Source organism: Bifidobacterium sp. ESL1118, assembly GCF_058505595.1.
Window position 1 is genome coordinate 1,209,589 of record NZ_CP196371.1, and the last position, 57,671, is coordinate 1,267,259.

At 56.0% G+C, this 57,671-nt stretch carries 45 protein-coding genes, 6 tRNA genes and 3 pseudogenes (2 of these 54 only partly in view); 14 read left to right on the forward strand and 40 right to left on the reverse strand.

Features of this window, described 5'->3' with window-relative positions:
- The 14 genes and pseudogenes from ACSYSS_RS04795 to ACSYSS_RS04860 all read right to left on the reverse strand — a co-directional run.
- Positions 1 to 429, reverse strand: partial view of a cell division protein PerM gene (locus ACSYSS_RS04795; RefSeq protein WP_491702940.1) — the start only. 1,044 nt of this gene lie to the left of the window's left edge; 429 of the gene's 1,473 nt are visible here — the first part of the coding sequence; the start codon lies at positions 427 to 429; its stop codon lies beyond the left edge, outside the window.
- On the reverse strand, positions 426 to 1,367 hold the full coding sequence (gene sucD, locus ACSYSS_RS04800; RefSeq protein WP_491702941.1) for a succinate--CoA ligase subunit alpha: 942 nt from the start codon (positions 1,365 to 1,367) through the stop codon (positions 426 to 428). Before sucD ends, ACSYSS_RS04795 begins: the two co-directional genes overlap by 4 nt.
- A gap of 98 nt (positions 1,368 to 1,465) precedes the next feature.
- A pseudogene (sucC, locus tag ACSYSS_RS04805) lies at positions 1,466 to 2,644 on the reverse strand (ADP-forming succinate--CoA ligase subunit beta); the annotation flags it as partial.
- A gap of 60 nt (positions 2,645 to 2,704) precedes the next feature.
- Positions 2,705 to 3,286 carry an adenine phosphoribosyltransferase gene (locus tag ACSYSS_RS04810; RefSeq protein ID WP_491702942.1) on the reverse strand — a complete coding sequence of 194 codons (582 nt, stop codon included), beginning with the start codon at positions 3,284 to 3,286 and terminating at the stop codon, positions 2,705 to 2,707.
- Between the two features lie 357 nt (positions 3,287 to 3,643).
- Positions 3,644 to 3,943 (reverse strand): annotated as a pseudogene (gene yajC, locus ACSYSS_RS04815) (preprotein translocase subunit YajC); the annotation flags it as partial.
- A gap of 74 nt (positions 3,944 to 4,017) precedes the next feature.
- Positions 4,018 to 5,091: a Holliday junction branch migration DNA helicase RuvB gene (gene ruvB / locus ACSYSS_RS04820; RefSeq protein ID WP_491704226.1), complete on the reverse strand. Its 1,074-nt coding sequence runs from the start codon at positions 5,089 to 5,091 to the stop codon at positions 4,018 to 4,020.
- A 2-nt stretch (positions 5,092 to 5,093) separates the two neighbouring features.
- On the reverse strand, positions 5,094 to 5,711 hold the full coding sequence (ruvA, locus tag ACSYSS_RS04825; RefSeq protein ID WP_491702943.1) for a Holliday junction branch migration protein RuvA: 618 nt from the start codon (positions 5,709 to 5,711) through the stop codon (positions 5,094 to 5,096).
- A 65-nt stretch (positions 5,712 to 5,776) separates the two neighbouring features.
- Positions 5,777 to 6,367: a crossover junction endodeoxyribonuclease RuvC gene (gene ruvC, locus ACSYSS_RS04830; RefSeq protein WP_491702944.1), complete on the reverse strand. Its 591-nt coding sequence runs from the start codon at positions 6,365 to 6,367 to the stop codon at positions 5,777 to 5,779.
- Positions 6,367 to 7,125 carry a YebC/PmpR family DNA-binding transcriptional regulator gene (locus ACSYSS_RS04835; RefSeq protein WP_491702945.1) on the reverse strand — a complete coding sequence of 253 codons (759 nt, stop codon included), beginning with the start codon at positions 7,123 to 7,125 and terminating at the stop codon, positions 6,367 to 6,369. The genes ruvC and ACSYSS_RS04835 overlap by 1 nt, the downstream gene beginning before the upstream one ends.
- 53 nt (positions 7,126 to 7,178) lie before the next feature.
- Positions 7,179 to 8,360 carry a glycosyltransferase family 4 protein gene (locus ACSYSS_RS04840; RefSeq protein ID WP_491704227.1) on the reverse strand — a complete coding sequence of 394 codons (1,182 nt, stop codon included), beginning with the start codon at positions 8,358 to 8,360 and terminating at the stop codon, positions 7,179 to 7,181.
- 402 nt (positions 8,361 to 8,762) lie between these two features.
- A complete protein-coding gene (locus ACSYSS_RS04845) occupies positions 8,763 to 9,776 on the reverse strand; it encodes a phosphatidylinositol mannoside acyltransferase (RefSeq protein WP_491702946.1) in 1,014 nt (337 codons plus the stop codon).
- Positions 9,777 to 9,914: 138 nt separating this feature from the next.
- Complete coding sequence (locus ACSYSS_RS04850) at positions 9,915 to 10,568, reverse strand: CDP-alcohol phosphatidyltransferase family protein (RefSeq protein WP_491702947.1); 654 nt, start codon at positions 10,566 to 10,568, stop codon at positions 9,915 to 9,917.
- Between the two features lie 29 nt (positions 10,569 to 10,597).
- Entirely contained in the window at positions 10,598 to 12,655 is a 2,058-nt protein-coding gene (thrS, locus tag ACSYSS_RS04855) for a threonine--tRNA ligase (protein ID WP_491702948.1), read from the reverse strand.
- Positions 12,656 to 13,095: 440 nt separating this feature from the next.
- The gene (locus ACSYSS_RS04860) at positions 13,096 to 13,473 is read right to left on the reverse strand and encodes a winged helix-turn-helix transcriptional regulator (RefSeq protein ID WP_491702949.1); all 378 of its coding nucleotides are present in this window, start codon (positions 13,471 to 13,473) and stop codon (positions 13,096 to 13,098) included.
- Positions 13,474 to 13,619: 146 nt separating this feature from the next.
- Here ACSYSS_RS04860 and ACSYSS_RS04865 point away from each other — a divergent pair, with 146 nt between their 5' ends.
- On the forward strand, positions 13,620 to 14,675 hold the full coding sequence (locus tag ACSYSS_RS04865; protein WP_491702950.1) for a zinc-binding alcohol dehydrogenase family protein: 1,056 nt from the start codon (positions 13,620 to 13,622) through the stop codon (positions 14,673 to 14,675).
- Between the two features lie 30 nt (positions 14,676 to 14,705).
- Here the strand turns inward: ACSYSS_RS04865 and ACSYSS_RS04870 are convergent.
- Both ACSYSS_RS04870 and ACSYSS_RS04875 read right to left on the reverse strand, forming a co-directional pair.
- Positions 14,706 to 14,781 (reverse strand) — tRNA-Gly (locus tag ACSYSS_RS04870).
- A gap of 151 nt (positions 14,782 to 14,932) precedes the next feature.
- Positions 14,933 to 15,874 carry a cation diffusion facilitator family transporter gene (locus ACSYSS_RS04875; RefSeq protein WP_491702951.1) on the reverse strand — a complete coding sequence of 314 codons (942 nt, stop codon included), beginning with the start codon at positions 15,872 to 15,874 and terminating at the stop codon, positions 14,933 to 14,935.
- Between the two features lie 308 nt (positions 15,875 to 16,182).
- On the opposite strand from ACSYSS_RS04875, the gene ACSYSS_RS04880 reads away from it, so the two are divergent.
- A complete protein-coding gene (locus ACSYSS_RS04880) occupies positions 16,183 to 17,175 on the forward strand; it encodes a D-2-hydroxyacid dehydrogenase family protein (protein WP_491702952.1) in 993 nt (330 codons plus the stop codon).
- A gap of 221 nt (positions 17,176 to 17,396) precedes the next feature.
- Here ACSYSS_RS04880 and ACSYSS_RS04885 read toward each other — a convergent pair whose 3' ends face one another.
- From ACSYSS_RS04885 to ACSYSS_RS04915, 7 genes are all read right to left on the reverse strand, one after another.
- Positions 17,397 to 20,264, reverse strand: a complete 2,868-nt coding sequence (locus ACSYSS_RS04885) for a cation-translocating P-type ATPase (RefSeq protein WP_491702953.1) — start codon at positions 20,262 to 20,264, stop codon at positions 17,397 to 17,399.
- A gap of 458 nt (positions 20,265 to 20,722) precedes the next feature.
- Entirely contained in the window at positions 20,723 to 22,528 is a 1,806-nt protein-coding gene (locus ACSYSS_RS04890) for an ABC transporter ATP-binding protein (RefSeq protein WP_491702954.1), read from the reverse strand.
- 16 nt (positions 22,529 to 22,544) lie between these two features.
- Positions 22,545 to 24,431 (reverse strand): ABC transporter ATP-binding protein, encoded by a 1,887-nt coding sequence (locus ACSYSS_RS04895; RefSeq protein ID WP_491702955.1) that lies wholly within the window; start codon positions 24,429 to 24,431, stop codon positions 22,545 to 22,547.
- 216 nt (positions 24,432 to 24,647) lie between these two features.
- Positions 24,648 to 24,720, reverse strand: a tRNA-Val gene (locus ACSYSS_RS04900).
- Between the two features lie 38 nt (positions 24,721 to 24,758).
- Positions 24,759 to 24,831: transfer RNA gene (locus tag ACSYSS_RS04905), tRNA-Val, on the reverse strand.
- A gap of 38 nt (positions 24,832 to 24,869) precedes the next feature.
- Positions 24,870 to 24,940 (reverse strand) — tRNA-Cys (locus ACSYSS_RS04910).
- A 30-nt stretch (positions 24,941 to 24,970) separates the two neighbouring features.
- Positions 24,971 to 25,043: transfer RNA gene (locus ACSYSS_RS04915), tRNA-Gly, on the reverse strand.
- A 230-nt stretch (positions 25,044 to 25,273) separates the two neighbouring features.
- On the opposite strand from ACSYSS_RS04915, the gene ACSYSS_RS04920 reads away from it, so the two are divergent.
- Entirely contained in the window at positions 25,274 to 26,149 is an 876-nt protein-coding gene (locus tag ACSYSS_RS04920; protein ID WP_491702956.1) for a PAC2 family protein, read from the forward strand.
- Positions 26,150 to 26,336: 187 nt separating this feature from the next.
- Here ACSYSS_RS04920 and uppP read toward each other — a convergent pair whose 3' ends face one another.
- Entirely contained in the window at positions 26,337 to 27,236 is a 900-nt protein-coding gene (uppP, locus tag ACSYSS_RS04925) for an undecaprenyl-diphosphatase UppP (RefSeq protein ID WP_491702957.1), read from the reverse strand.
- A gap of 274 nt (positions 27,237 to 27,510) precedes the next feature.
- Between uppP and ACSYSS_RS04930 the strand changes: the two genes are divergently transcribed.
- Positions 27,511 to 28,308, forward strand: coding sequence for a fructosamine kinase family protein (locus ACSYSS_RS04930; RefSeq protein ID WP_491702958.1), 798 nt, complete (start codon positions 27,511 to 27,513; stop codon positions 28,306 to 28,308).
- Positions 28,309 to 28,516: 208 nt separating this feature from the next.
- Here the strand turns inward: ACSYSS_RS04930 and dnaJ are convergent, their stop codons facing one another.
- Both dnaJ and hrcA read right to left on the reverse strand, forming a co-directional pair.
- On the reverse strand, positions 28,517 to 29,653 hold the full coding sequence (gene dnaJ / locus ACSYSS_RS04935) for a molecular chaperone DnaJ (protein ID WP_491702959.1): 1,137 nt from the start codon (positions 29,651 to 29,653) through the stop codon (positions 28,517 to 28,519).
- A gap of 149 nt (positions 29,654 to 29,802) precedes the next feature.
- Entirely contained in the window at positions 29,803 to 30,933 is a 1,131-nt protein-coding gene (gene hrcA / locus ACSYSS_RS04940) for a heat-inducible transcriptional repressor HrcA (protein WP_491704228.1), read from the reverse strand.
- Positions 30,934 to 31,345: 412 nt separating this feature from the next.
- On the opposite strand from hrcA, the gene tkt reads away from it, so the two are divergent.
- The 3 genes from tkt (at position 31,346) to ACSYSS_RS04955 (ending at position 35,228) form a co-directional block, all read left to right on the forward strand.
- Complete coding sequence (gene tkt, locus ACSYSS_RS04945; RefSeq protein WP_491702960.1) at positions 31,346 to 33,445, forward strand: transketolase; 2,100 nt, start codon at positions 31,346 to 31,348, stop codon at positions 33,443 to 33,445.
- Between the two features lie 132 nt (positions 33,446 to 33,577).
- Positions 33,578 to 34,681, forward strand: a complete 1,104-nt coding sequence (gene tal / locus ACSYSS_RS04950; RefSeq protein ID WP_491702961.1) for a transaldolase — start codon at positions 33,578 to 33,580, stop codon at positions 34,679 to 34,681.
- 274 nt (positions 34,682 to 34,955) lie between these two features.
- A complete protein-coding gene (locus ACSYSS_RS04955) occupies positions 34,956 to 35,228 on the forward strand; it encodes a type II toxin-antitoxin system RelE/ParE family toxin (protein WP_491702962.1) in 273 nt (90 codons plus the stop codon).
- Positions 35,229 to 35,261: 33 nt separating this feature from the next.
- Here ACSYSS_RS04955 and lepA read toward each other — a convergent pair whose 3' ends face one another.
- Complete coding sequence (lepA, locus tag ACSYSS_RS04960; RefSeq protein WP_491704229.1) at positions 35,262 to 37,136, reverse strand: translation elongation factor 4; 1,875 nt, start codon at positions 37,134 to 37,136, stop codon at positions 35,262 to 35,264.
- Positions 37,137 to 37,388: 252 nt separating this feature from the next.
- Positions 37,389 to 38,168, reverse strand: a complete 780-nt coding sequence (locus ACSYSS_RS04965; protein ID WP_491702963.1) for a PIN domain-containing protein — start codon at positions 38,166 to 38,168, stop codon at positions 37,389 to 37,391.
- Positions 38,169 to 38,760: 592 nt separating this feature from the next.
- Between ACSYSS_RS04965 and ACSYSS_RS04970 the strand changes: the two genes are divergently transcribed.
- The 7 genes from ACSYSS_RS04970 (at position 38,761) to trhA (ending at position 44,073) form a co-directional block, all read left to right on the forward strand.
- Positions 38,761 to 40,086 (forward strand): ABC transporter ATP-binding protein, encoded by a 1,326-nt coding sequence (locus ACSYSS_RS04970; RefSeq protein ID WP_491702964.1) that lies wholly within the window; start codon positions 38,761 to 38,763, stop codon positions 40,084 to 40,086.
- Between the two features lie 233 nt (positions 40,087 to 40,319).
- Positions 40,320 to 41,258, forward strand: coding sequence for an ABC transporter permease (locus ACSYSS_RS04975; RefSeq protein ID WP_491702965.1), 939 nt, complete (start codon positions 40,320 to 40,322; stop codon positions 41,256 to 41,258).
- Between the two features lie 79 nt (positions 41,259 to 41,337).
- A complete protein-coding gene (locus tag ACSYSS_RS04980; protein WP_491702966.1) occupies positions 41,338 to 41,793 on the forward strand; it encodes a LytTR family DNA-binding domain-containing protein in 456 nt (151 codons plus the stop codon).
- Between the two features lie 3 nt (positions 41,794 to 41,796).
- Positions 41,797 to 42,471 (forward strand): DUF3021 domain-containing protein, encoded by a 675-nt coding sequence (locus ACSYSS_RS04985; protein WP_491702967.1) that lies wholly within the window; start codon positions 41,797 to 41,799, stop codon positions 42,469 to 42,471.
- 33 nt (positions 42,472 to 42,504) lie between these two features.
- On the forward strand, positions 42,505 to 42,717 hold the full coding sequence (locus ACSYSS_RS04990) for a hypothetical protein (RefSeq protein ID WP_491702968.1): 213 nt from the start codon (positions 42,505 to 42,507) through the stop codon (positions 42,715 to 42,717).
- Between the two features lie 81 nt (positions 42,718 to 42,798).
- Entirely contained in the window at positions 42,799 to 43,059 is a 261-nt protein-coding gene (gene rpsT / locus ACSYSS_RS04995) for a 30S ribosomal protein S20 (protein WP_491702969.1), read from the forward strand.
- Positions 43,060 to 43,188: 129 nt separating this feature from the next.
- Positions 43,189 to 44,073: a PAQR family membrane homeostasis protein TrhA gene (gene trhA, locus ACSYSS_RS05000; protein ID WP_491702970.1), complete on the forward strand. Its 885-nt coding sequence runs from the start codon at positions 43,189 to 43,191 to the stop codon at positions 44,071 to 44,073.
- Positions 44,074 to 44,168: 95 nt separating this feature from the next.
- On the opposite strand, the gene ACSYSS_RS05005 is transcribed toward trhA, so the two are convergent.
- The 12 genes and pseudogenes from ACSYSS_RS05005 to ACSYSS_RS05060 all read right to left on the reverse strand — a co-directional run.
- On the reverse strand, positions 44,169 to 44,651 hold the full coding sequence (locus tag ACSYSS_RS05005) for a GreA/GreB family elongation factor (RefSeq protein WP_491702971.1): 483 nt from the start codon (positions 44,649 to 44,651) through the stop codon (positions 44,169 to 44,171).
- Between the two features lie 129 nt (positions 44,652 to 44,780).
- On the reverse strand, positions 44,781 to 45,182 hold the full coding sequence (locus tag ACSYSS_RS05010) for an FKBP-type peptidyl-prolyl cis-trans isomerase (protein WP_491702972.1): 402 nt from the start codon (positions 45,180 to 45,182) through the stop codon (positions 44,781 to 44,783).
- A gap of 233 nt (positions 45,183 to 45,415) precedes the next feature.
- Entirely contained in the window at positions 45,416 to 46,894 is a 1,479-nt protein-coding gene (locus ACSYSS_RS05015) for an L-serine ammonia-lyase (RefSeq protein ID WP_491702973.1), read from the reverse strand.
- 62 nt (positions 46,895 to 46,956) lie between these two features.
- Positions 46,957 to 47,036, reverse strand: a tRNA-Leu gene (locus ACSYSS_RS05020).
- A gap of 279 nt (positions 47,037 to 47,315) precedes the next feature.
- A complete protein-coding gene (locus tag ACSYSS_RS05025; protein WP_491702974.1) occupies positions 47,316 to 48,425 on the reverse strand; it encodes a Ppx/GppA phosphatase family protein in 1,110 nt (369 codons plus the stop codon).
- Positions 48,426 to 48,562: 137 nt separating this feature from the next.
- Positions 48,563 to 49,192 carry a DUF501 domain-containing protein gene (locus tag ACSYSS_RS05030; RefSeq protein ID WP_491704230.1) on the reverse strand — a complete coding sequence of 210 codons (630 nt, stop codon included), beginning with the start codon at positions 49,190 to 49,192 and terminating at the stop codon, positions 48,563 to 48,565.
- Positions 49,193 to 49,257: 65 nt separating this feature from the next.
- Positions 49,258 to 49,653: pseudogene (locus ACSYSS_RS05035) on the reverse strand (FtsB family cell division protein); the annotation flags it as partial.
- 344 nt (positions 49,654 to 49,997) lie between these two features.
- Complete coding sequence (eno, locus tag ACSYSS_RS05040) at positions 49,998 to 51,293, reverse strand: phosphopyruvate hydratase (RefSeq protein ID WP_491702975.1); 1,296 nt, start codon at positions 51,291 to 51,293, stop codon at positions 49,998 to 50,000.
- A 405-nt stretch (positions 51,294 to 51,698) separates the two neighbouring features.
- On the reverse strand, positions 51,699 to 55,217 hold the full coding sequence (mfd, locus tag ACSYSS_RS05045) for a transcription-repair coupling factor (protein WP_491702976.1): 3,519 nt from the start codon (positions 55,215 to 55,217) through the stop codon (positions 51,699 to 51,701).
- Positions 55,207 to 55,806 carry an aminoacyl-tRNA hydrolase gene (gene pth, locus ACSYSS_RS05050; protein WP_491702977.1) on the reverse strand — a complete coding sequence of 200 codons (600 nt, stop codon included), beginning with the start codon at positions 55,804 to 55,806 and terminating at the stop codon, positions 55,207 to 55,209. Before pth ends, mfd begins: the two co-directional genes overlap by 11 nt.
- Positions 55,807 to 56,000: 194 nt before the next feature.
- Positions 56,001 to 56,528 carry a GNAT family N-acetyltransferase gene (locus ACSYSS_RS05055; RefSeq protein ID WP_491702978.1) on the reverse strand — a complete coding sequence of 176 codons (528 nt, stop codon included), beginning with the start codon at positions 56,526 to 56,528 and terminating at the stop codon, positions 56,001 to 56,003.
- Between the two features lie 5 nt (positions 56,529 to 56,533).
- On the reverse strand, positions 56,534 to 57,671 hold the 3' portion of the coding sequence (locus tag ACSYSS_RS05060) for a UPF0182 family membrane protein (protein ID WP_491702979.1). The gene runs 2,138 nt beyond the window's last position; 1,138 of the gene's 3,276 nt are visible here — the last part of the coding sequence; its start codon lies beyond the right edge, outside the window; its stop codon occupies positions 56,534 to 56,536.

Below are 57,671 nucleotides of genomic sequence, written 5' to 3' on the forward strand. Positions count from 1 at the left end.
CACCAACCCCGCCTTAAGCAGGATAAGCCATTCAGAATCGACCAACGCAAGAGTGACGTTCTGCGAAATCATCCAAGTTCCAACGACCCATACCATCAGACCAGCGAGATACGCCTCCCATCGCCCTGATGTGCGCTCCACCATCTCACGCACAAGCCACACAAGAACGATGGTGAGCAGCAGCGGAACAATGGTCAACACAAACGACGATGTTTCAAACCCGCTGCCCTCTGTCAACAGGACGGTTGAAAACGTCAAGGAAAGGGTGCCGTCGGTAAGGCCCGAACCTCCAGCCTCCATTGAAATGACCAATAGCATCAATGCAAGGAAAACCCATACGGTCACAACGTAGATAAGCATGGCCATGAACGAGCCCAATGCACCCCACAACCAAGGGTTTCTCTTTGCCTGTTTCGCCTTTCCGCTCATAGCCGTGCTGAATCGGTGGACAAGGTTTCCTCCAGTTTTTCACGCGCAAAGTCCGCGGCCTGCTTTGGGGTACGGCCTACGGGTATGCCGACGGCCTCAAGTGCCTCTTTCTTGTCTTGAGCGGTGCCCTTGCCTCCCGAAACGATGGCACCTGCATGCCCCATTTGTTTGCCCTCAGGGGCGGTGAAACCAGCAATATAAGCCACAACAGGTTTGGTCATGTGCTGTGCCGCCCAGGCTGCGGCATCCTGTTCGGCATTGCCACCTATCTCACCGATCATAACCACGCCCTTGGTATTGCTGTCTGTTTCAAACCGTTGAAGCGCCTCGGTAAGCGTTGTGCCGACGATGGGATCACCGCCCACACCGATGCAGGCCGTGAAGCCGACATCGGCAAGCTCACCCATCATCTGATATGTGAGTGTGCCCGACTTGGAAATCAGGCCGAGAGGGCCTGCCGAAACAATGCCGTCAGGAATGATGCCGAGATTGGTACCCTTTTTACCATTTGGCGTGGGCAGCGTCATAAGACCGGGGCAATTGGGGCCGACAATGGTGATGCCTTTGGAAAACGCCAGTTCCACACAATAGGCAGTGTCGGCCACAGGAATGCCCTCAGTGATCACCACAATGAGGCCGATGCCGGCATTGATTGCCTCAAGCATGGCGCTTTTTGCGAACCGCGGGGGCACAAAGATAACGCTGGCCTGGGCACCTGTTGCGGCTTTGGCCTCACCGCAGTTGGCATACACCGGAACGTCCACATCGCTTCCAATGGCATCGATATGGAACGAAATCTGTGTGCCGGCCTTGCGTGGGTTAACTCCGGCGACAATCCGTGTGCCGGCGTTCATCATACGGCCCGTATGCATCATGCCTTGATGGCCCGTCATACCTTGGACGATAACCGGTGTGTCGGCGTCTGCAAACAATGTCATCTTGCTCCTCCCACCGTGTGTGGTTCAGACTGTACTTTTCCGTCAGCCCCGGCACCACCATCGACAAAGTTGGTGCCGACCGCGGCAGTCTCACCGGCAGCTTGGGCGGCGAGTTTTGCTGACCTTTGTGCCGCCTCCTCCATCGTGGAGCAAACATACAGGTTGGGGATATTGGCATCGCTAAGCATGTACAGACCCTCGGCCGCGGCATTGCCATCAAATCTCACGACAATAGGAATCTGAGAGCCGAGCTGCGCAACTGCCTGCAGTATGCCTCGTGCCACCTGCTCGCACGAAGTAATGCCACCATACACGTTGACAAAAACGGATCGTACCTGCGGATTCGAGAGTACGATTGAAAGGCTTTCACTCATCACTCCCGCTGAAGCCCCACCGCCGATATCGAGAAAATTGGCCGGTGAGACATCTGTCCCCTGAGACTTTCCAGCTCCCGAGACAGCATCGAGCGAGCTCATCACAAGACCGGCGCCATTGCCGATCACGCCGACCTGACCGTTGAGATGGACATAATGGAGCCCGACTTTACTAGCTCTGACCTCAAATGGGTCGCCCTCGCTCTCATCGACATACTTGGCCCATTCCTCGTGGCGGAAGCTGGCGTTGCCATCGAGGGAAATCTTGGCATCAAGCGCACACAGCGATTTCGAGGACTCATCGTCGGGATCGCCTACCTTGGCCAGCGGGTTGATCTCCACAAGTGTGGCGTCGTTATCCTTGAAGCATGTCCACATTTTAAGCAGTACTTGAGCTGCCTGATCCATATCCGCATGGTAAAACCCAATCGACTCGGCCATCTGGCGTGCCGCCTGCACGTCGAAGGTCTCCAGAGCACTGATATGGAGTCTCTTGACCGATTCAGGGTGCGCCTTGGCGATTTCCTCGACCTCCGTGCCGCCGTTAGCCGTGGCAAGCACATCAAAATCCCTGGAACTCCGGTCTAGTGAAATGGAGACGTAATATTCATGCAGCACATTTTTCGCGGCGGCAACCAGTACACCGTTAACCCTGCGGCCTCCGATAGTCATGGGAAGAATCTGCCTGCAGGCCTCAGCCACTTCTTGCGGGTTGTGTGCCAGCTTGACCCCACCAGCTTGGCCCCTATGCCCTATCTTCACCTGCGCCTTGACCACACACGGATACCCTATTTTCGCCGCTGCAGACACAGCCTCTTCGCTGTTGTGGGCATACAACGCATCCGGGGTTGCTATACCTTGGTCGGCCAGCAGTTCACGTGCCTGATATTCATATAAATCCATAAATCATCTCCATAAGTGTGCACAAAGGAGGCCGCCGCCTTCGAACTCAAGCAGCTCGGCTCAGACTGGCATGGTCAACAATGAGGTGGTCGGGTAATCCCCTAGTCTCTTCATGCCATTGATGCCGACAAGCTCCATCACAAAGCTGAAGCCCACCACGTTGCCACCTGCGCGTTCTATCAGGTTGGTGGCTGCCTTTGCCGTGCCGCCGGTAGCCACAAGATCGTCAACAACGAGCACCCTGCCGCCTGGCTTGATGATGTTCTTCTCGATTTCGATTGCAGCATCTCCATACTCTAAGGAGTAGCTTTCCGTCAACGTCTGCGGAGGAAGCTTCCCGGCCTTGCGCACCGCAAGAAAACCCTTGCCCAGACGTGCCGCCAATGGAGGCCCAACGAGGAATCCCCTTGCCTCCAAGCCAGCAACATAATCAATGGAGTCCGCCAGCACTGGAAGAGTCTTCTCAAGAGCATCGATCATGATGGTGAATGCGCGAGCATCCGCCATCATCGGTAGGAAATCGCGGAATAGGATACCCTTTTTCGGAAAATCTGGAATAGTACGTATTTTTGAAACCAGGTACTGTGCATCCTGCTCGCCGACTGCCGCAAGCTTGTTGATGGTGATATCGGACTGTGCCATAATGACCTCTGCTGTTGGACGAATCGTACATTATCCAAACGAACTACATAACGTTATCAACATGACAGCGTTATGGTCCGCGAACAATCATTTGCTAAAAATTTTGGCCCCATCGTTGTCGCCGGAATCAGCGTCGTCAGAACCCGCAACATCGACGGTTGCGGTATCATCAGAACCTGCCTCGTTCACGACGCCGTCATCATCCTTGGCACCTGTGGATGCCGCCTCGTCGGACCTACCAGTATCAGATCTATCAGTAGAGGAGCCGCTCTCTTGAGCGTCTTCGCCACCTACATTCTGCAAGTCACCGGAAGAGATTGCGGACACAGCACTCTCTGAACCATCATCTCCTGTATTGACCGGATTACCGTCTTCATCGACATCATCGTCATCAATATAGGCAGGACGCACATATTCCTTACTGATGGAAGAGGCTTTGAACCGCATCTTTGACCCCTCGGAATCGATGACGATCTCCTCGAACTTGGTGTCTACGGACACAACTTTGCCAATCACCCCGCCAATGGTCACCACGAGTGTGCCCGGTTGGAGCGACTCCCTGAAGTCCTTGACCTTGGCCTGCTGCTGTTTGCTTTTTCGGCTTGACCACCACATCATCAGCACCATCACAACGATGATGACCACCATAAAAGTCATGCTACCCGCGTCCACTTTACACTCCTTAAACGTTTTCTTTCCGGTGGACTCACTCAGCGCCCAACTGTTGAATTCTAGAATAGCTTATTGACATCTTCTTTGGGAGTAAGTCCTAAATGCTCCCAGGCTTTTGGGGTGGCAACACGCCCCTTCGGTGTACGCATGAGGAATCCCTCACGCACAAGATAGGGCTCACATACCGTCTCCACCGTCTCGGCCTCCTCGCCTACCATGGCGGAAAGATTGTTGAGTCCGACTGGGCCGCCATCAAAATTGCGGACTATGGCGTTCAACACTGCCAAGTCCAAACGATCAAGACCCTCGGAATCAATCTGGTATAGAGCCAGCGCCTGCCTTACATCATCCGGACCGATGACATCCAAATCATTGACAATGGCCCAATCGCGCACACGGCGCAACAGTCTGTTGGCAATACGAGGTGTGCCACGCGATCGCAATGAAAGCTGGTGAGCGGCATCGGGGCCAAGACTGACGCCGAGTACACCGGCGGAGCGCTCGATCAGTCGTTCCAATTCTTCGGTGGGGTAAAAATCTAGATGTGCCGTAAAGCCAAACCTCGCACGCAACGGGGATGGCAACATGCCTTCTCGCGTCGTTGCCCCGATTACGGTGAACCGCGGCAACGTCAAAGGAATGGATGATGCACCCGGGCCTTTGCCCACCATGACGTCGACACGAAAATCCTCCATGGCGATATACAGCAGCTCTTCCGCAGCGCGAGGCAAGCGGTGTATCTCATCGATAAACAACACCTCACCGGCATCCAACGAGCTCAAAATCGAAGCCAAATCACCGGCATGCTGCACTGCAGGACCGCTGGTAATTCGAATCGGAACGTTCAACTCATTGGCCACAATCATTGCCAATGTAGTCTTGCCAAGGCCAGGCGGACCTGCAAGAAGAATATGGTCAGGAGCCACATCACGCTTGCGTGCCGCATCGAGAAACAGCTGAAGCTGAGCCTTCAGACGCGGTTGGCCTATGAACCCGTCAAGGGCCTGGGGGCGAAGCTCCTCTTCGCTCACGGGTTCGTTGCCCACCGGGGTCGCAGAAATGCTCTGCAATGAAATCTCATTGGCATCAGAATTCTCTTGTGGCACATTGCTGGACAATGAAGACTTACCCACTGTCAAAGCCCCCTATCCAATGAGGAAAGTGCAGCCTTAAGCACCTTCGGTATGTCGGTATCGTTCAAAGGCGCAACGAATCCCTGCTGACTGCATACTGCCTCTACGGCATGTGCTGCATCCTGCTCACGCCAACCCAACGATTGCAACCCCTCGATGACTTTCATCATTCCTTCATCATATTTCGATTCATCCACACCGGAGTTCGAATTCAGTTGATCCACGTTGAGTTTCCCGCTGAGTTCAAGGATGATTTTTTGCGCCCCCTTCTTGCCCAATCCGGGTGCCTTTGCTAAGGCAGCGGCATCCCCCTGCATCACAGCCTGCGCGAGCTTGTCCACCGACAGTGTGGAAAGCAGCGACAACGCCACCCTCGGACCTATGCCGCTGACTTTCTGGAGACTCAAAAACATACGTTTAGCGGCCTGGCTGAGAAAACCATACAATGTAACGGCATCCTGTGAGACGTTGAGATACGTGAACACCTTGATCTGCTGGCCTATGCGCAACGACATAATCTCCGATGAAGGCATCCGTAGCTCATAGCCCACGTCATGCACGTCGAGCAACACGACATCGGCAGATACCGATTCGACCTGCCCCGCAAGCGTTCCTATCATTTTCATCGCCCTTTTCGTCGTACCTGGTGTACGAATCCCCTCATCAATCGAACATATGTTCGATTTTACATACCGCGGTCGACACCCTTTCGATGCTGCGATTTCTTGGCCTGTTGAGCAGCGTCCGCCCATTGACGTTGGGCCAAGGTGAGATGCTGTTCCCGCTCACCACCCTGCAACGCGCCGGCCGGACGAAGCGCATGGCAAATCGCCTGGGCCAACGCATCGGCGGCATCGGCTGGTTGGGGAATCTCACTCAAACCAAGCACCTGGGCCACCATGCGTTCAACTTGAATCTTCTGTGCGCGCCCATTTCCCGTGATGGCCATCTTCGCCTCTGTCGGTGTGTGCAAAGCCACGGGAATGCCACGCTGCGCCGCAGCCAACATCGCCATACCAGCGGCCTGTGCCGTACCGAGTACGGTATTGCGGTTCTCTTGGGCAAAGACACGTTCAATGGAGACAGTATCGGGGCTGAAACGGTCGATTTTCTCAGCCAGGCCATTGTAGATGGACAGCAGCCGCAAGTCCTGCGATATATGCGGATCGCTGCGCACCACATCCACGTGAATAAAAGAAAGCCGGCGTGAGGCGCCGGCTTCGATCACGCCAACCCCACAGCGTGTAAGCCCGGGGTCAACGCCAAGGATAATCATTACTCGTCCTCGTCCAATTGGGCCATCACCTCATCAGAAGCGGTCCAATTGCTATAGATGTTCTGCACATCGTCAAGATCGTCGAGGGCATCAATGAGCTTGGTGACCTTGCGGGCATCGTCAAGGCTCAAATCGACCTCAGTATTCGGCACCATGACCAAATCGGCGGAATCGTAGTCAATGTTCGCCTTCTGCAGCGCCTCTCGGACTGCAACCATGTCGGACGGACCGGTAACGACGCAATACTCGTCGCCGTTGTCTTCAACGTCTTCCGCACCGGCTTCAGCTGCAATCTCGAACAGCTTGTCATAGTCGACACCTTGGGCAGGAACCACAATCTCGCCCTTACGCTCAAAGTTGAAGCTCACGGAGCCGTTGGTGGCCAACGATCCATTGCCTTTGGTCAGCGTGGCACGCACATCGGCGGCCGCTCGGTTGCGATTGTCGGTGAGACACTCGATGATGAGCCCGACACCGGCAGGCGCGTAGCCCTCGTAAGTGATGGCTTCATAATTGGCTGCACCGGCTTCGGCACCGGATCCACGCTTGACAGCACGTTTGATGTTGTCGGCGGGCATGGATGATTTCTTCGCCTTGACAATCGCATCATACAATGTCGGATTGCCATCTGGATCGCCTCCACCTTGGCGGGCTGCAATCTCGATGTTCTTGATGAGCTTTGCGAATAATTTGCCGCGCTTGGCGTCAATGGCGGCCTTCTTGTTCTTGGTGGTCGCCCACTTGGAATGCCCTGACATAATGCTCCTAGCAGGTATACGAATACGTTAAACGTACTGATTCTAAAGCGCTTTCACGACAAAACCCGTGCATAGACATCAAGTACGCGGTCGGTGACATTAACCCAATCATAGTCTAGAGAACGCCTATAACCAGCATCTTGCAAGGCTTTCCGACCCGCTGGGTCACCGAGCAAACGGCATATAGCGGCACCACAATCCTCACCTTTGCCGTTGGCGAACAGACGGGCGGCACGACCCTCGTCGGCTACGGCCTTGAAGGCATCTAGGTTGGAAGCGACCACGGCGCATGAGGCGGCCATCGCTTCGATGAGCACAATGCCGAAGCTCTCTCCACCCCTCTGCGGCGCCACATACACGCTTACCGAGCGGTAGAAGCTTGCTTTCTCGTTGTCATCGATGCGTCCCAGAAACTCAAAGTGACGGGCCAATTTACCGGTCGGGTCAGCAGCCTTGAGCATGTGGCGCCCATCCTCCTCACCATCACCTACGCAAAGAAAACGCGCATACGGATAGTTGCGTAGCACTGTCTTTGCGGCCTCGATGAATACATCGAACCCTTTCCGTGACTCCCCCATGCGCCCGAGGAACCCGATTGTTGGACTCTCCTGACTGCCTTTCCACTGAGGATTCACCGCAGCTCCGGCAAATTGCTCCACGTAAATGCCATTGGGGATGATGCTTACTTCGAGATTGCCGGGGGCGTACCGTTCCATGGTCCTCAGCGCCGCCGGACTGACACAAATACCGGCAGAAAGCGGCTTCAGATACTGCCTGAGGTAATCCCCGAAGACGCGCAACGCCAACGGGTAACGATCAAAGGCGGAATGGAATGTGCCCACAAATGGCGGGTGGTGCCGCATGGTGAGCGGCTTGTGGCTGAGTGAAGGCGTTTCCGGCTCGTGCAAATGCACAATGTCGAAATGGCCCTGCCGCACCCATTTGCGCGCCCGCGGCCCCACAACGCCGAAATAGCTGAGCTTGGCCACCGATCCATTGTAGGGAATGGAGAACGAAGAATCATTCGTGGTGACCCATAACGGCATCTCGGCAGTGCGCCGACCCGGGGAAAGAACCTCCACACTATGTCCACGTTTCATGAGTTCCATGGCAAAATCACGGATGTGAAATTGCACGCCGCCCGGCGTTTCAAAAGAATACGGCGAAATGATGCCAATACGGAGCTTACGACCGTGCAACGGGTCGTGGCCATGCCTAGCCTTGTGAGAATTCATCTCTTGATCCTGAGTCATTGTCACCATTCTAGCGGCACAGCGACACATCTCTAACATAACCGAACACGGAAAGACTCCACAATGCTACGGAAATGACCGGGATGCACATGCATAACTCTATACGCGCGCAAGCGCGTACATTTCAGTCACGCACGGCTCATATCACGACCAAACTGTACACACTTGAACCGGTGTAGGGAGAAATGGGTGCATTCCGGACACAGACCATCTCAGTTATGGATACCGGACTTTCGTTGTCCGAGCGGTACCCATATTCTTATGCTGAATATAAAAACGGGTACATTACAGTCGCATAATAGCTGATTAACGACCAAAATGTACCCACTTATCGATGTTCAACCAGCTAATGGGTACGAAACGGATAGATACGTACAATGGCGCCTATCGCTTCAACTCACTTCGCCGGGCATCACTGAGCTGTGAAACGATGCGATCAGGCACGTTCTTCAATCGGCTGAAATCCAAGTCCTCCAAGAAAATAGGCTGAAGCATATGCCAATCCTGCGGATGTGCCTTGATGGTCTTGGCCCACTCGCTCACCCACGCCTGGCTGATGGCATGAATGGCCTCCTCACGAGGCAGGGACCTCAAGGAATCGATGTCCAGAGGCTCACTGATATCGACCACATAACCTTGTGAGACGCCGGCAGCCTTCCGCCGCGCCCCATGCAGTCTCTCGCGGTACATGGTCACTACGATGAGCGGCAACCCAGTGTCGAGCGCCAATGTGGCAGGTCCCCTTGCCACGCGGATGGTGGAGCCGAATGCCTCCACGAATTCCCCATTCGGCCCTAGATCACGGTCGGCAAGCAGAGGAACAGTGACATGCGAACCATGCAAAATCTCTTCGAGCGTTTCCGTAAGGTTGCTCTGACCGGTGAGCAGCACGGTGATGTTCATGCGCTTGCGGATATCGATGAACGTCTGCAGCAGTTCGGGGTCATTCAATCGCTCGGCCACCGTGGTAACAGGGGCGAGCCTGTCCCCGGCGAGCAGTCCCTCGTAGTCCCAGTTGCCCAAGTGCCCTATGGCGATCGGCATGGAATGTCCCTCGTCATAGATGTAGTGCCGTGCCCACTGGTAACCGGGGCCTGTAGGGCGAGTACGGGCAAGCAAACGCTCGGTGCTTTGGCCTCCCACGGTCATGGCTTCCGCAAAATACGTGAAATATGAACGCATGCCCTGGTGCGAAACATGGCGCAATTGCCGCCTCGTCGGTTGATTGCCGCCGTTCGCCGAAGCAAGCACATGGTTCAGGTTGCGTTCCAGCTGCCTGACTCCCCCAAGCCCAAGCAGCCATACCACATCCGCGGCAAACAGGAACAGGCCGCGCAACACATGCTCGGGAACAATCCGAGGGTGCTTGGCCAAATACACGAGCAATCTGTTGAACATACCCTCACCTTGTTTCACCACTGACAGGCGCAATCATTGATTTACCCACCACCGATTCATTCTTTAAACGAATCAGCAGCGCACCATGGTGGGCTTATCGCATTGCTTCACACCAACTCGTAGACCTGTCGAAGGGACTCAGTCCCCGTCCGCCTTCATCTGCCGAAGGACCTCGAAGATGCGTTGGAAGACGGTGATGGTGCCGAGCACCGCAAGGATGACCTCGAAGACCGTCATGCACAGTGGGTTTGAGAAGATGCCGGCAAGCAGCATGCCCACCAGAATGATGACGAGCCGGTCGCTGCGGGTGGCCACGCCGTTCTTGGCCTCGTAGCCCACGGATTCGGCGCGGGCGCGGGCATACGAGGTGACGAACGAGGTCATGATGGCATAGAGCGTGGCCCCGATGCCGACCCAGCCCACAACGTCGGCCTGGGTCATGCTTCCCGCCTCAAGCGACATGCCGCCATGAAGCAGGAAATATAACACCACGGCGATGAGCACGGCCCAGTCGGCGATGCGGTCGAGCGTGGAGTCGAGAAATGCCCCGAATTTGGTGCCACCTGTGGTCAGCGCCGCCACCGAACCGTCAAGCGAGTCGAAGACCACGAAAACGGCAAGAATGAGCGAGCCAGGCACCAACCAACCGGTGATGCCGGTGGCGATGGAGACCACTATGGTGCCCAACGCTCCGATGATGGTGACCATGTCGGCAGTGCAGCCGACGGCCACCAATCCCTTGGCAATGGGTTGGATAAGATGCTTGAACCAGGGGCGTAATTTCTCTAGCATATTGGCTCCGTACTATTCCCGTTTACCCGTCACTCGGCGTTGGTCGAGGTGGCAACCTCTGCCGTTTGTGCGAAGTCGTCGGCGGAATTGACCTGAATGCGGGTCTTGATGGCCTTGAGAATCCTGGCCTTGGCCTCATCCTTCGGCACACCGTTGAGCTGGCTACCGTCGCGGAAGCGGAAACTGACGGCGCCCTTGGATTTGTCGTCCTCACCCACGATGAGGGTGAACGGCACTTTCGACTTCGAGGCATTGCGAATCTTCTTGCCGAAGCGGTCGTCGGAATAGTCGATCTCGCAGCGTACGACCTCTTCCTGCAAGGAGCCGATGAAGTCCTTGAGATAATCAGTATACTCGTCGGCAACCGGGATGCCGGTGACCTGCACAGGCGCAAGCCAAGCGGGGAACGCGCCCGCGTAATGCTCAAGCAGAATGGCAAAGAAACGCTCGATGGAGCCGAACAGGGCGCGGTGAATCATCACCGGGCGCTGATGGGAGCCGTCGGCAGCCACATACTCCAACTTGAACCGTTCAGGCAAATTAAAGTCGAGCTGAATCGTGGAGACCTGCCAGGTGCGACCGATGGCATCCCTAGCCTGTACGGAGATCTTCGGGCCGTAGAATGCGGCGCCACCCGGATCGGCCACGAGCTCCAAGCCGGAGTCCTTGGCGACCTCCTCAAGGGTGGATGTGGCCTCCTCCCAGATCTCATCCGAGCCAACGAACTTGTTCGGGTCCTTGGTGGAAAGCTCCAAATAGAAGTCGTTGAGGCCGAAGTCCTTCAGGACCTTCAAGACGAAGTTCAAAATGGACTTGAGCTCATCCTTCATCTGACCGCGGGTGCAGTAGATGTGCGAATCGTCCTGAGTCAAGCCGCGTACACGGGTCAGACCGTGCACCTCGCCGCTCTTTTCGTAGCGGTAGACGGTGCCGAACTCGAAGAGACGCAGCGGCAGCTCCTTGTAGGAGCGCTGACGGGACTTGAAGATGAGGTTATGCATCGGGCAGTTCATGGGTTTCAGATAGTAATCCGAGCCCTGGCGGGTGATGTTGCCGTTCTCATCGCGCTCCTCGTCCAGGTGCATCGGCGGGAACATGCCGTCCTTGTACCACTGCAGGTGGCCGCTGGTCTCGTACAGGCCGCCCTTGGTGATGTGCGGGGTCTGCACGAAGCTGTAGCCGGCCTTGCGGTGCATCTCGCGCGAGTAGTCCTCCATGGCGTTGATGACCGCGGCGCCCTTGGGATGGAAGACGGGCAGGCCAGGTCCGATCTCCTCGGGGAAGGAGAAGAGGTCCATCTCGGCACCGAGCTTGCGATGGTCGCGCTTGGCGGCCTCTTCCATGCGAGTCTGATAGGCCTTGAGATCATCTTTACTGGCCCAGGCAGTGCCATAGATACGCTGCATGGACGGGTTATGCTCGTCGCCGAGCCAATAGGCAGCAGCGGCACGCTCGAGCTTGAACGCCTTGATGAAGTGGGTGTTGGGCAGGTGCGGGCCCTGGCAGAGGTCCGTCCAGACGCGGTTGCCCTCACGATCGAGGTTGTCGTACATGGTTAGCTCGCCGAAGTTCGGCACCTCGGTGCCCACCGTCTCGTCGATCTCGTCTTCCTTCTTGTCGATGAGCTCAAGCTTATAGGGCTGCTTCGCTTCCTCGGCCTTGGCCTCATCCTTGGAGATGACGCGGCGGCGGAAGGACTGAGAGGACTTGATGATCCTCTTCATGTGCTTTTCGATCTCTTTGAGATCGTCGGGCGTGAACGGCTTTTCGACGTCGAAGTCGTAGTAGAAACCGTTCTCGATCGCCGGGCCGATGCCGAGCTTGGCATCCGGCCAAATCTCCTGCACCGCCTGAGCCATGACGTGCGTGGCGGAGTGACGCATGATGGCCAGACCGTCGTCGCTTTCTAGGGTGATGGACTCTACGGTGTCGCCGTCGCTCAGCGGCGTGTAGAGGTCACGGTTCTTGCCATTGATGCGCACCGCGATGATGTCTTTATCGTCAGAGAAAAGCTCGGTGCCGGTATCCGTGGCCGGTATCTCCTTCTTCTCGCCGTTCAATGTGATGGAGATGGTCTCTTCAGCCATGGTTGTCCTTTGCTTTCAGGGCCCGCGTTACGGGTGCAGGCCTGGACTTAACAATACAGTTCACCACGATATGGGCAATCGGAGACAATGCCGACGTTCATTGGCGTGCGTCGGTATGCATCAGGTGCATCGGCATTCATCCGCGTGCGTCGGCGCGCATCAGCATCCATCCGACGTTCGATCGGTCCAGATTCGAATCCCCCACAGCAAATGCCGTTTTCTGGCACTATCTGCCGGACTTCCATCTTCTTTCGGCAGATAGTGCCATTTTGTGTCACTTTGTGTCGGCTTTGATTATCTTGCCGACAAATAATGCCCGAATATGGCATTTTGTGTAGGCATCAATTCCCCAACCTACAGAATGTGCCGTTATTCGGCACTGTCTGCCGGAGTTTTAGCATATTTAGCCAAACTCCGACATATAGTGCCGGAAATTGGCACTATTTGCCGGAGATTGCGGCTTGGGCGTGCGAGGATTCCGGCGCATGGGCATCGTTGTACCGCCTGCCCCACTGCTCCAACGCCATAATGACCGGGCGCAGAGTCTCACCGAACGCGGTCAAACGATAGTCGGTCTTGGGCGGCATGATCGGGTAGATCTGCTTGACGATGACGCCATCATCCTCCAGCTCCTTCAGTTGGATGGCCAGCATCCGTTTGGAGCAGTCTCCCATCTGCCTCTGCAGCTCGCCAAAGTGCCAGACCGGCCGATGCATGAGATGATAGAGAATCACCGACTTCCATTTGCCGGAGATGATCTGCAGCGTACTTTCCACCGGGCATCCTTCAGCACAGTCGTAGATTTTGCGCTCAGCCATTATCCATCATCTTTCATCCAACGTGGTTTGCAATTTACTAGTGAATTATTCTTCACTAGTCACTGAAATTTCAGTATTGCACAATTTTTCATACTCCCTACGATAATCCATTGCATATCAACAACACAAGTCAAAGGAACACTGTTATGCCTCATACTTCGACCAATACCATGAAGGCCATCGGATTCACCCGGCACCTGCCAATCGACGATCCAGCCAGCCTCAAAACTTTCGAGACCGCCAAACCCACACCGACCGGCCACGACCTATTGGTGCGCGTTCACGCCGTATCGGTCAATCCCGTCGACACTGGCGTGCGTGGCGGCGGATCTCGCACCACCGTACTGAAAACTCCGAAAATCTTGGGCTGGGACGCAGTGGGAACCGTTGAATCCATCGGCAGCGATGTCACACTATTCACACCGGGCGAACGCGTCTGGTACGCCGGCTCGTTCAAACGTCCAGGTTCGAACAGTGAGTTTCAGCTGGTGGATGAGCGCATCGTGGGCCACGCTCCAAACACCCTTCATGATGCGGAAGCAGCAGCCACGCCATTGACCACGTTGACCGCATGGGAGGCGCTCTTCGAACAGATGGGCATCGATCCGGCGAAATACCAAGAAAACGCAGGGCACACTATCCTCATCGTCAACGGTTCGGGCGGCGTTGGCTCGATCGCCACCCAGCTGGCTCGCATGGCAGGCCTGCATGTCATCGCAACAGCGAGCCGAGCTGAGACCATCGACTGGGTCAAGGCCCACGGTGCCGCTGAAACGGTCAACCACCGAGCCGATCTGGTACCTCAAGTACGCGCACTTGGCCACCGCTGGGTGGACTACATCCTGGAACTCAATGATTTGGACGGCCATTTCAAGGAGATGGCCGAACTCATTGCCCCAAGTGGTTCCATCGTCTCCATCACCGAAAACCGGAGACCGGTCGACCTCAAACTGCTGACCCGCAAGAGGGCGCGCTTCGCCTGGGAATGGATGTACACCAAGTCGTTCTATGAAACTCCCGACATAATCAGCCAGCATGAGATCTTGGAACGAGCTGCGGCACTCATCGCCAACGGCGAGTTGCAACACACTATGACCCACGAATTGAGGGGAATCACCGCCGCAAACCTGCGTGAAGCACACCGTTTGGTGGAAAGCGGGCATACGACGGGCAAAGTCGCCATCAGCGGCGATTTTATCTGATGAAACAGAAAAATTGCCAAAGAAAACCAATGGAGCGGACAACGGGACTCGGACCCGCGCTCTCGACCTTGGCAAGGTCGCGCTTTACCAACTAAGCTATGTCCGCAAACACAACAATAGAGGAGCATACAGCACTACGAAGAATCATGCAACCCTCGGCGTGGCACACCAACCGAACAACGAGCCATGCATCACAAACGACTGTTCGTAGTATAAATCCGACACTGTATGCCCTTTGCCACCAAGCGGATCCTCGATTATGCCTGCTCGCGGTAGAGGTCTGGCTCCACATAGATCTCGAAACGGTAGAACGGCAGCGCGGCACGTACGCTTGCCTCGATCTTGTTGACGGTCTCCACGTCGTAGTCGCGGTCAAGCTTGGAAGTCTGCACCTTGACGCATAGGAGGATGTCGTCCTCGGCCATGTGCATGGCCTGCATGTTGATGAGCCGTTCGACACCCTCAGTACTTTCGACCGCCGAACGGATGCGGGCGAGCATTGTGGGCTCCACTCCCTCACCAAGGAGCAACGACCCCGATTTGAATGCAAGCGCCACAGCACCGACCAAGAGCACCACGCCGACGAGAAGACCGCCGAGTGCATCCCATATCTCATCGCCTGTCGCCAAGGCGATGCCAATGCCCAAACCAGCAAACACCAAGCCGACCAACGCCAAGGTGTCCTCCATCATCACCGAAGCCAATTCAGCGCTCTTGGTGTGCCTCCAGAAATGAAACAGACCACGGTTTTCGACATCCAAACGTTTCATGCGTTCCCGAGCCTCACCAATGGAAGTATGCAGACCGGTGCCTTCCATAACAGCTGAAACAACGACGACTGCCAACGAAGCGAGCAATTCCACGGACTCCACATGATGGTCTCCGGTGCCGTTCACCATGCCAAGCAATTTGCTGCCGCTCTGTGACAGGGAAAAGAGACCACCGACAAAGAACAGCAACGTGGCAACGAGGAACGAGGCCAGGTATTTCGCTCGATACAGGCCGAAGGGGTGGCGGGCATCCGATCTACGTGCAGCCCTCTCCCCAACCATGAGCACCAGTTCGTTGGCGCAGTCGGCGATGGAATGCACAAACTCCGAGATCATGGCCGCCGAACCGGTGAACGCCGCCGCCAATCCTTTGGCGCAGGCCACACCCACGTTCGCAAGCAAAGCCGCCTTGACCGACTGGTTAGCCATAGATTATGTCCTTCCATACAAAATACGTCGATTACATACCATGATAGCCTGCAACACCGCTGCCCATGACGAATCGCATCCATGGGCCCTTTCTCCGCCTTTGCCAAGCTCCGACAGATAATGCCATAAAACGGCACAATCCGCCGGTGCCGACGAAAACACCGACATATCATGCCACTTTTCGGCACTACATGTCGGAGTTTTAGCACATTCGGCCAAACTCCGACAGATAATGCCATGAGCCGGCACTACATGACGGAGTTCAATGAAAACACTTACATTCCCGCGTAGCGCTTAGACTGAACGGCATGAATTGCATAGCAACGCAGACCGAACGCAAGGATCTGCCATTAGTCGTCATCCCTTCTGTGGCCACATCGATGGTCTCGCCGCTGGAGCAACAGCTGACGAACCTTGAGAATGTGGCCCGAGTACGCCTGTACACCGATACCATCACAGATGAGGACGAATTCGCCGCACGATGCGAAGACGCGAGCGCCGTCATCGTGATCGGTTTCCACATTTCCGATTCTCTGCTGGAACGCCTGGCAGGGCACGTTCGCTGCTTCATTTTCGGAGGCACAGGAGTGGCCAGCTACATCAACCTCGATCGGTGCGCCGCGCTCGGCATCAGGGTATGCAACACGGTTCATTACGGCGACTCGTCGGTGGCGGAGTTCGCGTTCGCGCTGATCATGGAAATCGCAAGGCACGTCGGCTCCCTAAATGCCTCGGTACACTCGGGATTGTGGGAAGGCTCGGACGGCTTCGTCCTAGAAGGCAGAAAACTCGGGATTGTGGGCTTCGGAGGCATTGGCCAGGCCATGGCGCGTATAGCCCATGGATTCAACATGAACATTCTGGTATGGAATTCGCATCTGCATTCTGACGCTGTGAAGAAATTCGGCGTGGTGCCTGTGGACACACTTTCGGAGCTATTCTCACTGTGCGACATCGTCAGCGTTCATCTGCCGCTGAACAACACCACGTCTGGAACCATCACCGCAAAGGACTTGAAGAGCCTCAAGCCCGGGGCCATGCTCATCAACACGGCCCGTGCGGAGGTCATCGAGCCCGGAGCCCTTGCCGCCCGCCTAAGCAACGGCGACATCTATGCCGGCCTCGACGTATTTGACACCGAACCACTCCCTGACGATGACCCACTGAGAACGATGAGGAACGTTGTTCTCACGCCACACGATGCCTGGCTCACCGATCAGGCGTATGCCAACATCGCCGTGCAGCTCATGCAATCGACCCGTTCGTTCTTCACAGGAAGACCAATCAACGTGATGGCGTGAAAATGGCTTGGCTGGAATCTCCCTACGTAATGAAAACAAGCGGAATAAGCGAATGATGAAAACGCTGATTTTTGAACGTTTCCATCATTCTGCTTCATGTCGAAATGGTATCGTCGTGCCTTAAGTAGGGAGATTGACGAACCGCTCACCTAAATCTGCAAACAAACATGCCTGTTGCGCCTACCTATTCGGACATGGCATGTCGTAATAGGTAGCGCAATCTACTTCCTCACACGGTGAGCCAGCCAAGAACGGATGAGCTTGTCACCTTCGCTGAGAATCAGCACGGTGCATGCGAGCATCAGGCAGAACAACCACTGAGTCACCGAAAGGGGAACGACACCAAGCACACCCGCCACAGCCGGAATGTACATGGCCGCGGCATGGATGACCAGCGCGGCAACCGCTGCGATCATGAGGAACGGGTTCTTCGCCGGGCTGAGGCGGAACACCGAGACCGTCTCGCTACGCGCGCTCATCGACATGAAGAAGTTGAACAGCACCAACAACGTCAGCGCCACAGTCCGTGCCATGGTCACGTCCCCACCACGGCGAATCATCACGTCAAACGTCACCAGCACGCAGATGCCCATATACAGGCCGCACAGGGCGGTGCGAATCCACATCGTTCTTGAGAACAGGCCTTCACGTGGGTCGCGCGGCGGTCTGCTAAGCTCATGGCCGTCGCCGGGCTCGAAGGCCAAGGCGATGTCCTGCACGCCGTTGGTGACGAAATTGATCCAGAGCATCTGCAGCGGCATGAACAGCATCGGCATGTCTGCCAGCATATTGACAGCCACGGCAAGCATGGCGGCGAACGCTGTGGAGAGCAGGAAGAACGCCGAGCCACGAATGGCCTTGAACGTCACCCTGCCTTGAGTTATCGCCTGGATGATGGTGATGAAATTGTCGTCCGTAAGCACCACGTCGCTGGACTGTCGGGCCACGTCCGTGCCTGATTCACCCATTGCAATCCCCACGGAAGCAGCCTTGAGCGCTGGCGCATCGTTCACACCGTCGCCGGTGACCGCCACCACATTGCCGGCATCCTGGAGCATCTCCACGATGCGCAGTTTGTCTTGAGGGGAAACTCGAGCCGCAATCGAAGTCTCATTCAAACGAGCCTTGAGCACCTCGTCGCTCATATGCCCCATTTCAGCGCCGGTAATGGGATGATCGGTATGGGTCAGCCCCAGCCGTTCGCCGATGGCCCTGGCTGTGAGCGGGTGGTCGCCGGTGATCATCTTGACGTCGATGCCGGCATCGTGGCACTGAGCTATGGCTTCCTTCACTCCTTCGCGCGGCGGGTCGATCATGGCCTCCAAGCCCAGGAACGTCATACCACTCGGCTTGGCGAAGGCCTGAGTCGACTCGTCATAGTGCGATGCCGCCACCTCATCGGCACTGAACTTGCGTTCCGCCACGGCAATGACCCGTAGCCCTTCGCCGCCCAGCGTTTCGTATACGCTGTCGACAGCCTGCACATCCAAAGGCACAACCGAGTATGCCGCAGAATCCTCTTGCCTTGCGAGCATGGTCATGCACATCTGTGCCACACTATCCGGGGCTCCCTTGACGTACTGCGTCAGGCTACCGTCAGCATTGCGACGCACGTTCACAGAATATTTCAGTTCAGGCTCATAGGGTACTTCCACAATCGAAGGGAGCGCCAGCTCCTCTGCACCTACGGCTCCCGCTTCGTCAGCGGCACGAGCCATGGCCATATCCACGGCGTCGCCGCTATACACGGTGGCGCAGTGCTCATCCACACTACGCCGCGCCTCGTTCGTCATCGCTCCGGCTTTGAACAGCCAACGCAATGCTGCCGCATGATCAGAGACATGTGCCTCGTCACCTGAGGCAAGATCGATGGGATCGCCCGCACCGATCGTCGCCATCACGACAGTCATACGATTCTGGGTGAGCGTTCCTGTCTTGTCGGACCCGATCACAGTGGTGGATCCAAGCGTCTCAGCCGCCGGAAGTGTACGCACAATGGCGTTGTGCTTAGCCATACGAGACACCGCCAGGGCCATTGCCACGGTAAGAACCACAGGCAACGCCTCAGGCATGGCCGCCACAGTGAGAGAAACGGCAGAAAGGAAGGAGTCCATGACATTGCCGTTGATAATCGACCCTCCGACGAAAACGAACACAGCCACAAGCACGACGGCAATCGAAATGCCTGTCTCCACGCGATGCACGATGCGTTCCAAAGGGGTGGGCGTGTCGGTGTCATTGACCAATTCATTGATGGCGCCGAGTTCCGTGTCCTCACCGGTAGCCACCACCACTCCGCGACCTCTGCCGCTGGTGACCATCGTGCCAGAGAATGCAATGCACCTCTGATCGCCCAGAGAGGCATCCTGCGCAGCTTCTTCAACGGTTTTCGCGGCATCGTCACTTTCGCCGGTCAGCATGGCTTCGTCGATACGCAGATTCGTGACCTCAATAAGGCGCAGATCGGCAGGCACCCTGTCTCCGCTTTCAAGCGTCACAACGTCTCCCGGCACCAATTGTGCGGCGTCTACACTGCGCACCTCACCTTCACGCACCACTCTGCAGGTGAGCGCGGAAAGCGAGGCAAGGGAATCGACGGCATTGCCGGCTTTGATTTCCTGATAGAAGCCGATGATGGCATTGAGCAGGAGCACCACGAAAATCGCGGCTGCATCCACAACATGTTGCAGCCCTAACGTGACGAAGCCGCACACAATAAGCACGGCGATAAGAGGGCTCTTGAACTGCTCAAGAAACAGCATCCACTTTGGTTTGCCTTCGTTTTGCGCCAATTGGTTGGATCCCCATAGCTCCAGCCTGCGAGCTGCCTCGTCATCATTGAGGCCGATGGCATCGGTGTGCAGTTCCTCCAACGCCTGCTCGCCGCTGATATGATGCCATTGCTCATCTGGAACGCGCATCAACGGGTCGCTCGCCGTAAACGCTTCTGCACTATCTATAATGCTGTGAGGCCGCAGACCTTTCCCGCTCATGCCGCCGTTCACCGTTTCCTGCGGCATGGCTGTCCGTACATCACTTACGTTGTCTATCTGATTGTTCTGATTTGCTATATTCTTTCCTATGGTCATACGTATGCTGGCCCTTCTCAATCGGTCAGTTTATGGCATTATTACCCAACAATTACAAAATTTACACAGCAGGTTCGCTGTTGCGCCCGCCGAAACTTCCTTAACTTCAAGATTAGGCAATATTTGCACAACGCGCCACACCATGTGGCAATCAAGCGCTCAGCGAACTTCGCCCCATAGCCAACTGAGCAACCACCTTCCTCCATGCTTCGTTGCAAGACCTAAACATGTCAATTGCCCCGCAGAAACCGACACCTTCCGGCGATTGCTGCGGGGCAATTCGGACACTTCCCGCATATACCGACATCTCCCGTCGGCTTATGCGGGGCCCATCTCACTCCTCCCACAGGAACCGAGAGAAAATGTCCATAAGCGGTGTTCTCACATCGAACCCCCGCAGTTATTGACGCTGTATATCCATAACTGCGGGAATTGATGGAACACGGGAAATTCTGGCCTTACTCCTGTGAACCGCCTTCGACACGAACCATGGCATACTGAGATTCATACAGCCGATAGTAAGCGCCCTTCCTCTTCAGCAGTTCCTCGTGCGAACCGTGCTCCACAATCTGACCATGATCGATGTAGAAGATCTCATCTGAATTCTCAATGGTGGAGAGTCGGTGCGCAATGATGAAGCTCGTGCGACCTTTCAGCAGATGCTTGAGCCCAGCTTGAAGCGCCTCCTCGGTGCGAGTGTCGATATTGCTCGTGGCCTCATCGAGAATGAGGATTCGAGGATCGGCTAACAAGACTCTGGCAAATGAAATAAGCTGACGCTGGCCGGCAGATAGCGTTGAACCACGTTCCTCCACCTTCGTCTCATAACCATCCGAGAGCTCCATGATGAACTCGTCGGCATGCACGGCCTTGGCAGCCTCACGAATCTCCTCATCGGTGGCATCGAGTTTGCCGTAACGGATATTGTCTTTGATGTTGCCGGAAAAGATGAACGTATCCTGCAACATAACGCCCATCTGCCGGCGTAATGAATTCAAGGTCACATCACGCACGTCGTATCCATCGATGGTCACGGAGCCTTCGGAGACATCATAAAACCGCGAAAGCAAGTTAATGATGGTGGTCTTCCCGGCACCGGTGGGGCCAACCAACGCAATGGTCTTGCCCGGTTCTACATGGAAGTCGACAAGGTTGAGGATGTTACGGCCGTCCTTCTCATAGCGAAACACCACGTCGTTGAAGTCCACCTTGCCACGAATCTGCGGCAATTCGATGGCATCGGGCTTGTCCTGAATCTCGGGGACGATGTCGAGCGTCTCGAAAATGCGCTCGAGATAGGCTGAGCAGGTGATGAGCTGATTGTAGAAGTTGCCGATGTTGATGACCGGGTTCCAGAAATTGTTGGCATAACCAACAAAGGCGATAAGCACACCTGTACTCACAGACACACCGCCGAAGTTCATCACACCCACGTAGTAGATAAACGCGATGGTGGCTGCGGAGATGGTCTGCACACCCGGCCACATGAGGTCCTGCAGATGGACGGCGTGCATCCAGGAAGTCCGCACCGAATCCTGTTGTTGCTGGAAGGTGACGTACTGTTTCTTCTCCTGAGCAAAGGTCTGCGTGGTCTTCACTCCTGCTATGGACTCATGTATGTAGGCATTGAGATTGCTCTGCTTGTTGGAGAGCTTCTGATATGCGTGACGCTGCAGCACTTGCAGCACGCGCACCCAGATAATGAGCAGGGGAAACAGCACCAGACTCCACAGCGTGAGTTTCCAATCGATGAAGAACATGACAACCAAGGTGATGATGAACGTGAACACGTCCGCAATGACATTGATCAATCCCGAGGAGAGCGTGTCGGAAAGGGTGTTGACATAGTTCACGACTCGCACCAAAATCTTGCCGTGCGGACGTGAATCAAAGTAACTGAACGGCAGCTTCTGAATGTGCGTGAAAATGTCACGGCGCATGTCCTTGAGCACGAGCTGGCCCACCCGCGTGATCTCCATTGTACGGTATCTCAAGCCAAGCTCAAAAACAACGATGAGCACAGCAAAGATTCCAGAAAGCACACCGAGCTGTCGCAAGTCCTTGTTCGGTATGGCGCTGTCAATCATGATTTTGATGAGATACGGGACAGTGACGTCGATGCAGCTCATGCCAATCACCACAACCAGGATGCGAACCACCCGTGGGAGGTAGGGCTTGAGATACGCCGCGACTCGGAAGATGTCGTGGAAGTTGATTTTTTCGTCAAGTTCTTCGTCTTCACGATATGTATTACGTTGTGCCATTGTTTTCTCGCCCCTTTCAGTTCTCGAAGCCCTGTGACTGGCCGGACTGCAGCCCAAGTTGCTTGTGATATATCTCCCAGTACCGTCCGTGGGCGGCCACCAGACTTTCGTGGTCTCCACGCTCCACGATGCGGCCATGCTCAAGCACGAGGATGAGGTCCGCGTCTTTGATGGAGGAGATTCTGTGGGCAATGGTCACAATCGTCTTACGATTGGTAAGGTTCTTCAGGTGCTCCTGGATTTCGGCCTCAGTCTCCATATCGACGGCGGAGGTGGTGTCGTCCATGATGAGGATGGCTGGGTCATCAGCAAGGGCACGCGCCAAGCTCAGACGTTGTTTTTGGCCGCCGGAAAGTCCCACGCCTCGCTCACCCACAATGGTGTCATAGCCTTCAGGCATGGAACGAATGAAATCATCAGCGCCTGCAATGCCGGCCATCTGACGGATGTAATCGTCGGAACGCACCGGGGCATTGAGACCCCGACGATCGGCACCACGCCCACTGACTCCGCTGACACCAAAGCCGATGTTATCTCCAATGGTGTCGGAGAAGAGGAAGGTATCCTGAGCCACAATGTTAACCTGGCTACGCAGTGTGGCCAATGGCCAGTCACGAGCGTCGATGCCGTCTATGATCACATGGCCTACGGTCGGGTCGTAGAAGCGTGCGATAAGGTTGACCAACGTGGACTTGCCGGAACCGGTCTCTCCTAAAATGCCGAGCTTGGAGCCGGCGGGGACGAAGAAATCAAGATCCTTGAGAATTGGGGTCTGTGGGTCGTCTGGGAATGCAAAACTGACGTGGTCAAACCTGATCTCGCCACTGATCCTATCCGGGCTGGTCTTGTGCCCACCCACCTGGGATTGAATGGCAACGGCCTGTTTGACCGATTCCCGGGCGTCAGGCTTCTCCACAATCTTGGACTTTGATGTCAGCAGCCTACGAATCTTGATGCAACTGGCATTGAAGTGCTCCCAATCGTTGATAAGCCATCCCGACTGGCGCACCGGTCCATCGATCATCCAGAGGAAGCTGTTGAAACTGACAAGGTTGCCTAGTGTCATGTTGCCCTTGATCACAAGGAATCCACCGAAGCCCAATGTGATGAGCTGCAACGAGAAGCCCAATCCGTCGAGCCAGGGCATATAGCGCCTGGAATTGCGTGCGGAATCCATGTTCTTGTCCATGTAGTCATCGTTGCGTTGGTCGAATTTTTCGGTCTCGTAGCCTTCACGGACGAACGCCTTGACCACACGGTTGCCCTCGATGTTCTCTTCGACCATGGAATTGAGGTCGGCAAGGGAATTGCGAATGGCATAGAAGATCGGATTGGCATGCTCGGAAAGCTGGCGCACAACAAAAAACAGGAACGGGGTGGTGCATGCCAGCGCCAATGCCAGTTTCCATTCAATGGAGAACATGATCGCAAGGGAGGCAACGAACATGACCAAGGCATCAAGCATCTGATAGGTCACCCAACTGACGAAATGACGAATGGCATCGGTGTCGGATGTCATACGGCTCATGATGTCACCGTTTCGTGTGTGATTGAAGTAGGTGAAGTCAAGCTCATGAAGTTTTTCATATTCGTCGCTGACAAGCCGGAAGATGGTATTCTGACCAAAACGCTCCATCCACATCTGGTAGCCATACCGGGAACCCACACGCACCAACGTGACGACCACCATGAACATACAGATGCGTGTCAGCCTGTCTACGTGGTGTTGCGTGATGACCTGATCTACCAACGCGCCGGAGAGCAACGGCATGATCATGGCCATGACGTCGTTTACGATGAACAGGGCCAGCGCCCCGACGATGCGCGGCAGATCTGGCCGGCAATACGACCAAATCCATTTGAGGTTGCCAGACTTTTGATTATGAGCCGGATCCACATACATCGAAAGTTCTCCCGATTCTCCACCAGATTTTCGGCTATTCGTTGCCGTTGCACGATTCGTGGTTTAAACGCCCGTATCTCCTTCAAAGGAGAAGCGCAATGCCCGATTGCCAAACCTTAACAATTCAATTGTAGAATAGGAATACACGTCTTCAACCTGAATGTGCGGCGTGTTGAACAATACAGACAATTTCAATCCATTATGGCTTAATTCATGTGGGTGATGCTGGAATCGAACCAGCGACCCCTTCCGTGTGAGGGAAGTGCGCTAACCGCTGCGCTAATCACCCGTAATTCAATCACTTGAGTCGAAGTCTCCTCCGATTCGTGGGCGATACAAGATTCGAACTTGTGACCCCTTCCGTGTCAGGGAAGTGCGCTAGCCTCTGCGCCAACCGCCCAGGTTGTTCTGAAACATAGGTTATCTCTCCTAGTTTCGAGGTGGGTACGAGAGTCGAACTCGTCTATACGGCTTTGCAGGCCGCTGCCTAACCGATTGGCTAACCCACCGTAAGGTCGTGTACAACTCCTCGGACCTAGAGCGGACAACGGGACTCGGACCCGCGCTCTCGACCTTGGCAAGGTCGCGCTTTACCAACTAAGCTATGTCCGCGTGGTTTTGATGACTACTCACCAAGCACGAAAGTTAACTATATACTCAAACCTTAATTAATCCAAGTTCTGCGTGTCGCTGGCATGGATTGAATCGACATCCCCGAGGTGCGACTGGGCGATGGGAGCAACATGCAAAATCATTTTGGAAAGCAGAAGACGTCCTAGAAAAGCTTCACCAATGGCATAAGGGAGTCATGTCAAACCATACCTGAAGCTACATTATTAACTATGACGTTAAACGAGAAATCCTGTGGCTCTACATTGATATGCGCGTTTGACGGCTGGAATGATGCCGGAAAGGCATCGACAAACGTAATCCGCCATCTGGTCGAAACCTATGATGCCCAAGAGGTGCGCCACATCAGTTCCGACAGCTTCTACGACTATCAGGTTTCCAGGCCCGTGATTTGCAACGTTACAGGTGCTCCTCGCATTGTTTGGCCGGAAACTACCTTCTATAACATTGTTCTGCCCTCGGGAAGGCATCTTTACGCGCAACTTGCGCCTGAACCCAATTATCATTGGGAGCAATACTGCCAACAGACTTTGGACATCGCCGATGAACTCGATGTAAAACACATCATCACCATGGGGTCGATGCTCGCACAAGTTCCACATACGAAACCGCTTCCACTCGATGAAACCCACTTGGCGGATCATAGATCCGGATTCCAGACACAGGCATCAGGCGACTGCGAATTTGCAGACGATCCACACAATGGCCCCGCAGGAATCACAACGATTCTCGACATAACAGCCACAAACCAAGGGTTTGACTCATCCGCCCTCTGGGTCTCGATTCCGCAATATCTCGGCAATGACGATTGCCCACAGGGAACGCTTCAGATTTTGCGCCGGCTTTCCCTGTTGACGGGACTCGCCTTCGACGAAGGTGACCTGCCAAAGAAAACCGCCATTTGGAAAGCACAGGCTTCGATGCTCCTTAGCTGCAATGATGACCTGAAAGATTATGTACATCATTTGGAACAGGACTACGAAGAGAAGATGCAGATGAACGGACTCTCAGACGAAATCGGTCAGCCCGAGGCGGAACAGCTCATCAAAGAGACCGAGGAATATCTGGATAGGCATAATTCACTATGACACCCTCTGCCCCTTCAAGGCACCGCCGTGGTTGTCCGCAAATGGGTGTTGCGCTGGACGCTCCGGGCCGCTCGGCCAAGTCATACGCCAGCACAACACCCATTTGTGGACAACCACTATGTGCAGGGATGGGGCTCATATAGGGCGAATGACCTAGGACTATCAGCCTTTCAGCATCTGCGAATCCTCAAATCCCCATTGTGGCCGCTGCGGCAGCTTGAACGGCCGGGGCGGCTGGAATCACCCCTGCCAGCAAAAGGACGGCAACCACAATCGCAAGTGCGATGCGATAGATGGCGAATGCCTTGTATGAGAAAGTCGAGACAAATTTCAGGAAGGCTATGATGACGATGTAGCCCACAAGGAAGCTGACGACTGTGGCGGCCAAAGTAGCACCCCAGCCGGGGAACATCAGATCGCTCTTGTAATCAGTGACGGCCTTGGCGGCTTCCAGCACCCCTGAACCAAGCACGGCCGGTATGGCCATGAGGAAGCTCACACGCACCGCGGATTCCCGGGTATAGCCCATGGCCCGTCCGAAGGTGATGGTGCCACCAGAACGTGAGACACCAGGGATGAGCGCCAACATCTGGCCCACCCCGAAGAGCAGGGCGTCCTTTCCATCCATCTCCTTGATGGTCTTGCGCTGGGCGAAATGGCTGTCGGCCCACCACAACAGGATGCCGAACAGAAACAGCACAGTGACCGTGATCCACAGATTGCGCAGCGTGTGCTCGATGGTGTGTTGAAACAGCAGTCCTGCAATAAGAATGGGCATCGTGCCGATAATGATGTACCATCCGAACGTTGCGTCCGCGTCGCCTTCACCCAGCCTGGCCTTCCAACCACCACCGTTGCGTCCAAAGAGGCACGAGAACCAGTGGGAAAGGATACGAGCGATGTCACGGCGGAAATACAGAAGAACCGCAAGTTCCGTGCCAAGCTGGATGATGGCGGTGAAGGCGGCACCTGGGTCATTGTGAAGCATAAGCTCACCAACGATACGGATATGGGCACTTGACGAGACCGGAAGGTACTCCGTCAGCGCCTGGACAAGTCCCAAAACAATGGCCTGGAAGAAATTCATGGTTCCCCTTATCGATCTTAAAAAACGAATTCTATGATTGACCCACAGTAATTGTAAACAGGGGGCTCTTTGCTTGCAACCACACTGTACTACCCCCCACTACCCTCGATACGCGTGCTGGCATCACAAGACCTCAGCGTGTTGTCGAATAGAGCGGACACAATGAATCGCGTACCTTAATAATACGGATTGACGCCCATTGGCTGCTACAAGCTGAGGTCAGGTGCCTTGAAGTATATCAGGCCATGGCGGTGATTCATGGGAGGGAGCGGAAATGGCAGTGTATCGCAAACATCGGGCGTTTGCGCCCAAGGGATTCTTCGAATGCGAGGGACGCGGACTGCAGTGGCTCGCCGAAGCACAGGCCCAAGGCGGGCCTCGTGTAGTGAACGTGTATCAATGGAGCGATGGTTCGCTCGACATCGAACAGATAAGACCATCGTCTCCCACTCCTGCAGCCGCACGTAAATTCGGGTCTGATTTGAGTCGCATGCACGATGCCGGGGCACCCGGATTTGGTGCCGCACCCGCAGGATACACCGGTACTTGCTATTTTGGGCCATTGCAGGACCCCGTACCGATGGATACAGGGAATTGGAACAATCCAGCAACGTACTACGCCCAAGGCCGGTTACTGCCGATGGTCAACCTTGGCATTCGAAGGGGTGAACTCAACGCTTCCGACCTCAACATGACTCAAGAGGTCATTGCGGCGTTGCCTGAACTCATCGGGCCGGCGATGAATGACAAGCCCGCACGCCTTCACGGCGATTTGTGGAGCGGCAACGTGATGTGGACCGACGACAACGACGAGCACATCACGCAGGCCGTGCTCATCGATCCGGCAGCCCACGGCGGTCATCGTGAAGAGGATCTGGCCATGCTCCACCTTTTCGGCATGCCATATCTGGAAGAGATCATGGACGGATATCAATCCGTCCATCCACTCAAAAAAGGCTTCGAACAGCGCATCACCCTTTGGCAGCTCTACCCTATTGCCGGCCACTGCGTCTTTTTTGGCGGCGGCTACGTGGATGAATACCGCTCGATGTGCCAGTCCTTACTCCGCTAAAACGAAGAAAGCTGAACTGCGTGGCTGAACGAAGCCAAAATAGCAGATAACCATGCCATTGGCATTCAGATACATACATGCTATTAAATACAGGCCACTGACAGATAATACCGGCGGATAGTGCCGAATTCCATCGCGAATCCGTCACTATCTGCCAATATATCAAAGGTCGTTCACCGAGTCTGAATCCACCAACCAACCGATTCGGTCAGCTCAATGCATCCTTAAGTTTGCTGAAGAAGCCTTTCCGAGTCGATGTGGGCTTGGAACTTTGCCCCACGGATTTTGCGTCGGCATCATGCAACTGTGAGAACTGGTCGATGAGATCGCGCTCACGGTCATTGAGCTTCGTGGGAATCTGCACCACGATATGGACGATCAGATCGCCGCGCTCCTCGGGCCTACGCAGTTTCGTAACGCCGAGCCCCTTGAGGGACACAGTGTCTTCAGGTTGGCAGCCTTGCGGCACATCAAGCTTTTGGTCGCCATCGAAAGTGCTGATGTCAAGCTCATGACCAAGCACGGCCCAACTCATTGGTATCTGAATCCAGCAATGCAGATCGTCGCCATCCCTGGTGAATTGCCTGTCTGACTTGACATGGATGTCCACATAGAGGTCTCCGGCGACGCCACCACCTTCGCCGACCTCGCCCTGATGTTCCAGACGAACCCGGGTATTGTCTGCCACGCCTGCAGGAATGTGGACACCTATGGTCCGTGAAGTGGAGATCCTGCCATGCCCTTGGCACTGCGGACAAGGATTCTCTATGATCGTGCCGTGCCCTTCGCAACGCTCGCACGGAGCGGTGGTCATCATCTGGCCAAGCATGGTGCGAACCGACTTTTGCCTCATTCCGGCACCGTTGCAGTCGGGGCAGGTCACTGGCGGCTTGCCGTCCACCGTTCCAGAACCGCCGCACTGGGGGCAGACCCCAAACGTATTGACATTCACTTTTGCATTGCCACCGAATACAGCGGTCTTCAAATCGATGCTGGCGCTGGTCAGGGCATCGCGGCCGGGCTGGGTACGTGGAGTGGGGCCGGAACCACCGCCAAAGGCATTGCCGAAGAACTGCCCGAAGATGTCGCCCATGTCGCCGAAGCCGGCGCTTGCAAACCCAGAGGCCGCGTTTGGATCATTGGGATCCACCCCCTGGTCATACATTCTTCTTTTGTCCGGATCGCTCAACACCTCATAGGCGTTGTTGACCTCTTTGAATTTGTCCTCGAATTCAGGGCCGGCAATATCTGGATGATATTTACGGCTCATCTTGCGATAGGCCTTTTTAATATCTTCATCGCTTGCCGAACTATCGACGCCGAGCACTTTGTAGTAATCCGCCACTGCTGTTCCTTGATTCCTTAGGATCGTTTTATTTAGATTATCTTTGAGCTATTGTGCCATAAGGCTATGTCACTGAATGCACGCTCAAGGCACGCCGTTACCAACCCGACGCCCCCTGGTTGCATTGTTATGCCGCCGTTTCCAACACCTTAACCGTGGTCTGCATCCATTCCCTGGTTTGAAACGAATTTAGTCAGATATCGCGCCACCGCCCTTACTGCCGCAATGGTCACCACATAATCCATATGGGTGGGGCCGATGGAGCCCACAAATGCCACAGGTGAGGAATCGACGTTATCGGTCTTACCCGCTCCTTTTGAGTCATCGTTTCGGGAGGTCTTGGATTCCGAGGTGGCATGGTCGGGCTTGCTGCTCGCGTGCCCGTAGCCACTGGTGACCACTGCGGCGTTGAGAAGCCCTGGGGTGTGGGTTTCCGAACCAATCGCCACATTGACCTCATGCTCTTCCTCGCTCAATTCACTCATGAGATGCATGAGCACGACCTGTTCCTCGAGCGCATCGAACAGAGGGGCCAAATCGGTGGATGTACCACGGTGCGCCAACTGCGAAGTGCCGGCCATATACAGTTCCTCTTCAACCTCCTCATCAGCCGACATACTCGCCAGAGTATGGGCCAGCTGATCAACCAATGCACGCTCGTCCCCGGTATGGAAAGCCGGAGACATCGACCGGATGCGTTCAGCTGCGGCGCTCAGCGGCATATCGAAGCACTGTTTGTTGGCCATTGCAACCACATGGGCCACTGCGTCGTCGCCGGGCATCTGATCGACGCGGAAGGTATGCTGCGCCACGCTCCCCGCATCGGTGATGACCACAGCGAGATACACGCTGGCGGCAAGGGGAACGATCTCTATGTGCCGCATGCGGGACCGGGCAAGGGCCGGAGAAGACACCACCGCGACCTGACCTGTGATATCGGCCAAAAGACGCGCGGCACGATGAAGTGCGTCCTGAAGGCTTGCGGAGCCGGAAAGGAAAGCCGAGATGCCGGCACGCTGCGCCTTGGAGAGCGCCACAAGTTGCGAAAGCTGATCGACAAAATAGCGATAGCCGCGTTCAGTGGGAACCCGGCCTGCAGAAGTATGGGGCTGTACCAAGTAGCCCTCATCTTCCAATACCGACATATCGTTGCGTATGGTGGCCGAGCTCACCCCAAAATGATGTTCCCTTGCCAGCGTGGTGGACCCGACCGGTTCCTGCGAGCGAATGTAATCCTCAACCACGGCGCGCAACACCAGCATTTGCCTCGACTGACTCATGGATTTCCTCCTCTCGCTCCAAGGCCTGTGACCATGCGTTGAGTCCGCATCCTTAATCTCAGCGTCCATGTCTATAAGCATTGCAGCCATGGCTCCAGCATTTGCCAGATGCCCACGTGCATGAAACAGGATCGTCCACAGACCGTGGCCGCAAAACATGTATACATCTGTACTAGCACTCCTTGGGCAAGAGTGCTAATTATTTCGTCATAAGAGGAGTCCATCTATCCTGTGCACATCTACCCATATATATAACTGTGAGCGCTCACATCTTATAATCGGCTCAAACACGCCAAACTTGCAATATCTCGTCGGCTGCGAAAGTTAGAATTATCAGGCAATGTGAGTGACCGAAGACGTGGTTCAATCATGCCTTCGTCGCCGAAAAACACTGGAAGGAAAGTAACAGAATATGACCGATTTTACCTGGTCGGATTTGGACGAGCGCGCCGTCAAGATGGCGAAGGCTCTCTCGGCTGACGCCGTGGAGAAAGCCGGCAGCGGCCACCCAGGATCCCCGATTTCCTTGGCCCCGATTGCGTACACGCTATATCAGCATTACATCAAGCACGACCCCAACGACCCCCACTGGGACGGCCGCGACCGCTTCATCCTCTCGGGAGGCCACGCTTCGCTCACGCAGTATGTGCAGCTCTTCTTCTCCGGCTACGGACTGACGCTTGACGACCTCAAGTACTTCCGCGGCGGCGCCGACACCCGCACCCCCGGTCACCCCGAAGTCGGCCTGACTCCTGGCTTGGAAATGACCACCGGCCCGCTGGGCCAGGGCCTCGCCTCCGCAGTCGGTTTCGCCTACGGCCAGCGTTACGAGCGCGGCCTACTCGACCCCGACGCTGCCGAGGGCACATCGCCCTTCGATCACAAGGTCTGGGTCATCTGCGGCGAAGGCGACGTCGAGGAAGGCGTCTCCTCCGAGGCAAGCTCGCTTGCCGGCAACCAAGAGCTGGGCAACCTGACCGTCATCTTCGATGCCAATCACATCCAGATCGAAGGCGACACCAAGCTCACCTTCTCCGAAGATATCTTGAAGCGCTACGAGTCCTACGGCTGGTACACCGACGAGGTCAGCTTCATCCAGCCCGACGGCTCCTATAAGGAGGACGTCCAGGCTTTTGCCGCCGCCCTTGACAAGGCTGAGAAAGTCACCGACCGTCCGAAGTTCATCAAGGTTGACACACTGATGGCATGGCCCACCCCCGGCAAGACCAATGACGAATCCGCACACGGCTCCGCCCTCGGTGCCGAAGCAGTCGCCGGCTTGAAGAAAGAACTTGGACTCGACCCCGACAAGGACTTCCAAATCGACGAAGAGGCTCTGGCCCATGCCCGTAAGGTCGCCGACCGCGGCCTTGCAGCCCACAAGGAGTGGGACTTAAAGATGGATGCCTGGCGCAAGGCCAACCCCGACAAGGCAGCTCTCTACGACCGCATCCATGCCGGCAAACTGCCCGAAGGCTTCGACGAGGCCATCGACAAGCTTGTCTCCGGCTTCAAGGCCGGCGACAAGGCCGCAACGCGCAAGACCTCCGGCCAGCTGCTCAATGCCATCGCCGCAGTCATGCCTGAGCTCTGGGGCGGCTCCGCCGACCTTGGTGGCTCGAACAAGACCACGCTTGAGGGCGCTGCCTCCTTCGGCCCCGAGCACGATGCCACACGCACCTGGCCCGAGAGCAACAAGTACGGGCGCCAGCTGCACTTCGGCGTGCGCGAGTTCGCCATGGGCGCCATTACCAACGGCATCCTGCTGGGAAGCGACACCCGTCCGTTCGGTGGCACCTTCTTCCAATTCGCCGATTATGAGCGTCCGGCTGTGCGTCTCGCAGCCCTGATGGAGCTCCCGAACCTCTACATCTGGAGCCATGATTCCGTGGCCCTCGGTGAGGACGGTCCAACCCACCAGCCGATCGAGCATCTCGCTTCGTTCCGAGCCATGCCCAACATGGAGGTCGTGCGCCCCGCCGACGAGTTCGAGACCGCCGAGGCCTACCGTGCCTTCTTCGAGAAGAAGAACACGCTGCCCACTGCGATGATCCTGACCCGTCAGGGCGTCCCCGCGTTGGCAGAGACCGCCGAAAAGGCCCGCGAAGGCGTACGCAAGGGCGGCTACATCTTGGTTGACACCGAGGGTGAACCCGACGTCATCATTATGGCCTCCGGCTCCGAGGTTCAGTGGGCCGTTGAAGCCGCCAAGACCTTGGCCGCCAAGGGCGTGAAGGCACGCGTGGTCTCCATGGTCTCCATGGAATGGTTCGAGGAGCAGGACGACGACTACAAGGAGGCCGTGCTCCCTGCATCCGTCAAGGCTCGCGTGGCCGTCGAGGCTGCAAGCTCCATGCCTTGGTACAAGTATCTCGGCAGCTGCGGCAAGCCGGTCACCATCGACCGCTTCGGTCTGCAGGGCGACGGCGCACAGAACATGATCGACCTTGGCATCACCGCCGAGCACGTGGTCGATGCCGCCGAGGCCTCCATCGAGGAAGCTCGCGCCTGAAATCCAACTGGCTTATCAGCTAACGCCGATGACGAGTCAATAAACAGTGAGCCGGATGCCGAAGTTCGGCTCACCAATACCAATGACAATTTTGAAGTTTTATTCCAAACAAAGAATGTAAGGAGAAATAATATGACTGCTGCTACACAGCGCACAAGCGATTCCGGTGTTTCGATCTGGCTGGACGATCTGGACCGCACCCGCATTGAGTCGGGTTCACTTCAGGAGCTCATCAAGGACAAGAACGTCGTTGGCGTGACCACCAATCCTTCCATCTTCCAGAAGGCACTGAGCCAGGTCGGCCCATACGATGCACAGCTCAAGGAACTGGGCCGCATCGACGTCGAGCAGGCCGTGCGTGAGCTCACCACCACCGACGTGCGCAACGCCACCGACATCTTCAAGGAAGTTGCCGAGAAGAGCGACTATGTCAACGGCCGCGTCTCCATCGAGGTCGATCCTCGCCTGGCGCACAACACCGCCGAGACCGAGAAACAGGCCGAAGAGCTTTGGGCCAAGGTCAACCGTCCCAATGCCATGATCAAGATTCCTGCCACCCTCGAAGGTCTGCCGGCCATCACCGCCACACTCGCCAAGGGCATTTCCGTGAACGTGACGCTGATCTTCTCGATCGAGCGCTACGAGCAGGTCATCGATGCCTACATCGAGGGCATGAGCCAGGCCGCCAAGAACGGCAAGGACCTTTCCAAGATGGCCTCTGTGGCTTCATTCTTCGTCTCTCGCGTGGACACCGCTGTCGACAAGCTGCTGGAAGCCAACGGCTCCGCCGAAGCCAAGGCTCTGGAAGGCAAGGCCGCTGTGGCAAATGCCCGCCTGGCCTACAAGCTCTTCCAGGAGAAGTTCGCGTCCGATCCTCGCTGGGCCGACCTCGAAGCGAAGGGTGCCAAGAAGCAGCGTCCGCTCTGGGCCTCCACCGGCACCAAGAACGCGGCTTATTCCGACTGCAAGTACGTCGATGAGCTCGTGGCCCCCGACGTGGTCAACACCATGCCGGAAAAGACGCTGAACGCCCTCGCCGATCACGGTGACGGCAAGCCCAGCGTCGAAGGCACCTATGAGGAGAGCCAGGCCGTGATGGACAAGCTCGCCGCCCTCGGCATCAACATCAAGGACGTCACCGACCAGCTCGAAGCCGACGGTGTCTCCAAGTTCATCGCCTCCTGGGATTCGGTGCTTTCCGACACCCAGGCCGGCATCGACCGCGTCAACGGCTGATTGCTTGAACGCTGATGTCTTGTCTATGTCTTTCAAAGCATAGGGTTTGAGACACTGAAAGGAGCCTTCCGAGATAATCCATCTCGGAAGGCTCCTTTGTATTTATATGTATAAATAATTTTGCCATAATTATTGCATTTCATCGCCCAATCTGTTAACGAGGGCAAGCTCCCCTTCCAACCAACAGGGAATCACCTCAATCAGGCCATCACAACCGCTAATCTGGAGCCTGCGGAATATGTAGGCAATGCCCAGACGGTCAAGAATATGATTGATGCACTATAATTTCGAAGTCTCACTGCAGTTCAAACGCGATGTGAAAATTCCGAAGCATAAGCATCGCAACATGGCCAGTCTTGATGATGCCATCGATGCGCTGGGAAACAACGACGTGCAACTGCTCTCCACACGATTCCGAGATCACAAACTCATCGGCGACCACGCCGGCTACCGAGAACTTCACGTTGAAGCCGACTGGCTGCTCATCTACCGGCAAAGCAAATCGACCGTGACGATTCTCCTATCACGAACCGGAACGCACGACTAACTGCTTTGAACGACAAACACAGGATTGAAGCTGCTACACGGCCTTCTGGGCGGCGCGAATCTTATCTTTCGTGTCGCGGTCATTGCCGCCCTCGTTGGTGGACAGCGCGGCAATGAAGGCCTCCTGCGGCACTTCCACATGGCCGAGCATCTTCATGCGCTTCTTGCCGGCCTTCTGCTTTTCGAGCAGCTTTCGCTTACGGGTGATGTCGCCGCCGTAGCACTTGGCGAGCACGTCCTTGCGCAGGGCGCGGATGGTCTCACGGGCGATGATGCGAGAGCCGATGGCGGCCTGGATCGGAATCTCGAACTGCTGGCGCGGGATGAGCTTCTGCAGCTTCTTGGTCATCATGACGCCGTAGCTGTAGGACTTGTCGCGGTGGACGATGGCGCTGAACGCGTCGATCTTCTCGCCCTGGATGAGGATGTCGACCTTCACCAGATCGGCGGCCTGCTCACCGTCCTCCTCATAGTTGAGCGAGGCATAGCCCTTGGTGCGGCTCTTCAACTCATCGAAGAAGTTGAAGACGATCTCCGCCAGTGGGATGCGGTAGTGCATCTCCACCCGCTCGGGGCTCAGGTACTCCATGGTGCCCATCTCGCCGCGGTGCTCCTGGCACAGGTCCATCACCGCGCCGATGAACTCCTTGGGGGTGATGATCTCGGCGGCAACCATCGGCTCCACAATCTGCTTGATCTTGCCATCCGGAAACTCGCTTGGATTGGTGACCTGATGCACTGTGCCATCCTCAGCGGTGACCTTGTAGGTCACGTTCGGAGCGGTGGAGATGATGTCGAGGCCGAACTCCCGGCTCAGCCGCTCCGAGACAATCTCCATGTGGAGCAGGCCAAGGAAGCCACAGCGGAAACCGAACCCGAGCGCCACGGACGTCTCGGGCTCGTAGACCAGCGCAGCATCGTTGAGCTTGAGCTTATCGAGCGCGTCGCGCAAGTCAGGAAACTGCGCATTGTCAACCGGGAAAAGACCGGAATAGACCATGGGCTGCGGATCCTTGTAGCCAGGCAGGGGCTCGGAGGCAGGGCGAATGGCTGAGGTGACGGTGTCGCCCACCTTGGCCTGGGAAACGTCCTTGGCACCGGTGATGACATAACCCACCTCCCCGGCGCCGAGCGCTTTGGTCGGGGTCATGTCCGGGCTGATCACGCCGATCTCGATGGGCTCGTGCGTCATGCCGATGCCCATCATGTGCACCTTCTCGCGTGCCTTGAGCTCACCGTCCTGCATGCGGATATAGGTGACGATGCCGCGGTAGGTGTCGTAGACCGAGTCGAAGATCAACGCACGGGCCGGGGCCTTCGGATCACCCTTGGGAGCAGGGACTTCGAGCACGATCTGGTCGAGCAGATCCTTGATGCCCTCCCCCGTCTTACCTGAGACACGCAGCACCTCATTAGGCTTGCAACCGATGAGGTTGGCGATCTCCTCGGCATGCTTGTCGGGCTCGGCGCTCGGCAGGTCGATCTTGTTCAAAACGGGGATGATGGTGAGGTCATGGTCGATGGCCATGTAGAGGTTGGAGAGCGTCTGAGCCTCGATGCCCTGCGTGGCGTCCACCAGCAGCACCGCACCCTCACAGGCCGCGAGAGCCCGCGAGACCTCGTAGGTGAAGTCCACATGGCCCGGGGTGTCAATCATGCCGAGCGTGTATTCGGTGCCGTCGAAGGTCCATGGCACGCGCACTGCCTGGGACTTGATGGTGATGCCACGTTCCTGCTCGATGTCCATGCGGTCGAGGAACTGGGCGTGCATCTCGCGCTCGGGCACGATGCCGGAGAGCTGGAGGATACGGTCGGCCACCGTGGACTTGCCGTGGTCGATGTGCGCAATGATGCAGAAATTGCGGATCAGCGACTGGTCCGTGTACCCCGGTTTGTTCTTCGACTCTATATTCGCACCTACCAACGTTCGCTCACTCCTCGTCCCGCCACTACGCATCGTACATGCAGTACAACGCCTTTGCGGCCTCAATCAGATAGTTATATTCTAACCGACGCGGTAGGCAGCAAACAGAAAGCAAAGAAGTGTGAGAAAAAGAAACCCGGCCGTCAATGACGATACCGGGGGGGTATTAAAAGTATATGGCATTATCAAACATCTTGTCAATTCAATCTTGGTTCAATCCTCACTCAATTGGCACAATCACCAATTGTCAGGCTTACGAACAACCCCACCAGATGGTTCTCTTACAGCGACAACCTCCGGTAATTGCGAATGGATAAAATCATAAGGTTGTAATGAAAGATTATCTTCCACTGCTCCAGTGACATTCGATTCTGAAAGCATAACATTCGTTATCTTACCTTTATGCGGATTTAGTACCAGCACCGGGACTCTCTTCCTCACCACCGCTATCGGCTCAGCCAAATCCGCATCATTTGTCACGACGATTGCCCCATCAACGTTCTCCGACAAGACACCCTCGAGAAGTCGAGTCGCCACATTGACGTCCGACCCCTTTTCCTCAATCTTCTGAACATAGACATTGATACGCTGCGTATCTTCTTCATAGGCAAGAGGAAAAGCGCCGAAACCATTAGGAAACTGGCGTTTGTAGACCCCTGCATCGACCTGCAAAGGCCTTGGGAAACGTCCATGACTTGACATATCAACCAAATAAGCATTCTTCTTGCGAGCAACATAATGCCCTAAAAGAGTCTCATCGACGGAACCTGAAGCCTGCAGAGCTTCAAGATAGAATTGCTGTGCCTTGGCGCCATGCTGAGAAGTCATTGGATTGACTTTTGCAGTGCAATACACGACGTTCAGGATGACATCATTGGCAAACCGCTGGGCATACGGCAGCAACATCTTCCTGATATCGAGCCAGCGCCAACCCGGTGTATCTTTCCCCATGTGCGAGCGCATGCCATAGTACAGGTTGAACCCATCTACATAGGCACCCACTCTGAAAGCCACCATACACAGACCATACGCATGTTCCTGCAAAATCCCAAACCTTCATTGGCAATGTGTATAAATGGATGACTGCTCAACATGCGGACGTCCAATATTCATTCCTTGCAGAACGCAAACCGCCGCCGATGCCGCCTCCTGGCAAGGGGAACCCCGCTGCAACGGTACTGCGAGAGTGGCTCAAAACGAGATTTCACAAATCGTCACTCGTACGGCGCACTAAGCATCAAAGCCAGTGCTCCACATATGCTATGACACCCAGAACACCGCCGAAACCCGCACCGATGGCGGCAGCAGCATAGAGCGCAAGGTGATACTTGAGAGTCAACCACTTTATTTTCTTATGGAGATCATATCTCTCGATTGTTCGATGCTCACCTTGTGAACCCTAATTGTCCATACCGCTCCCTCGCTCGTTGCCACTGATATATCTATATCACTGTAAAAAGTATCGCCCCTCTGACACTCCCCGACCGTATGCCACCGCTTAGCAGCGCCTGACCACCGCTTGGCGCTTTGAGCTTACGCCAGCACCGATGTTTGCGGCAAACTGGTTCCCGCAAACAAACCACGCAAAGCGAAAGGACTTGAAGAGCTTATGCCAATACTGCTCCAAGCCAACCATCTCAGCAAATTCTATGGAAGCCACGAAGCCGTCCATGACGTCTCTCTGAACATCGAACGCGGCAGTCTCACCGCCGCCATCGGGCCGAACGGAGCCGGCAAATCCACCACCATCTCCATGCTCATCGGCATCGCCAAGCCGGACGGCGGCACCATCACATTCCCGGCGTATGAGCATGCAGGCAATGCATCGGTTTTGCCTAACGACGAGCCCAATGCCGATGTGAGGGTATCCGGTCAAAGTAACACTACACATCAGACAGCGGGCACCGAATCAGACAACCGAACCATGAGTTCGCAACAGGCCAGGCAACCGACCATCGGCGTGGTCTTCCAGAACAGTGTGCTCGACCCGCAACTGACCGTACGAGAGAACCTGCTGTGCCGCGCCAAACTGTATAAGTCCATCGCCGACCCCAAAGAGAGAGTGGAGGAACTCACCGAACTGGTGAACCTGACACCGTTTGCCAGCCAGCGCTACGGCACACTTTCAGGAGGCCAGCGCCGCAGCGTCGACATCGCCCGAGCGCTGATCAACCGGCCGGACATCCTCGTACTCGACGAGCCGACCACCGGGCTTGATATCAACACCCGTCAAGCACTGTGGGACCTGCTCAGCAGGCTGCGCGAGGAGACACGGCTCTCGATCTTGCTCACCACGCACTACTTGGAGGAGGCAGAGCATGCCGAGCAGGTCTACGTCATCGACCACGGACGCGTCATGGCTTCCGGATCGGCTGAGCAACTCATCAGCCGGTACGCGGAATACCAACTCTCGCTCACCTTGAAGCCGGAAACCGCAGATGAGGCGGATGCAATGTTGGGCCGCACGTTGAAAGGACTGGCTGCCACTGGTAGCTTGAGTTTGGAAGACAACAATGACAGAGCCTCGACAGCAAAGTCAGCAAATTTGGCAAACCTGGCGAGCTCGCCAACAATGGGCGCGCTACCAACGGACATGCTGACAACTCATCTGCCAACTGTTATTGCTCCCGACAAAGCCCACCGCACGCTAACGCTGCCGAACGCTGACCAAAGCCTCACTGTGCTCGTCGCGCTTCGTCCCTATCTTGCAGATTTCGAGTGCCGGCCGGGCACCATGAACGACGTCTTCCTCGCGCTCACCGCAAAGACCGCGCTCAGCGCTGCAACCAAAGGGACTGCAGGTGCCGCAGACACCACAGACACTGCTGGCTACACAGGCATCGCAGGCACCACAGACACCACAGACTCTCGCTGCTCCACATCGAATAATGGCATCACATACTCCACGAATCGTGGTGCCACATCTCACCGCTAGTTAACAAGTTGGCCGGAAAGAACGGAAAACCCTCGAATTTCGTTCTTTTGAGCCAACCATCTGCCACAATCTGGCTGAAAAGAACGAAATAAATGCCAAAAACGTTCTTTTGAGCCAACTTCAGTCGAGAGTCACCCACCTCGGCTAACTATCGACTAACTACTAGCTAACTATTGGCTAACTATCTGGTACCAATCTGCCACAAATCTCCAATCAATCCAAAGGAAACAACTATGCTCACACTTGCCCATAGAAACATCACACTCTATCTGCGCAACCACACCGCCGCGTTCTTCTCACTGATCAACGCGCTCATCGGCTTCGTGCTCTACCTGCTCTTTCTCAAGGACACCATGGCCTCCGACTGGACCGGCGGTACGCACGGCCTGAGCGACCAAACCATTGACAACCTGCTCGACTCCTGGCTCATCGGCGGCATCCTCGCCTCCACAGCAGTCACCACAGCGCTCATCCTCATCGCCCAGATGGTGCGCGACCGCGAGAACGGACTCGACGTCGACTTCACGATGGCACTGGGTGGAGGCAATTCTCACCTTACCGTCTGGCGCATCGCATGCGGCTACCTACTGAGCTCCACCGTCATCACGTTCTTCATGCAGCTCATCGTGCTCGTCATCATCGGCGGCTACTTCATGATCGCCGACGACATCACGCTGCCTTGGCGCAACGCGAAAACCGACGCACTCTTCGTGGCAGCCATGCTGCTCAACGCCGCATTGAGCTCGCTGCTGTGCTACGCCTTCAACGCCGGCATCCGCTCGCAGTCCGCCGCCTCGGGATTGACCTCGTTCCTCGGCACCGCGGCAGGCTTCCTCTCCTGCGTCTACTTCCCCATTGGCGTCATGCCCAAAGTGGCCCAGCATGTGGTGCAGTTCTGGCCCGGCGCATACTCCGCCTCAATGTTCCGCAGGCTCCTCATGCCCGATGCCATTGCCGATGCATTCAGCGCGGTGCCACACGCGGATGACCTGGAACGACACTTCTGCGCCAAAATGGGCATCGGATACAGCCTGCCAGGTATGAACGGCGACAGTACCACCTCGGCTCTTGCGGATCTGGCACTCTTCCTCGGCACCACTGCACTGCTCGTGTTTGCAGCCTGGATTGTAAGAGCAATTGCCAAACTCATCGGAAGTCGTAAGCGCATATGACTGACGCAGGCAATGCCCTACAATAGAGAAACATATCAAGCAACCACATATATCGGACAGCGGAAAGGCGGCGAACGGCGTGAGCATTGAGTTCAGGGCGAACCCAAACCTCGGCGACGGCGAAATCGACATCGTTGTGGAGGCCGCCGCGCCCACCGCCGACGTACTGGCCGTGATGCAGGCGGTAAAAACGGTGAGCCAACGAACCTCACCCACCATCTCCATAGACACCGGCGAACGATTGGAAATCGTGAGGAAGACCGCCATCCTAGCCGTCGAAGTGCACGGTGAAAACCTCATCATCCGTACACGAGAGCGAGCCGTTGCTACCCGTGACCGGCTCTACAGGTTCATGGACAGACTGCCGGCCTCGCAGTTCGTGCAGATCTCCCGCCAGGTGGTCATCAATCTGGTGCATCTGGAATCGTTGGAGGCCAGCTATTCCGGAAACATGACCGCACGGCTCGCCGGTGGCCTTAAGGAAAACGTAAGCCGGCGCTATGTGGCCGGACTCAAGGAAGCGCTGGGAGCGTAAAGTATGGAAACAACACACCGCAACAACTTTGGCTACAACGCCAACGAAACTGAAGGTACGAACACCATCAACGACTTGGGCTACCGCGCCAATCACAACAAGAACAGCTACAATGCCAACGAGAATGTGGGCACAATCGATGACGCGGACAATCGCGCTAACCGCAACAACAATGCTATCAGCAATGGCCACGTAGACCACAGCAACCACAATGACCACAGCGACTATGGCGACTCAGCCGGCAGCAATGGCAGCCTATTCGATGCCGTGCTGCCGCAATGGTCCTTCATCGACGCACTGAAGACCGCCATCGTCGGCATCGGCTTTGGTTCGTTCGCATTTTTGGTTGTCATGGCCATCAATCCAAGCTGGATTCCGGTCACACGCCTGAGCGTGCTGAGCCTGTTCGTTCTGAGCGCGGCAATCGGCGAGCTATCATACATCTTCCAGCTCGACGAACTACTGCCCAATTTGGCGATGTATGCCATCCACTGCGTCCTCACCTTTGCACTGGTCGTGGCTTGGATGCTGGTCAACGGATGGGGATTTATCCTTACCGACGAACTCCTCATATTCCTAGGCACCTTCGTCGGCATCTATGCCTTGGTGTGGATCGTCAACATCGCCTACGCCAAGCTCACTGCCCACAGCATGAATCTGAGACTGCGCCGACGATGACTGCACGAAAGCGACATCCAACAGCTGATAGACATGCTGCAAGACCTCATAGAGCAGCAAAACCTCACCATCATCTGCATCGAACACAATCTACGGATGATGGGTCAGGCGGATTGGATCATCGACATGGGCCCCGGAGCTGGCACGCAAGGAGGAAAGGTCAAGTTCCAAGGAACACCAACAAATCTGGCACCCAGCACAAACACCTTTACGGCACAGGCCTTGCGACGATATTACGCAGTGTAAAAAGTAGTCTGTATTTGGCGCGAGCACATGATATAATCTGATTTGTATGTTCTTAAGATCATAACGACGTTTGGAGTAGATTTGGCAAACATTAAGTCGCAGAAGAAGCGCGTCATCACCAATGAGAAGGCGCACAAGCGCAACGTGGCTGTGAAGTCCGGCTTGAAGACCGCGATCCGCAAGACCCGCAAGGCCATTGAGGATGGAAATAAGGAAGCCGCTCAGGCCGCTTTCGATGTCGCAGGTCAGAAGCTCGACAAGGCCGCCGGCGTGGGCGTGATCCACAAGAACCAGGCCGCCAACCGCAAGTCAAGCCTTCAGTTGGCCATCAACGCCATGTGATGCATTGGAACCGAAGGTTCCAGAGTCCGCCATTACCAAAAGGGATGGCGGACTTTTTATATACTTCCAATTGTCAGATTATTAAGTTACGATAGCGTAAGTTACGTTCCCGTAAATTTAGGAGGGATCATGACCGACGGCAACACCGAGGATTCACGCCAGACCGCGCTTGAAGCCCAGCAGCATGCCACGGCGGCACGTGCAGAGAGCATCCGCGCCAATGCTTACAATCGAGCCGATGACATCCGGCAGCGGGCTGAGGAACGAGCCACCTACGTCATTGCCAAGGGCGAATACAAGGCTGCACTGGTTCAAGGGATCGATGTGCCCAAGCCCGGCCACAAGCCACATAAGGTGCGCCTCGACGTGCATGGCAGACCTAAGCCGCTCCTGCGCGGATGGATTCACGCCGTAGCCGCTCCGTTGGCTCTGGCAGCTGGCATCGTGCTCATCTGCCTGGCCCACGGAACAGGGCTGAAGTGGGCCTGCGCGGTGTTCATGACCTGCTCGCTGGTGCTCTTCACCAACTCGGCGGCCTATCATTTGGGCGATTGGTCGCCGAAGGTAACCAACACCTTGCGCAGCATCGACCATATCAACATCTTCCTGCTCATCGCCGGCACCTACACCCCAGTCTCTTTCGCCCTCTCTACCCGCTGGCGCATCATCATCCTCACGGGTATCTGGACATGCACCGTAGTGGCCGCCGTCATCAACATCCTGTGGACCCATGCCCCGCGTTGGCTCTATACCGCAATCTATGTCATCTTCGGGATCTCGGCGGTCGCCTTCCTCTGGCTCTTCTGGACTTCCCCCACCGCAGGCCCTGTTGTGGTCATCCTTCTGGCCTCTGGAGGAGCATGCTACATCGCAGGCGCCGTCGTCTATGTACTGCGCAAGCCTGATCCCTGGCCTCGTGTGTTTGGTTTCCATGAGATCTTCCACCTCGGCACAGTAGCCGGATACGCCTGCCACATGGTGGCCATTTACATGGTGGTAGTGGCATTGCGATAAGAAAACCGAGAAGTGAGCTTCTACAGATACTGTAGAAGCCCACTTCTGCTATTATTAAGTCTCGTGCAAAGCTCAAGACTTTGCGCCCCACAAACTCACTTCAAAGGCTTTGCATCCTTGATCGTCACTGAAATCTCGCGTCCAGTCGGCGTCTTATACGTCACGGTGGCTCCGGCCTTGGCACCCAGAATGGCCGAACCAATCGGAGACTCAGGGCTGATGACCTCATAATCCGTAGCCACGGCGATATCTCGCGCTCCGAGCACGTACTGCATCTCTTTGCCTGCAAGTTCGATGGTGACCAGAGATCCATTACCCACTTTGCCCTTCGGCGGCGCCTTGAGAATCTTCGTGTTACGCAGTTTCACAGTGAGCTCATTGATGCGCCCCTCGTTCTTGCCCTGTTCCTCACGAGCAGCCTGGTAACCGCCGTTCTCCGAGAGGTCGCCCTCAGCGCGTGCCGTGGCGATACGTTCGGTGATTTCGTCTCGATAATCCCCTTCACGCCATGCGAGTTCATCCTTCAGTTTGTCGTAAGCCGCCTGCGTCAGCAGTACGGTCTTCTCCTCTTCAGCCATGATGCTTCCTCCTTGATACTTCATCAAACGAATATGATGATTGCAAACTTGGTGATGCCATAATTCTCAGCAGCGCCATCTCACGCCAGACCTACCTATACCAGACGCTATATGGCATTTCTGATCAACTCAGCGGGTAGAAATGATGTCTATGACAAAAACCAACGTATCGTCACCATCGATGCCGGCCTGCGGCATGCCATTGCGCCCATAACCATACTCAGGCGGAATGGAGACGACCAGGCGGGACCCGACATTATGGCCCGGAACGGTACGATCCCAACCTTTGATGACCTGCCCCACCCCAATACCGAAGCTGGCCGGCTGATGGCGATCGAAACTGGAGTCGAACGGCGTATCCTTACCCCAAACCACTCCATGGTAATTGACGGTCACCGTGTCGCCAACGCGAACCATAGGGCCGTTGCCTTCAATGAGCTCCACAGACTTCAAACCCTTGGGAGCCTCATCCCCGGAAAACTCAATCACCGGACGAGCACCGAACTCGGCATTTACTTCAGGCATACTCATGAATTTTAGTCTCCTTGACTAGAAATCTCGATATTTACAATGTGACTAGCCTAGCACGAATCGGCGATGTCGCAAGTGAATAGCATTGCAGTATGAGGGTTCAAACAACGAGACATGCCAACGAAATATGCATATAGTCATCAATGCACAGGCAGAACGCAGCACCGCACGAATACCGACCATAGAACACGAACGAAACCGGCGCACCATGCACATCGTTTGCCCAACAATCCTCAGCATTCCACTACGTTGACAGCAAGTCCGCCCTTCGATGTCTCCTTGTACTTGACCATCATGTCTTCGCCCGTTTCCTTCATGGTCTTAATGGCCTGATCGAGGCTGACGATGTGGCATCCGTCACCCAGCAACGCCACTCGAACGGCGTTGAGTGCGGTGTTGGCGGCGACGGCGTTGCGTTCGATGCACGGCACTTGAACCAACCCGGACACAGGGTCGCAAGTGAGGCCCAAATGATGTTCAATACCGATTTCCGCCGCGTTCTCCACCTGCTTCGGCGTGCCACCCATGACGGCGCACAGACCTGCAGCAGCCATGGAACACGCGGAACCCACCTCACCTTGGCAGCCCACTTCCGCACCGGAAATGGAGGCGTTGCGCTTGAACAGATAACCGATGGCACCAGCCGTCAGTAGGAAGCGCACCACGCCATCCTCATCTGCGGAATCAACGAAATGCCAGTAGTATTCGAGCACGGCAGGAATGATGCCCGCCGAACCATTGGTTGGGGCCGTGACGACACGGCCTCCCCCGGCGTTCTCCTCATTGACCGCCATAGCGAACAGATCAATCCACGCGGAATGAGAATTGTAGAGCACGCCACGTGGCGACGTCGGGTCGGAATCGAGCACATCAGAAACACGCGCCAGCTTATGATAGATTTTCGGAGCCCTACGGGGCACATTGAGGCCTCCGGGCAACGTCTGTGCCGAGGATGTGCATCCTGCACGCACACATTCCTGCATCGCATCCCAAACCTTGAGCAACCGCCCCCGTACCTCGTCTCCGCTTTGCGTTGCGGTCTCGTTTTCCCAAGCGATCTGCGCAATCGATTTGTTGTTTGCTTCGCATAATTCAAGCAGCTCGGCGCTGCTACGGAACGGATACGGCGCCTCAGGGGGAAAGTCGGAATCGTCGGCACCGGAGATGCCGCCCTGCTCGTCCTGTTCAGCAAAGGTGGAACCTTTTGGCGGCGTATCGTGCATGTTGATGAGCAAATCATCAGGACTTCCCTGGCGCACGAAACCACCACCGATGGAGTACCAAACCTGTTCGCTGAGAACATCACCGTTCTCGTTGAACGCAATGAATCTCATGCCGTTGGTATGGGGGGCAAGCCGTTTCCATTTCTCAAAAATCAAATCATGACTATAGTCGAAGCCGACTTTCTTGACACTGCCCAGCATAAGAAACCCGTCACGAGCGCACTCCTCCCGGATGTTGAGCAAGCGTTGCGTGTCGACAGTGGCCGGAATCTTGCCTTCGAGCCCGGCCATGGCCGCGCGATCAGTGCCGTGCCCCAGACCCGTGAGAGCCAGAGAGCCGTATAAGGTCACCTGCACTCTGTTCACGCTGTCAAGCGTACCGCCCTCAGCCAAATGATCCACAAACGCATCGGCAGCCACCATCGGCCCCATGGTATGCGAAGAACTTGGCCCCACACCAATTTTGAACATATCGAGAATGCTGAACATTCCATCTATTTTAGTCGCAACGATGACCTACTAATTTGCGATGAGAAGAATGAGAAGAAAAGTACCCCCGGTCGGGATCGAACCGACACGCCAAAGGCGGCTGATTTTAAGTCAGCTGCGTCTACCATTCCGCCACGGGGGCATTTGTTTGGCGAACCAAACGGTTTAATTATGCCACGAGCGACGTACTGTTCAAGACGTTTAAGCGTGTGGACGTCATAATACGTTACATGGTTCCCCTTCTTGTTTCGAACACCTACCGAATGTGACACCGGTTCCTGAGAACCTACCAAATGTTACGGAAACGAACGGAAAACGTCATTAAGCTTAGGAAACCTAAGAAAAATGTCACAATACGTAGGAAACCGGCAATTGGTCGTCAAAAGAAGCAGAAAACGACGTATTTCACATCGACCGATGACTAGTCGACCGCAAGAAGCCTCTTGCCATAGTCCAAAACGATACCGTCAAGCAGGCCATGGTCACTGGAAATAAAGGAATCAATGCGTTCTCCGTGATCTTGCTTGACCCGTTCAGCTACCAGGGTAAGCAGCCGCGTCCAGATGAGCGCACCACCTCCGACCACATCGATGCGGCCAGGATGGATGGTGCCGTATGTGCTCCGCTCAGCTCTGGTCATTCGTAGGAATCTGTCGTTTACCGCGAAAATATCAGGGAAGGAAACCCTGACACCGTCCACCGCCCTATGATCATACTTCGTCAATCCCAGCACCAACGCGGTCATGGTAGTCACACTGCCGGAGACACCGATGATCGTGTTGGCACGACCCACTGGCACATGTTCAAAGGCCTCTTCAAGGTGCCTGTCAATGTCGGCGGTGGCCTCATCTATTTGCGCCTGCGTAGGCGGATCGGAAACCAAATGTCGCTCGGTCATCCGCACCGAGCCGATGTTCATGGAGAACGCCGAGGTAACGCTGGTGGCAGGAGATGCAGCACTCCCATCGCCGCCGAGCACCAATTCCGTGGATCCACCGCCGAGGTCAACCACCAGATAGGGCGCCTTAAGCCCAGTTCTCGGCACCATGCCGGTGGCTCCAAGGAAACTGAGCGATGCCTCTTCCGTACCCGGAATAACTTCGGGGCGCACCCCGAGAATACGCTCGATGACTGTCTCGAATTCTTCTCGGTTCGAAGCATCGCGAGTTGCCGAAGTCGCCACGAATCGCAGACCATCGACCGGATGAGCTGCCAAAACTTCAGCGAATTCACGGGCGGCGCCATAGGCACGTTCCAATGCCTCCGGTGCGAAACGATGATTCTCATCGACGCCTTGTCCAAGCCTGATCACGCGTAACATACGTGGCACAATGTCTTCACTATGGCCATCCGCAAATACGCGTGAGACCTTGAGCCGTATGGAATTCGTGCCACAGTCAATGCCCGCCACCGTTACCGAACGGTCATCTTTACCACTTACAGCACCGCCGCTTGTCCCACCATTGCTACCGACTCCTCCAACATTCCCAGCCACCGCAGCGGTACGCATGATTCCTGAATCCTTACTCATTGTTCGACTTCCTCCCCTTCGTCGCAGTCCACTCTCGTCCGTCTCGTTTTTACTGTTATCAACTGTTCCAATTTTCCATTATCCACGCCTGGCGTGCCAATTCGACTTACCCAACCACACGGCGCACCGGATACAGACTACCGCCCGAGTTCCGCATCGCCGCCATCTGCCGTCTGGTACGTTTCGTCCGACTCGCCCGAATCGAGGCTCACTGAACAACGGCACACATCCGGGCTGAACTCATCCTTGATGCGTTCCAACGTCATATCCCCGATGGGATTGATGCCTTGCCCCATCACCAATGTCTGCGCCACAAGCGCATGCAGACATTTGACGCGCGTCGGCATGCCTCCTGCACTGATACCTGCAATGTGCTCCTCACTGTCGCCAAGCCGGACCGCAAGCTCACTGCGAAACGCAAGATAGCAGCGGTGGGCACGTTCATACTTGGCACGCAAGTCGGCATCGCTGGCAAGCATATCGTTGAATTCGCTCATCACGCCGGCAGCCTCAACATGCGAAACCGCCTTGACCGCTTCTGGGCTGGTCAAGTAACAAGTGGTGGGAAACGGTGTGCCGTCAGGCAATACGGGCCGTGTGATCACTGCCAGTGGCCTGCCGCATACGGTGCACCGCGCGCCCACAGCCACCATACCGCGTGGGTAGCGCCCTAATTGTTTGCCTACCAAAGTTATTTCATCTTCGGTGGCGGGGTGCTCCAATATACGGTCCACCAAAGCAGTGGCCAAAGCATGTTCATCGGGCATGGGAATAGCAGCGCGGTGCAAATGATCAAGTGAAGTCAATGAAAATCCTACGGTTGCGTTTTGGATGATTTCTGAAGCGGGGCATCGGTTTTTTTAAGCGAATACGCCAGCTCACTGTACCAGGGAAGTTTTATCTGATTGCCTTTGTGCGCCAAATCCTCATTCTTAGGACTTGCACTGTGGCCCGTGACTGCCTCCGGATGCTCGACTCGAATGGCCTGCTCGCCGGGAAACACGAAGCCAAGGCGATCGCGAGCCTGGGCTGTGACGTATGCCTTGTCATTCCAACGGGCGATGTCGTTCTCCAGATCCTGCTTTTGCACCACCAGCGAAGCCTCCTGGCGCTTCAATGCATTGAGCTGGGAAAGATTGAGCGCATAGGCATGGAACGCCGAAAGCAATTGGATAAGGCCGATGAGAATAATGATGAGCGACGCAATGAACACCAACAGACCAGAACTCCGATGCCCGGCGGCTACGCGAGTCGATGACGAATCGTTGGCACGCTGGGAAAAGCCTGAACGTCCTGAATCCGTACGTTTGTTTTCCGTGGAAGAAGACTGGCCTGACTGAGATTTCTTTGATTTCGCACCCTGCTTGTTCCCTCGCCCTCCAAAGCCGGAAGTAAAGCCACCACCGCTACTTGATACGCGTCTGTTTCTCATTGAAGCCATACTCTAAAAAAGTACCCGTCGCATTCGACTAACGAAAGCGACGGGTATTGCCATGAAGCGGAACGCTCCCAGCTGCGTGAAGTTCTCACCTCTAAGCGCAAGAGCAACCGTTCATTGATGGCGTTGCAAAACTACTTGACGTACTGCTTGCAGGCCTTGAAAGCACTGTAGCCGGCGTACTCGGCGGTGCTTCCAAGCTCTTCCTCGATCTCAAGAAGGCGGTTGTACTTGGCGATGCGCTCACCGCGGGCAGGAGCACCGGTCTTGATCTGGCGGGTGTTCTTGGCAACCGCAAGGTCGGCGATGGTGGTGTCCGGAGTCTCACCAGAGCGGTGAGAGACCATTGAGGTGAAGCCGTTCGCGGTGGCCAGCTCGATGGCGTCGAGGGTCTCGGTGACGGTGCCGATCTGGTTGAGCTTGACGAGCAGGGAGTTCGCGGCCTTCAGGTCGATGCCCTTCTGCAGACGCTTCGGATTGGTGACCAAGAGGTCATCGCCCACGAATTGCAGCTTGTCGCCCATAGCGGCGGTGATCTTCTGCCATGCGTCCCAGTCCTCCTCGGCGAACGGATCTTCGATGGAGACCAGCGGATACTTGGAAACGAGCTCCTTGTAGTAGTCGAGCATGTAGTCGGCCTTGCGGTCCTCACCGTCGAAGTGATAGGTGTCGGTGTCCTTGTTGTAGAACTCGGAGGAAGCCACGTCAAGGCAGATGCCGATCTGACGACCGGGCTCATAACCGGCCTTCTCGATGGCGTCCATGATGTACTTCAAGGAATCCTCATTGGACTTCATCTTGGGAGCGAAACCGCCTTCGTCGCCAAGACCGGTCTCATGACCGTCCTTCTTCAGGACGTCCTTCAGGGTGTGATATACCTCAACGCCGGCGCGCAGGGCATCGCTATAGGTCTCGAAGCCGTAGGGGGAAATCATGTACTCTTGAATATCGGTGGCGAAATCAGCGTGAGCGCCGCCGTTCATGATGTTCATGTTCGGCACAGGCAGGATGTGGCCGTTCGTGCCGCCGATGTAGCGGTAAAGCGGCATGTCACACCAGTCGGCAGCGGCGTAGAGGGCCGCGAGCGAGACGCCGAGGATGGCGTTGGCGCCGAGCTTGCCCTTGTTCGGGGTGCCGTCGAGCTCGATCATGGTCTCATCGATAGCACGCTGGTCGGTGACCTCCATGCCGATAACCTTGGGGGCGATGACATCGTTCACGGCCTTGACCGCGTCGAGCACACCCTTGCCTTGATACACGGACTTGTCGCCGTCGCGACGCTCCCAGGCCTCGGCCTCGCCGGTGGAGGCACCCGAAGGCACCAGGCCTACGCCATGGGCACCATCATCGGTGTCCAGAACGACCTTGACGGTCGGGTTGCCACGAGAATCCAGAATCTGGCTAGCGTATACGCTTGCAATTGCTGACAAAGTTACTCCTTGGTTTGGAAATCTTAACAGTTACCAGTTTAGCATGGCGACGGACGATGAGGCGGGTAAACCGGCGATAATTGTGAGCGCTCACAGTCACCTATCAATACATCTGCACGCACTTATCTTGCCAATAACAGCGCGCCTGAGGCAAGGACGCCGAGCTCTGACCGAAAGCGACAGTTTGAACGCCCAAAACGTCACTTTGCGTCAGACAAAATAAAAGACCTGACCGAAAGTGACGGTTTCGACGCCCAAAACGTCACTTTCGGCCAACTTTCGATGAATCCGCAGACAACCGCTACCGATGGCGACAGCGAACGTCGCAAAAGGTAGCGTGACGACGAGGGCGGAAACAACGAGAGTGGAGAAGACGAAAGCGACACGGGACTCTCCGTACCAGGCTTAGCGAGCCTTGCCGTCCCACGCCAAATCCTTGAGCAACTGCGCCGTCCAATCCAAGATCTGAGTGGTGTCCATAGGCTCCTTGCCAAGGGAACCAGCAAATGGCGTGGGTAGCAGCAGGGTGTGCGTCACCGGGCGATACTGCATGCCGTGATAAATACGATTGAGCCGCATACGGAGCGATTCAGGCGGATCAATCTTTGCGATGCGTATACGTGGGCCCTGGGTCACGATCTCAGTGATGCCCAGCTTGCTCGCCGCCTCACGCAGTCTGGTGACGGCAAACAGCGCATCGAATTGTGCCGGCATGGGTCCGTAGCGATCGGTCAGTTCGTCGGCCAGATCGTCCAAATCAGCCTCAGTGTGCGAAGCGGCAAGCTTGCGATACGCCTCCAGCCGCAGCTTGTCGGAGTCGATGTAGTCCACTGGAATCGACGCCTCAATAGGTAGGTCAATGGTGACGGCCACGCTCTCCTTGCGCTCCGGTTCCTTGACATGCTCAACCGCATCGGAGACCATGCGCACGTAAAGGTCGAAGCCCACCCCCTCGATGTGTCCGCTCTGCTCGCCTCCTAGCAAGTTGCCCGTACCGCGCAGCTCCAGATCCTTCATGGCCACGTCAAAGCCTGAACCTAGCGCCGTGTTCTGGGCGATGGTGGCAAGACGATCATGCGATTGCTGGGTCATGGTCTTGGTGGGGTCATAGAGGAAATAGGCGTAGGCACGCTCCCTGCCTCGCCCGACTCGCCCTCGCAGCTGGTGGAGCTGAGAGAGGCCGAAGTGATCGGCATGGTCGACAATCAGGGTATTCGCGTTGGAGATATCAAGACCGGTCTCGATAATGGTGGTGCACACCAGCACATCGATATCTCGATGCCAAAAGCTCTGGATGACCTCGTCAAGCTGCTTTTCCCGCATCTTGCCGTGGGCTACGCCGATCCTGGCTTCGGGAACCAACTCATGTATTTTGGCAGAGACCTTGTCGATGTCGTTGACACGATTGTGGACGTAGAACACCTGGCCCCCACGCAACAGCTCTCGACGGATGGCGGCAGTAATCTGCTGATCCTCCTGGGCACCCACATATGTGAGCACCGGCAAGCGATCCTCGGGAGGGGTGGAAAGCGTCGACATCTCACGGATGCCGGTCACTGCCATCTCGAGCGTACGAGGGATAGGGGTGGCCGAAAGAGAGAGCACGTCGATATTGGTGCGCAGCGCCTTCAGGGTCTCCTTGTGCTCCACGCCGAACCGCTGTTCCTCATCGATGATGAGCAGCCCCAGATTCTTGAACTTGATTTTGGGGTTCAGCAGCTTATGAGTGCCGATGACCACGTCCACTTTCCCGGATTCGAGCCCGGCCAGCGTCTCATTGTTTTCCTTCGTGGTCTGGAAACGGCTCATGGCCGCCACCGTGACCGGGAAATTGTCGTACCGTTCGGTGAACGTCTCGTAATGCTGCTGCACCAGTAATGTGGTGGGTGCAAGAATGGCCACCTGCTTGCCATCCTGCACGGCCTTGAACGCAGCACGTACCGCTATCTCGGTTTTGCCGAAACCCACGTCGCCGCAGATCAGCCTGTCCATAGGCACCGGCTTTTCCATATCCGCCTTGACATCGGCGATGGCTGTGAGCTGGTCGGCGGTCTCCTGGTATGGGAACGAGTCCTCAAGCTCCTTCTGCCAAGGGGTGTCGGGACTAAACGCAAAGCCCTTGGCCGCCTGACGAGCGGAATACAGCTTGACCAGATCATCGGCTATCTCATGGACGTGCTTGCGAGCGCGCGCCTTGGTGGCGGCCCAATCCGAACCGCCGAGCTTGTTGAGCTTGGGAGCATCGGAGCCGATGTATTTCGACACCAAGTCGAGCTGGTCCGTGGGAATAAAGAGTTTGTCTGCAGGCCCTCCGCGCTTGCTGGGGGCATACTCGATGACCAGATACTCACGTGTGGACTGGTTGGCGCCCTTGCCGGTGGTGCGCTGACGCATCTCGACGAAGCGTCCTATGCCATGCTGCTCATGCACCACGTAGTCGCCGGTCTTAAGCTCCATCAAGTCCAGGGGCTTACGACGTCGGGTGCGAGTCTTGACCCCGGCAACGGCACTGGTCCTGCCCGTGATGTCACGCTCAGTAAGCAGGGCAAGCTTGGCCGACTTATCGACGAAACCATCAACCGCGTCGGAGCGGACTGAAGCGAACCTGGTGATTCCAGTGCCTTCCACAGCACGCTTGAGCCTCGAAAGAGTGGTATCGGAGCCTGCGGTCAAAGTGACATCAAAACCATCAGCAATCAGACCTTCAATACCGGATGCGGCCTTGCTTTCGTCGCCACGGTATTCGTCTGCCGGCACCGCGTCGAGCATCACGTGTCCAGCAACGCTGGTGTCGACCCCGAAACTCGTCAGATTCCATACGTCGTGGTTGGAGTATTCCAGTGAGGCGATGGTCTCATCGAAGTCGAGGAAGCTGGCCTGCTCAAAGCTGATGGGTGCACCTGCACCGTGGCCACTGGCTGCCACGTGCCAGCTGGCTGCGAGGAACTCGTTGGCGGTCTTACCAAGGTCTTCGGCAGAACGCCGTAGTTTTTCCGGGTCGGAGAGCATGACCACTGCATCCTTGGGGAGCATGCCTGAGACTGGATCCATATCATCCACGAGCGCCGGAATGAGCGATTCCATGCCTTCCACCGGCACAGCATCGGCAATGGAGGCAAGCATGTCTTCGGCATTGGGAATCCTGCCGATAAGCGATTTCGCACGTGCCCGAACTCTATCCGTCAACTGCAGCTCACGGCACGGCGTGGCCCAGACGAGTTCGATGGCATCGCCGTAGGTGCGCTGGTCGGAGGCATGGAACTCGTGGATGGTGTCAATCTCATCGCCGAAGAACTCAATGCGCACAGGGTGCGCCAATGTGGGCGGAAACACATCGAGGATGCCGCCACGCACTGCGAACTCGCCGCGGTTGACCACAAGCTCAACATGAGTATAGGCGTTCTCGACCAAGCGCGCCGCCGCATCGTCCAGCGGCACCTCACGGCCGACCTCAAAGACCAATGGTTCCACGTCTGCCAGCCCTGAGACGACCGGCTGAATAAGCGAGCGCACGGGCATGACCAGAATGCGAATCGGTCCGAACATGGCGTTGCCGGACTCGGGATGCTTGAGCCTTCGGAACACCGCCATACGACTGGCTACGGTGTCGGCACGGGGCGAAAGTCGCTCATGTGGCAACGTCTCCCAGGCTTCGAGCTGAGCTACATCCCCCGGCTTCTCCCCATACCATGAACGTATGGATCTCACCGTCTCCTCAGCCTCACGGGATGAGGCCACCACCACGACCACCGGCTTGTTGCCGGCCTCGGCTGCTGCGAGCGCAGGACGCACACCCTCGGGAGCGCCCACGGTAATCGCACTATCGGCGGCACCTTCCGGCGACTCAACCTCACCGGAGACGAGCGAATTGAAGCCTCCGTCCAAATCGAGCACGTCAAGCAGATACCCCAACTCACCTGCCATTGAACCGCTCCTGTGTCTTATTGAGACCATCAAACATAATCGACTCCACCGCGTCTGCACCGTCGGCCAAAAAGTCAGGCAAGACCTTGCGCTGTGCCACGGAGAAAGCACCGAGCACCCAATCCACGGTGTTCTCATGCGCGTGGGGCCCTCGGGCGGAGTGCCCTGTGCCCATGCGCACGCGGGCATATTTATTGGTCCCCAGCGAGCGGTCTATGGAACGAATACCATTGTGACCGCCCGCTGAACCGCCGGCCTTCACCTTGATGCGTCCGAAATCCAAATCCATGTCGTCGTGGATGGCAATGACACGGTCAGGCACAATATCGTAATAAGCGCTGATGGATGCCACCGCATCACCGGAATCGTTCATATAGGTCAATGGCTTGGCCAAAAAAAATTTGACGCTTCTGCCATCCAAACGCATGATGCCCTTGCCGAGGTCCGCCAACCCCTTGTGGTCATGCAACGCCACGTCCCAACGTTGCATCAATACATCAGCCACCATAAAGCCCATATTGTGGCGGGTACCCTCATACTTCCTGCCTGGGTTACCAAGCCCCGCTATCAACCAAAAGTCAGATGCCATCCGCCTTGTCTATCCGTTTCTCTCGTATTCCTCTGCCATGCAGTAATGTCGAATTTGGCAAGCCAAACCCATCAGTGTCATTGCCTATGCTAATTGAGCCGAGCGACGCATACGCCTGCATCGAACAATGCCGACGCATGCTGGCTTTCCCAACCCACCATCTCGCTCATTTCAGCGAAGCCGAAGAGCGCAAATCACAACCGACGATACCAATACGTGAGATCCAGATACGTTGCTCCATTCCAGCTGGCTTTAGGCAACAGACCATACTGCACAAACCCATTACTACGCAAGAGGGTCTTTGAACCTTCGTTATTGTCAAACACCAAAGCCACTGCGATGCGATTGCCTCTCTGAGCGGCTGTGGAAACGAGCCAACGCACCAACGCCGAGCCATAACCACGTCTGCGATAGGGGGAACCGATGTAGTAGCTCAATTCCACAACCCCGTCATAACCCTGACGCACCATGAACCGAGAGAGCGAAGCAAAGCCTGCCACAACACCTTCGAACGTTTCGATGACGACTACCGGGTATCGGTCTCTGGGATGGTGCGAATCCACCCAGGACCTCCGCTCTTGCAAGGTCTGAGGTGTCAAATCGGCGGTCGATCCACGTGAGCGAACCGCCTCGTTGTAAATGTCGGTGACCGCCTGCAGGTCGCAGTCACGGTATGGCCGAATACTGACGGAATCGGCTTCGCCGTGACTTAAGGCAGGCATGAGCGTCACTTCTGGGAGCCGTTCTCGAGCTGAATCGCCTCATTCAGTGCGTCGTTTAGCTCTTGCTGGGCTTTGCCATAGGCGGTCCAATCACCGGATTTCATAGCCTTGTCGGAATCTTTCATTGCCTGGCCCGCACGGCTCAGCGCACCCTTAAGCTGAGGATTCGACGAGCTCGACGATGAGGCATTTGGCTGTGTATCAGTGGAACCCGCCGTGTTCTTGCTGCCATCGCTGCCTTTCTGATCGCTTTCTGAGTCAGAACTCGAAGCCGACCCTGTGTTTTCGGCATCCCCTGCCGACGCACCTGAGTCCCCACCAAACACCTGATCAAGCGCCTCATCAAGAGTGTCGGCGAACCCGACCTGGTCGCCGAATGCCACCAAAACCTTCTTTAACAACGGGAAACTGGTGGTTCCACTGGATTGGATATAGACAGGCTGCACATACACCAACCCACCACCGAGCGGGAGCGTCAGCAGATTGCCACGTTTGAGTTTCGTGGACCCGGATTCCAGGAGGTTCAGCTGGTTGGATACCGTGGCGTTCGCATTGAAGTTGTTCTGCGCCTGGCCAGGGCCGGGAACGTTCGAATCCTTGGGCAACTCCTGCAATCGTATGGTGCCGTAATGCGGTCCCACCCTTCCCTTCGACCCTCCGGCATCGGAGTCCACCGACAGGAAGCCGGTGAGAATCTCACGGGTGGAGGTGCCTGCAGGGATGTACGTGGATGTCAGGGAGAACAGCGGCTTGCTGGAACCACCAGTCTTGAGCGTGAGATAATAGGGCGGCTGGAGCACGTCATCGCTCTGTTCGCTTTTGGACTCCGTGGGATCCACGGGAGTCTGCCAGAAATCCTCACCGGAGAAGAACTGGCCGGCGCTGGTGACGTGGTATTTGGCCAAGAGCTGGCGTTGCACCTTGAACAATCCCTCCGGGTAACGCATGTGGCCCATAAGGTCTCCCGAGATGTCGGAGATCTGGTGGTATTGGCCCGGGAAAATCTGTTCCCAAGCCTTGATGACGGGGTCGGACTTATCCCACACATACAGGTCCACAGAACCGTCATAGGCATCGACGGTGGCCTTGACCGAGTTGCGAATGTAATTGGCAGGCTGGCTCATGAGCCCCTTGACTGTGTTG

Bases quoted from the DNA above. Each gene is read 5' to 3' on its own strand.
- sucD (WP_491702941.1), bottom strand. From the start codon at position 1,367: ATGACATTGTTTGCAGACGCCGACACACCGGTTATCGTCCAAGGTATG.
- ACSYSS_RS04810 (WP_491702942.1), bottom strand. From the start codon at position 3,286: ATGGCACAGTCCGATATCACCATCAACAAGCTTGCGGCAGTCGGCGAG.
- ruvA (WP_491702943.1), bottom strand. From the start codon at position 5,711: ATGATAGGAACGCTTGCGGGGCAGGTCGAATCGGTATCTGCCGATGTC.
- ruvC (WP_491702944.1), bottom strand. From the start codon at position 6,367: ATGATTATCCTTGGCGTTGACCCCGGGCTTACACGCTGTGGGGTTGGC.
- ACSYSS_RS04835 (WP_491702945.1), bottom strand. From the start codon at position 7,125: ATGTCAGGGCATTCCAAGTGGGCGACCACCAAGAACAAGAAGGCCGCC.
- ACSYSS_RS04840 (WP_491704227.1), bottom strand. From the start codon at position 8,360: ATGAATTCTCACAAGGCTAGGCATGGCCACGACCCGTTGCACGGTCGT.
- ACSYSS_RS04845 (WP_491702946.1), bottom strand. From the start codon at position 9,776: ATGTTCAACAGATTGCTCGTGTATTTGGCCAAGCACCCTCGGATTGTT.
- ACSYSS_RS04850 (WP_491702947.1), bottom strand. From the start codon at position 10,568: ATGCTAGAGAAATTACGCCCCTGGTTCAAGCATCTTATCCAACCCATT.
- thrS (WP_491702948.1), bottom strand. From the start codon at position 12,655: ATGGCTGAAGAGACCATCTCCATCACATTGAACGGCGAGAAGAAGGAG.
- ACSYSS_RS04860 (WP_491702949.1), bottom strand. From the start codon at position 13,473: ATGGCTGAGCGCAAAATCTACGACTGTGCTGAAGGATGCCCGGTGGAA.
- ACSYSS_RS04865 (WP_491702950.1), top strand. From the start codon at position 13,620: ATGCCTCATACTTCGACCAATACCATGAAGGCCATCGGATTCACCCGG.
- ACSYSS_RS04875 (WP_491702951.1), bottom strand. From the start codon at position 15,874: ATGGCTAACCAGTCGGTCAAGGCGGCTTTGCTTGCGAACGTGGGTGTG.
- ACSYSS_RS04880 (WP_491702952.1), top strand. From the start codon at position 16,183: ATGAATTGCATAGCAACGCAGACCGAACGCAAGGATCTGCCATTAGTC.
- ACSYSS_RS04885 (WP_491702953.1), bottom strand. From the start codon at position 20,264: ATGACCATAGGAAAGAATATAGCAAATCAGAACAATCAGATAGACAAC.
- ACSYSS_RS04890 (WP_491702954.1), bottom strand. From the start codon at position 22,528: ATGGCACAACGTAATACATATCGTGAAGACGAAGAACTTGACGAAAAA.
- ACSYSS_RS04895 (WP_491702955.1), bottom strand. From the start codon at position 24,431: ATGTATGTGGATCCGGCTCATAATCAAAAGTCTGGCAACCTCAAATGG.
- ACSYSS_RS04920 (WP_491702956.1), top strand. From the start codon at position 25,274: ATGACGTTAAACGAGAAATCCTGTGGCTCTACATTGATATGCGCGTTT.
- uppP (WP_491702957.1), bottom strand. From the start codon at position 27,236: ATGAATTTCTTCCAGGCCATTGTTTTGGGACTTGTCCAGGCGCTGACG.
- ACSYSS_RS04930 (WP_491702958.1), top strand. From the start codon at position 27,511: ATGGCAGTGTATCGCAAACATCGGGCGTTTGCGCCCAAGGGATTCTTC.
- hrcA (WP_491704228.1), bottom strand. From the start codon at position 30,933: ATGAGTCAGTCGAGGCAAATGCTGGTGTTGCGCGCCGTGGTTGAGGAT.
- tkt (WP_491702960.1), top strand. From the start codon at position 31,346: ATGACCGATTTTACCTGGTCGGATTTGGACGAGCGCGCCGTCAAGATG.
- tal (WP_491702961.1), top strand. From the start codon at position 33,578: ATGACTGCTGCTACACAGCGCACAAGCGATTCCGGTGTTTCGATCTGG.
- ACSYSS_RS04955 (WP_491702962.1), top strand. From the start codon at position 34,956: ATGCACTATAATTTCGAAGTCTCACTGCAGTTCAAACGCGATGTGAAA.
- ACSYSS_RS04965 (WP_491702963.1), bottom strand. From the start codon at position 38,168: ATGGTGGCTTTCAGAGTGGGTGCCTATGTAGATGGGTTCAACCTGTAC.
- ACSYSS_RS04970 (WP_491702964.1), top strand. From the start codon at position 38,761: ATGCCAATACTGCTCCAAGCCAACCATCTCAGCAAATTCTATGGAAGC.
- ACSYSS_RS04975 (WP_491702965.1), top strand. From the start codon at position 40,320: ATGCTCACACTTGCCCATAGAAACATCACACTCTATCTGCGCAACCAC.
- ACSYSS_RS04985 (WP_491702967.1), top strand. From the start codon at position 41,797: ATGGAAACAACACACCGCAACAACTTTGGCTACAACGCCAACGAAACT.
- ACSYSS_RS04990 (WP_491702968.1), top strand. From the start codon at position 42,505: ATGCTGCAAGACCTCATAGAGCAGCAAAACCTCACCATCATCTGCATC.
- trhA (WP_491702970.1), top strand. From the start codon at position 43,189: ATGACCGACGGCAACACCGAGGATTCACGCCAGACCGCGCTTGAAGCC.
- ACSYSS_RS05005 (WP_491702971.1), bottom strand. From the start codon at position 44,651: ATGGCTGAAGAGGAGAAGACCGTACTGCTGACGCAGGCGGCTTACGAC.
- ACSYSS_RS05010 (WP_491702972.1), bottom strand. From the start codon at position 45,182: ATGAGTATGCCTGAAGTAAATGCCGAGTTCGGTGCTCGTCCGGTGATT.
- ACSYSS_RS05015 (WP_491702973.1), bottom strand. From the start codon at position 46,894: ATGTTCAGCATTCTCGATATGTTCAAAATTGGTGTGGGGCCAAGTTCT.
- ACSYSS_RS05025 (WP_491702974.1), bottom strand. From the start codon at position 48,425: ATGAGTAAGGATTCAGGAATCATGCGTACCGCTGCGGTGGCTGGGAAT.
- ACSYSS_RS05030 (WP_491704230.1), bottom strand. From the start codon at position 49,192: ATGCCCGATGAACATGCTTTGGCCACTGCTTTGGTGGACCGTATATTG.
- mfd (WP_491702976.1), bottom strand. From the start codon at position 55,217: ATGGCAGGTGAGTTGGGGTATCTGCTTGACGTGCTCGATTTGGACGGA.
- pth (WP_491702977.1), bottom strand. From the start codon at position 55,806: ATGGCATCTGACTTTTGGTTGATAGCGGGGCTTGGTAACCCAGGCAGG.
- ACSYSS_RS05055 (WP_491702978.1), bottom strand. From the start codon at position 56,528: ATGCCTGCCTTAAGTCACGGCGAAGCCGATTCCGTCAGTATTCGGCCA.